Genomic DNA, 57,671 nt, shown 5'->3' with positions numbered 1-57,671 from the left:
ATACAAGCTAATAATACAACTCAAGAAATTTCTGATTTTATTAGATATACTCAAAAACGTTGTCCACTTCATTCAACAATTGAGCAATTAAAGAAAACAAAATTAAATTATGTCATTCATGTGGTAAAATAACTTGTTATTTACTCTTATAGTATTTAATAATTTTAATTCCATATAAATAGGAAGATATTTACTTGCTACAAAATAGTTGGCATGATCGTTATTCATGTACACATAAAAAACCAAATCCAATTGGACTTAATTTTGCAAGGATGTATTTGCTGTTTGTTTCTGTAGTTAGTATAGTACTATTGCAATTTACACCAAATTATAGTGCATCTTTTAAAATTTTTTTAAATTTCATATGATACCCAGGATTAAGTATAGGACTAACTGCTTCAGGGTTTATTCTTGGTTATGATTTTTATACAGATAAACATATTTTTTGAAAGGAATGAATGAAAAAACAAATTCCTTTTTATTTTTCATATTATTTCTATGCAACTCTCACCATCATTATAGGTGTATTAACATTTTTGATTATTCAAAATACTCATTTAAACTTAAGCACATATATTGCACCTAAAAATGATAACAATTTTTTATCTCAAATTAATTATGGTTGAACAGACAACATTAGTAATTGATATGGTTTTTTAATTTTATATACCCTTATTCCAATGCAAAATTTTTATATTTTAGGAACTATATTTGTAGTTACGCTCTTCTTTTTTTTATTTTTTGCTCCATTTATTTTTAATTTCTTGAATAAAATATCTTTTTCAAGTTGTACTACTTTAATTGTTATATTTACATTAATTGCTTGTTTTTTATCTACATGATCTGATGTATTTGTAGCAAATCCAAAATTTAGAGAAGATATACCAGAATATTCTTATATAAATTTATTTACAAATTGATTTCTTATTTTTTATTTATTCTTAGCTGGATTTTATATTCGAAAGTATACAAAAGTAATTCCTTGAAAAATTGCACTTATAATTTTTGTAATTTTTTCTTTAATTTGCTTTTCTTTAGAAACTTGATTGGATTTCTGATATTACAATTTGAGTTCAATAAATGGATTAATTAATGGATTTAATGTTTTTTATATAGGAGCTAATATTTGTTCATTGCCAACACTAATTTTATCTTACTTATTCTTAAATATAGTTTCTTCATATAATTCATTTAAAACAAAATCTAATTTTTTGGTCAAAATAAATCATTTTAATGAAATTAATCAGAAATTTATTTCAGATCAATTTATGTTAGTTGGTTTATTAACAAGATTATTTATTGGTATTTTATTTTTTAAAATTACTTTTAATTTGGATTTAAGTGTAAACTCAAATCAAAATTTATTAGTTGGTAATTCTATTAATAAAGAATGATGGGGTTGATTGTTAATTTTTGTTAGTTTAGTTGTTATATTTTTTGTTTATTTAATATCAAATTTAAAAAAAGAATTTATTAGAAAAATTTTTAAACATACATGACTTTCACAATATTTAATTTAAAAGCACTATATTTAAGTGTTTAATGCTTACTAATTAAAAAAATTTGTAAAAAAATAAATACTAACTAACATAAATCTAAATATGATTTTATAATGTTATATGTATTTATAATATTAGATTTCTTAAATTTCAATTCAAGTATGGCAAATTTAAAGATAAACAATTTTGACATCACAGTAATAGTGCCAACATATAATTGTTGTGATTATTTGCCTTTTGCTTTAAATTCAATTATTAATCAAAATATTGTTTTTAATAAGATTGAAGTAATTGTTGTTGATGATGGTTCTACAGATGAAACTGAGATTGTTATGCAAAACTATTTGCATCATTATTCATCAAATATTTTTTATTATAAAAAAACTAATGGGAATTGAGGGTCTGTTATAAATTTTGTTAAAAAAAATAATTTAGCTCATGGTAAATTAATTACTATTCTTGACAGTGATGATTATTTTTTTGAAGATGCTTTTAGTAAAGTATTGCCATATATTGATTATGATATGATCGTTTCATCATTTGATTGTTTTATTGATGATGACAAAAAATATGTTTTAAATCCTTTTTTTGGCAAATCTAGACAAATAAATAATAAAAAAAAATTACGTACTCCTCATAGTCAACCTATATGTAAATTTTATTCAAATGAACTATTTTATAGTTTGGACGATCTTTTAGAAAATATGTGATATCAGGATTGTATTTTATATCATCAGGCAGTATCAAAATCTAAGAGTGTTTATTACATACGTGAATCGCTAGGCACTTGATTTTCTACTAGACCTGGAAATTCTACTACAACACCTTGAACAAATGATGCTAAATTTAATGCTTGATGTGAAACTTTAAAAAATATGTGTTTGAATGATGCTGGGGTAGTTGTTTATGTTTATAGTTTACTACCAGGTTTTTTAGATCAACTCAAAAAGAAAAGCCAGGTAATAAATTTACCTACTAAACCATCACATACTTGGTTGCCTTTTCTTTTTGCATGAGTATTTAATTGAGTTTTGTACTTAAAAATTCACAAGTGAATCAAATATCCTAAAAAAAATTTTTTAAATAATCGTCAATTAAAATTATTGAGGGAATAGGTTATGGGTAGTATTATTGCAGCAAAAGATTTAAGATCTGGACATACAATTTTTTTTAATAATGGAATTTATTTAGTATTAAGTAATTCATTCAATAAAACAGCAATGCGCGAGGGAATTGTCAAGTGTAAAGTTAAAAATTTACGCACAGGGTCAATTACTGTCGAAGTTTTTACAGGGATGAAATTAGAGCAAGCTCAAGTTGATAAAAAGAAAATGTCTTTTATGTATGGAGATGGCGATAATTTGAATTTCATGGATAATGAAACATATGAACAAATTTCAATTCCTATTAAAAAACTTGAATGAGAAAAAAATTTTATTACTGAGGGCACAGAAGTAAGCATCATTTTGTATGAGGGTGAAATTTTAGGTTTAACATTGCCTGATCAAGTTGTTGTTGAAATTGAAATGGCAGAGGATGCTGTTCAAGGAAATACTGTTACAAATGCCATGAAAAAAGCTAGGTTAGTAACAGGTTATCAATTAGACGTTCCCCAATTTATTTCTACAGGAGAGAAGATTGTAGTTAATGTTGAAGAAGGCACCTATGTTAGCAGATGGCAAAAATAATTTATGAGCTTAATTAATAAAAATGAAATTTTTAAACAAATAGTTAAAACTACACAGGGTTCAATTTTAATAAATTACTCTACTTTACAAGAAATTTTGACAAATGTTGTCAAGTCCTTAATTGGTGCTAGAGATGTTTTTTTTCAAAAATTAGAATTTTGTGATTTTGAGCATGATACTACATTTCAAGTAAATGTTTTTTTGAATACTAGAAATCAAAATAAAATCCAAAATAAAGTTATTAATAATATTCAAAAAGGAATTCAAGATTTTTTAAAAAATGAATTTCAAATAGAAGTTTTAACTGTCAATGTAGTGTTTTGTACTTGCATGAGCAAAAAGTAATTATGAAACAAATATGAGCAAAAAGAGTTGCAGTATTTGAGTACATATTTTCTTGCTTACTTAGAGAAGAAACTGATTCAAGTGTTATTATTTATAATTTTCAGAAATATGATCAATACAATAAGTTAGATGAATGGCAATTAAAAATTGTAAAAATGTTTGCTCAAAATTATTTTAAATATGAAAATCTAATCAAAAATAATTTAAAAACTAAGTGATCATATGATGAATTTGATAATATTGCCAAAGCAGTTATTTTTGAAGCATTAGCTGAGTGAGAAGTTCATAAAACTCAAAAAGCTATTTTAATTGATCAGTCTTTAATAACAATTGATCATTATTCTGACAAGCATTTAAAAAAAATTGTTCATGCTATTTTGGATAAAATTTTAATTTAAATAAATTTTATTTAAAAACAATTTAATATTAGTGTATATGAAACGTAATTGAAGATCTCATTATATTCTTGTTTTAGCTAATATAATTTTAATTGCAACTAGTGGAATTAATTTTGCTGTTAGGGATTTACTTATTAAATCAATAGATTCAAATTTATTTGGTGGCAATTTTTACTTTCTCTTAATATGTCCTTTAATTTCCATTTTAATTACTGGTTTTTTATATTTTTTGGACATCAAATATTTTGTTAAAGATTACCCTTATAAAAAATTTCATTTTAATAAAAAATGAACAGTTTTTTACATTGTGGGAATAGTTATATATTGCTTTAATTTGTTACTTATCTTTAGTTTATCAATTGTAATGGTGCTTTTATCAGTTAACCAAATTAATAATCCATCTTTCTCTGATGAAAAAGTTATTAAGAATTATATTTCTAATGTTACTTATATTATTTTGTGGTTTATTTTAGGATTTTCTTGTTTGATGAGTCTGTTGAGTTTTGGATTTATTAAATACGCTAGATTTAAAATTGATGTTGAACTTTTGCAACGAGAGAAAGGTTCTATAGTTGATGGCGACAAAACTGATAGTAAATCAGTAATTATAAATTTAGAACCTGAAACTTCAAAAGTTCAAAATGACTCTAAAGACAAAATAGATAATAGTAAACTTCCAACTGCAAGTTTATCAAATAATTAATTTATAGATTTATGAAAAAGAAAGAAAAAAATGTTTTGGTAATTGATATTGGTAATTCATATACAAAATTTGCTTTATTTAATATTAATGATGAAATTTTTTTTTCTTTTAGTTATCCTACAAAAATAATTTCAACAAAAAATAATTTTTTATTCCAAATCTTAAAACAAAAACTTAAATCAATTAATATTGATTCAATAATTTTAGGAAGTGTGGTTCCTAAATTAAATTCTTTTTTTATTAAAACTTTTAAAGAAAAATTATTATTGACTCCTCATGTAATAAATAAAAAAACAAAATTTATTTTTAAATTAAGTTCAGATATGAAATTGAATGAAATTGGCAATGATATTTTAGCTTTTGCAACATATTGTGCTTTTAAAAATAAAAATGTAATTGGTTTTTCTTTCGGAACTGCATTGGTTGCTATTTTAATAAACAATAATGTCCTAAAAGGAGTTAGCATAGTAAGTGGTTTAAAAACAAGTTTAGATGCATTAGTTGATAAAACTGCATTAATTAATATTAAAAATCTTGAATTATCAAAAAATTTTGATTACGGACATGACACTTTAACTGCTTTAAATTCTGGCATATATCATTTCAAAAATGGTTTTATGTCTAGTTTTTATAACATGGCTTTAAAGACAATTAAAAGTAATGAATTATTAATAATTTTAACTGGTTTTGAAGCAAGTAATTCAGAATTAAATTTTAAATATGTTATAGATAAAAATGCCATTTTAATTGGTTATTATTTAATACACAAAACAAACAATTGATAAAATTGTATAATAGTAACAACTCATTGCTATGCATTGAGTTTTTTTAATGTATTTTAAAGTTAACTTTGAATATGCGATCCAAGTCTATTTTAATTTGTGAAAATTGCATGTCTCGTAATTATTCTACAACTAAATCAAATCTTAAAACTCAACGTCTTGAATTAAATAAATATTGTTCAAAATGTAATGCTAAAACCCTTCATAAGGAGTCTCGCTAAATGTCACAAAATAATAACAATGAAAATTTTAATATTGAAAGTAATCAGTCTGAAATTCATGAACGATCTATTTCACGTCGTTCTGTACTTTCTGAGTATGAAGATCCAGATGTATTAAAAGCACATAAAGAACTAAAAGAACGTGTAAAGGAAAAACGCAAACAGGAAAAAGAAAACTACAAATTAGCTGATAATGAAAATGTTAAAGGCGAAAAATTAGGTTTTAAATTTCGAATTAAACAATGATGATTTGGAATGAATAAAGAATCTAAAAGAATTTCTTGGCCTACACCAAAATATTTAATTAGTAGTTTTTTAATTGTTCTTTTGATTGTTGCAATTTTAACTGGTTTGTTTTTTGGTATTAGTGAAATTTTTGTTGCATTAGGAATTTTAAAATAAATTTTTCTATAGGGAAGTTATAAAAAATATGGCAGTAAAAAATAAACAATTAATTGCTCAGTGGTTTGTCACAACTTGTACAAATGGCAATGAAGACACAGTTATTAAAAATTTAAAAGCTAAAGTTCAAGCAATGCATTTTGATGAATACATTATTGATGCAAAGACAATTAAACGTCGCGAAATAATTGAGGAAATTTTTGATGATAATAATCCTCAAAAATTACCACCAAAATCTATGCGAAATTCTTCTAATATTAAATGGAAAACATTAGGCAATGGTAAATATTTAAAAGTTAAAATCATTGATCGTAATAAATTTCCAGGTTACATTTATGTTAAGATGATTATGAATGATGATACTTGATTTGCCGTTCGTAATGCCCAAAATATTAGTGGTTTAGTTGGTTCTTTTGGAAAAGGAGCAAAACCTATTCCAATTACGTTTGATGAAGAAATGTTATTATCAGGTGAATCATTAGATGAAGATTATTATGCTGTAGTAACATCAAATTCTATTATTGAAGTTCCTAAAGATAAGTTTGATTCAGATGGCAATTTAATTGGTTTCGATTCAACTCAAGTTAGTAATTTAAATAAGAAGATTGAAACTGTTACAGATGTTAGTGATTTGTTATCTAATGATGAGAATAAAAGTATTACTAATAATTTTGATAATGAATATACAAATATTTCAAAAAATTCTAAATTAATTCCTGAAAATAAAATTTATAAAAGTAATTTAGATCCAAAAGATATAAATTCTAATTTCAAAATTGGACATACTGTTACAATTCTTTTTGGCGATCATGCAGGCATTGATGGTCAAGTAATTGGTTTAAATTTAGTTAACAATGAAATTGAAGTTCAAATAATTGATTTTATGGGAAAAACAATTAATCTTGTATTGCCTTTAAATCAAGTTAAACTAAAAGAATAATGAAAAAACGAATTGCTTTATTTCCTGGTAGTTTTGATCCTATTCATAGCGGACATATTCACATTATTAAGAAAGCAATTGATTTATTTGATGAATTAATATTATGTGTTTCAATAAATGTGGATAAATTATATGATTTATCTTTATTGGAAAGAAAATCAAAAGTAGAAAAGGTAATAAAAAAATTAAAATTAAAAAATGTAAAAGTTATTTCATGACCTAGTTATATTGTAGATGCAGCAAAATTATATAAGGCTAAATATTTAATAACTAGTGTAAGAAACATGGATGATTTTCAACAAAGTCTTCATAATGCTTCTATTAATAAAAAATTAGATAAAAAATTAGAAACAATTGTTTTTTTTAGTGATGTTGCATATCAATCTATATCATCCTCAGACATTAAAAAAACACTTAAGAAACATAATAAATTTTTTAAATCTAATAAAAATTAATTATTTTTTAAAAAATTTTTTGACATAATGATTAGTTCATTCTAGTTGATTAATTGGTGTTCATTCTTCATGTCCAGGAAACAAATAAAGATTCTTATTTTTGAATGTCTTGACAAAAAGTAATAAACTTTCATTCATTAATTTTTTATTTGAGTAATCAAAGTCTGTCCGACCAATATCATTATCAAAAATTAAATCACCAGAAAATACATATTTATCAATTCAATAACAAACACTGCCAGGTGTGTGACCAGGTGTTTCTAACATTTTTACTTGAATTTTTTGTAATGGTAATTTAAAAGTATTCTTTGTAAACCCAACAAATTGATTATACAAATTGTCATGTTCATCTAAAAATTCAAAATATTTAGCTTGTTGAGTTATTTTTAGTTCTAAATCGTTTTTATGGATATAAATTTTCGCATTAAATTTTGTAGCAAGTTTATTGCTATGACCTACATGATCATAATGTCCATGTGTCAATAATATTACTAATTTTTTTATTTTATGTCTTGATAAAAATTTACTAATTTTTTCTGAATTAAAACTTGGATCAATTACAACTGCTTCATCTTCATTCATTATTATGAAACTATTGTTATTTATTGAGCCACCTATCATTACATATAAATTATGAAATATTCATTGGTTTTTATAATTGCATTTATATAAATTGTTTAATTTATCTTTGATATTCATATTAATTTCTCTCATACTAATAAAATTTAAATAACTTTAAACACATAATTTACTTATACATTTGCAATAATTTTCTATGTTTTTATTAATGTTATAATATACAAGTATCATATTCATATAATAATTATATATTTCTCATATTTTTTGATTATTATGTTCTAAGTAAGTTCTGGAAATAATTTATGGAAATTTTTTATACAAAAAAACTTTGAAATGAATATCATTCTTTGAATAATGTTTCTGTGTGCCTTGTAGGCTGGGTGAGGTCAAATAGGGAAAGCGGTTCAATAGGTTTTATATCTTTTAGTGATGGTTCTACATTAGAAAATGTACAAATTGTTTATAAACGTGAAACTATATCCAATTACAATGAATTAAAAAATCTTACTTTAAGTTCTAGCATTCTTGTTGAAGGTATTTTAATTTTAACTCCAAAGGCAAAGCAACCATTTGAAATTCAAGCAACTAGAATTAGTATTTTAAAAGAATCAGATAATGATTATCCAATTCAAAAAAAACATCATGGTAACGAATTTTTACGATCACTTGCACATCTGAGACCACGAACTAATAAGTTTTATAGCATTATGAAAATTAGAAGTGAACTTAGCAATTCCATTTTTGAATTTTTCAAAAATAATGGTTTTACATATATTCATGCACCAATAATAACTTCAAATGATAGTGAGGGAGCAGGAGAGTTTTTTCAAGTTAGCAGTCCAGCTGATCCAAATTTTTTTGGTAAAAGAGCACTTTTAACTGTTAGTGGCCAAATGGCCGCAGAAGCTTATGCTCAAGTTTACAAAAGAGTTTTTACTTTTGGACCAACTTTTAGAGCTGAAAAATCACATACAAACCGTCATTTGTCAGAATTTTGAATGATAGAACCAGAAATTGCATTTATAAATTTAAAAGATTTAACTATAATCATGGAACAAATGATTAAACATTCAATTGTATATCTTACTACATATGCAAAAAGCGAGCTTGAATATTGTAATGAAAAAATTAATAAAAATTTAATTGATAATTTAAAGACAATTGTATCTAATTCTTTTGCAAGAATTGAATATAAGGATGCAATTGAACATTTAAAACAAGCTGTTGCTAAAGGTGTAAATTTTGAAAATAAGAATATTTATTTTGGAATGGATTTAGCAACTGAACATGAAAGATATATTTGTGAAAAAGTATTTAATCGTCCTGTATTTGTTCTAAATTATCCCAAAGAAATTAAAGCTTTTTACATGAAGCAAAATAATGATGGAGCAACTGTAGCTGCTGTTGATTTATTAGTTCCTGGTGTTGGTGAGTTATGTGGCGGTAGCCAACGTGAGGATAGTTATAATAAATTGCTTAAAAGATGTAATGAATTAAATATGGATATTTCATCTATTCAATGATATTTAGATTTACGTAAATATGGTTACTATCGTTCAAGTGGTTTTGGTTTAGGATTTGATCGTTTAGTAATGTATTTAACAGGAATTGATAATATTCGTGATGCAATTCCATTCCCAAGAGCTCATGATCAATTAGATTTTTAAAACTTAAAAAAATGATAAAAAAAAATATTCCTAATATCTTAACTGTATCTAGAATAATTTTAATTATTCCTATAATAGTTTTGCTATCGATTGAAACAAATCTAATTTACTCTTTTAATTTTTTATTTCTTAGTAGTGAAATTAATATTAATGTTTCTATTGGTTTGTTTATTTCAGGTATATTGTTTATAATTTCTGGATTCACAGATTGATTAGATGGATATTTAGCACGAAAATGAGATGTAGTTTCTAATATAGGAAAATTATGAGATCCTTTGGCAGACAAAATTTTAATTAATTCTGTTTTAATTATTTTTGCCGTAAAGGGTTATGTTCATTTCATTATTGTCATTATTTTTGTTGTTAGAGATATTATTATTGACGGATTAAGAATGTTTGCAATGAATCGAAATATTTTACTTTCTGCAAATATTTTTGGAAAATTAAAAACTATCTTTCAAATGTTAGCATGTTCTTTAACTTTTTTTGTATTTGGTTTATCTTTTAATTTAAATTTAACTAGTGGTGAAGAAATATGATATTGAATTATTCAAATGTTAATTTATTGATTTGCTTTAATTTTTAGTATTTTATCTTGTGTAATTTATTTTAATCAAGTGCAAAGATTATTAAAGATTAATCAAGAACAATAATAAATATTAAAATATGAGTTACTATTGTTCAATTTTTAACTATAGAGATATTTAGTATGCGTGATTACAAAGACTTTATAATTGATAAATTAATTAAAAATAAATACACCTTATCAACAGTTGAATCAGTTACTGGCGGGATTATTGCGTCTACAATAACTAGTGTTCCTAATGCTTCTCAAATATTTAAAGGAAGTATTATTGCATATACTCCAGAAATTAAAAAAAATTTAATTGGTGTTAAAGAAAATACTTTGCGTCAATATGGTGAAGTTTCTGCTGAAGTTGCAAAAGAAATGGCAATAGGAGCAATTAAAAAATTAAACTCTGATATTGCTATAAGTGTAACTGGAATTGCCGGTCCAAAAACTGTAGAAAACAAACAAATCGGATTATATTATTTTTGTATTGTAATTATTGATCGCGCTTATGAATATGAAGGAATTATTGATTCTGCTGAAGTACAAAAATGGTTATCTAGTTCATATGATAATCCACATGATGTTAATGAATCAATAATAAGAAGTATTTATCGAAAATTAATGGCTTCAAAAATTATTGAAGAATTATTTAAGTTGTTAATAAAAGATAATAGTAAATAAAATTTGTAGGATATAAAAAATGGAACAAAAATCTCAAACAGCGAAATCTAATTTAGATGAATTTACATTATCATTTGAAGATTATATTATTGATGATGAAATTAAATTTAAAATTTTATGTTTTTTTCAAAAAGAAAATATTTTAACTGCTTATGAATTTGCTGATGATATATCTAATTTTGAATTAATTACTCAAAGTTTTTTACAAAAACAAAAACCAAACAGTTTTGTTGATTTTTATTATGTTTATGTGACTAATAAAAATATTTTGCAAGAAGCAAAAGATATTTTAATTAATCTACCTATTTCTAAAGAAGAAATTAAGAATGTTGCTTTATTTTATTATGATTTAGATAAAGACAATTTAACTGAAATTATTTCAGCTGTTCAAAATGATAATTATTTGTACCAAAATTATATTAAACCTACAGAAATAAAAAAAATAATGAACTTAAGAAATAATCAAAATAATTATTCAAATTTAGAAAATGATATAAAAAAAAATATTATAGAAAAGCAATTAAACAATACCCAAAATAATATAGATGACATTGATAATGTTGTTAGCAATGATTTAAAAGAAAATGTGCAATTAGATGATTTTATTTCTACTACTGACACAAAACAACTTATTAATTATAATAACAAGCCTTTTTTAGATGAAATATCAGAAAGTATTGATAGTGAAATTGATGATGAAGATTTTTTTATAAATGAAGAACCATTAATTGAAAGTATTGAAAATTATACTGATCAATTAAATGTGACTCAAAAATTATTAGATGATTTTGAAGAAAATATAACTTCATCAACAGATGAGTTAAATAATATGAACACATTAGATCTTGATAATTTAGATCTTTTAGATAGTGATTCAAGTGATAAAGCATTGCATAAATCTTTATTAGAAAAATCGGATTATTTTAGAACTTTAGATGAAATTACTACTAATTTATCAGATGATAATTTATTAACTAGTGAGACAGATGATATTTTGGATTATTTATCAAATAGAATTAATACTAAAGAATAAAAGGAATAATTAAGATGAAGTATTTATTAATTGGTGGTGCAGGTTATATTGGGTCAAATGTTGCTCATTTACTATTAAGCAATAAAAAAAATCAAATTTTAGTTTATGATAACTTGTCATCAGGCACTAAAAAATCTTTGTCTAAAAATGTTCAATTTATTAATGGTGATCAATTAGATTATAAAAAATTAACTAGTTGTGTAAAATCATTTAAACCAGATATTATTATGCATTTTGCTGCAAAGCTTATTGTTTCTGAATCTGTATCGCAACCACTAGAGTATTATGAAAATAATGTTTGCGGAATTATGAATATTATTCGAATAATGAATGAAAATAAAATTAAAAAAATTATTTTTTCTTCTACTGCAGCAGTATATGGCAATCCAGATACTTTACCAATAAATGAAAAAAGTTTTACTAATCCAATTAATCCTTATGGATCTAGTAAACTAGCTTGTGAATTTTTATTAAAAGCATCTAGTGAAGCTTATGGGATTAATTCTGTAATTTTAAGATATTTTAATGTGGCTGGAGCTAGTGATGATTTTAAGTTAGGAATTTTTAATAAAAAAACAACCTTATTAATTCCTAGGTTAGTAATGGCAAGTTTAAGTAATTCAGAATTTATAATGTTTGGTGATGATTATAAAGAAACAAAAGATGGTTCATGCTTACGGGATTATATTCATGTTGTTGATTTAGCTAATGCTCATTTATTAGCTGCTGATTATTTATGTAATCCCAAACATGATGTTAGTGTTTTTAACTTAGGATCTAACAAAGGATATACAGTTAAAGAGTGTATTAACATGGTAGAAAAATTAACAAAAAAACAATTAAAAATTAAAATTGCTAACCGTCGTCCAGGAGATCCTGCAAGATTAATTACAACAAATAAATTAGCTAAACAAGAACTAAAATGAGTTCCTAAAAAAACATTAAAAGATATGATTACATCTGATTTATTATTTAGACAAGCAAATAAAATTTACTAAATTTTAATTGTTTAATAATGATTTAATTAAACTGTTTGGATTTATTTTTTTATATAAAATTTTGTATATTGATTCTAACAAAGGTGCTTTAATTTTATTTTTTTGTAATATCTCATATACAATGCTAGATGCTATATAACCTTCCACAGTTGTTGTATTTTTTTCTAATGCTTTTTTAACTCCAAATTCACCAACCATTAGTCCAAAAGTAAAATTACGTGATTTTTCATTTGTACATGTTAATGTTAAATCACCAATTGCACACAATTCATAACCAATATCAGAAACTTTTTTAGTTTTAGAAAGTTTTAGATAAACTGTATAAATTTCTTTAAATAAACTAGTTAACATTGCTGAGCGTGTATTAATAGAATTATGTAGATAATATGTTATTCCAGTGCCAATTGCTGCAACATTCTTTAATGCAGCAAAAATTTCTGCTCCTAATTCATTTTCTAATGGGACTAAATTGAAGTACTTATTATTAAATACTTTTTGTACATGTTTAATGACATTAAAATTTGAACTTACAGCATTAATTACTGTTACTTCTTTATCAAAAACTTCAGTTGCAAATGAAGGACCTAGCAATGACACTATTCCTTTGTTGTTTTCTTTAAAATTTGCTTTAATAATGTCGGATCAAAATTTTTTGGACTCAATATCAATTCCTTTTGCAACATTAATGATAATAACTTTACGTTTTTTTAAAATTGGTTTTAGTTTATGTAAGGTATTAATTAAGAATTTACTTGGTATTGCTAGCAAGATAATGTTTGTATTTTTAATTGCATCTGATAAGTCATTTGTTACTAAATCAGGTATTTTAACTAAATTCTTATTACCAAAGTATTTTTTGTTTATTCCTTGTTTTAAATCATTAATTTCATCTAAATCAATTCCTCACATTTGTACAATGTGATTATTTTCTAACAAAACATTTGCTAATGCTGTTCCTCATGCACCTGTACCCAAAATACTAATTTTTTCTTTCATTATTTTGACCTAAATAAGCAAATTTAAACATAATGTGTAAAAGTAAATTAATTATCTTTTATTTTACAAAGAAATTTATTGTATCTATTACAATTTTTGATGCAATTGTTGGAAATACTTTTGTTGCTTTTTGTTTTACACTATCAATACTTGATTCAAGTGTTGAACTATATTTAGTTACTTCAAACATGCTAATATCATTGCCAGAATCTCCAATAGATAAAGTGTGATTTAAATCAATATCTAGTTTTTTGGATAACATTTTTATTGCATTCCCTTTTGAAATTTCATCCGGATTACATTCAATAGACTGCTTGGATGTTATACATAGTTCACCTTTACTAAAGTTAAACATTTCTTTAAGTTCTTGATAAATGTTTTCAATAGTTATTTGATTTTTGTTTAAAAAATCAATATCAAAGAAAAAAATTGTTTTTAGAATATTAGTTTCGCTTACAAAATCATTAGATATGTCAAATTTAAATTCTGAAAAATTACCTTCATAGTTTAAAAACTCATTTACCAAATTTCGTTTAGTTTTAATTTCAGGATTAAAGACAACATTTCTATTTAGTTTATAACCTGCCAAAAGAACTTCAATGCCCTTATTTAATAAGTAATTTAAAACAGAAAATGATTTAATCAATTGATTTTTGTTCATTATTTTTTTAAAAATTATTTTATTTGCTAATGTATCAAAAATAATCCCGCCATTACAACCAATAATATATTTTGTATGTTCTTTGACAAGATCATTTTCAATACAAATTTTTAAAGCATCTTTATAATGTCTGCCGGTAGCAATACTAAATTCAATGTTTTTGTTACCCAAATTATGAATAACTTCTATAGCTTTTTTATCAATAACATGTGAATAATTTTCATACCTTAATAAGGTTCCATCTAAATCACAAATTATTCATTCAATATTTTTTTGCATATTAATTCTTTCTATTTAAAAGGATAAATCTGAAAATAATTAATTTACTTAAATTATATTAAAATAAATAAATTAAGTTATATATTGTATTAAGATAAAGTAAATGTTTACATGAAAAAAACTAATATTGTTACACCTTGAAACATTGATAAATCTCTTGTTGCTTTAATACCATGCGATGCTTACAAACTTGTTCATCGCTTAATGTATCCTGAAAATGTAGAAAATTTATATTTAACTTTTAGTGCAAGGGGTAATAAAAATAAAGAATTTCAGGATATGGCATGAAATCATACATTTGCTAAAGAAATTATTCATAAAGTATTTAATGATTTTATTAGTTCGGTTATTTTGTTATCAAATGAAAAAAATAATGGAAAAATAACAAACTTATTAAAGTTAAAATTAAATCAGGTTTTTGGATTCCAAGATTTTTCAATTGATTTTATAAGTTGTTTAAAGGAATTAGGCAAGTCAATTAAATTAACCAAAAAATTGCCATTAATAGTTATGGCGCATAAAAGTTTAGATCACATTCCTTTTCAAACTTGTTTAATGACTATTTCAGGGATAAAGCAAATTAATCCAAAATTTATTTGATTAATTAATTTTTTTGAAACGGTTATTCTAGAAAACATTTGACAATTTAATACCTCTTTAACAATTGCAAGGGATTATTATGAACTTGTTTATAAATATGCTAAAGTAAGTGCAACTAATTTTGATTTTGTTAAATATCAATGTCATGATTTTAGTATGCGTGGCATGAGTTCTTTATGAAGTGCAATATATAGTGGCAGTGCTCATTTAATGTATTTTAATGGAAGCGATACAATTATTGCCGGTAATGATGCAACATCTGTATTCGCTTCTGAGCATTCAGTTATGAGTATTGATGGTAAAAAAAATGAGTTTAATACCTATAAAAGATTAATAAATAAATTTTCTAATGGTAATTTATCTTTGGTTAGTGACACTTGAAATATTTGATATGTTTTGGATAAAATTTTACCTAAACTAAAAGAAAATATTTTATCCAGAAATGGTAAATTAATTATTCGACCTGATAGTGGCGATCCAATCAAAATTATTTGTGGAAAACCTAATTTTAGTTGAAAAAATAAAAAAACATGAGGGGTTATTCACTATTTAGATTATTATTTTGGCTCTAAAGTGAACAAAAAAGGATTTAAAGAACTAAATCCTAAAGTTGGTATCATTTATGGTGATGCAATCACATACACAAGAACAAAATTGATATTAGAAAATTTAATAAAACAAAAATATTCTTCCAAAAATATTGTTTTTGGAGTAGGGGCAACAACTTATCAAACTGTAAATAGAGATACTTTAGGATTTGTTTCCAAAATAACTTCAGCATTCTATTCAAATGATAAAAATGAAAAAAAATGATTTGATGTTGAAAAAAACCCCATAACTGATCACAATAAAAAGTCTTTAAAAGGTAGATTTTTAGATAACAAAGATTTGATTAGAATTTATTAAAATTTAAAACTTTATTTTTTCTTTTTTTTATTTTCTTTATTTTCTTGTTTATTAATTTCGTGAGCACATTTTAAAATAATTTTTTTGACATCATCCTTAATATCTTTATGCCTCAAAGCTGAATCAATTGTTGCAGTAATAAATCCTAATTTAGAACCAATATCATAACGATTACCTGTAAAAACTTTAGCATAAATTTTTTGATATTTAGATAGTTTAAAAATTGCATCTGTTAATTCAAGTTCATCTCTAATATCTGGTTTAATGTTTTCTAGCTCACAAAATATTTCAGGATTTAGTATATAGCGTCCTAAAATTGCATAATTAGATGGAGCATGCTCTGGGGAAGGTTTTTCAACAACATCTTTAATGGGTATTAAACCTTTATTTAAATTACTTTTGTTTATGTCCTTAGAGGGATTAATAATTCCATATTTATGTACTAATTCATTTGGAACTTGTTGAACTCCAAGGATATTACCTTTCAATTCATTGAAGGCTTCAATGCATTGAAGAAGAGCAGGTTTATCTTGCTTGTTTGGAACAACTATATCATCGCCTAATAAAATCGCAAATGGTTCATTATTAATAAAACTTTTTGCACAATAAATTGCATGACCCAAACCTAAAGGTTCTTTTTGTCTAATATACTGAATGTTTGCCATATCTGCAATATCTCTTATTTGCTTAAATTCATTTTCTTTTTTTTTCAGTTTTAGTCTATTTTCTAGTTCATACGAATAATCAAAATGATCAATTATTGCATTTTTACTTGAAGAAGTAATAATTAAAATTTCTTCAATACCACTATTTACTGCTTCTTCTACAATATATTGAATTGCTGGTTTGTCTACAATAGGAAGCATTTCTTTAGGCATTGCTTTAGTAGCTGGTAAAAATCTTGTTCCTAAACCAGCAGCAGGAATAACTGCTTTTTTAATCTTGATGTTTGAGTTCATAATTATCTTTGTTCCTAGCAATGAAATTTATACGTTAAGTGTTAGAACTTAAATTATATTATTATTGATCTTATTTTGTTCAATTCACAATGTTTTATTTTTAATTTAACTAATAGAAAGTGCTTAAAATTATTTAAATACTGTCTTTTATAGAATAAAGATTTCATGTTTTTAAGCAAAACTAATGAATTTCTATTAATTTAAATTTAGGTTTTGTGGTTTATTTTTATTAAATAAATATTTCTTTATTTGTCATATGCTAGTAGAAATAGCAGTAAATAATATATAAAGAGGTGGTATTCATAATCAAGTTAAATTATTATATTTTGTCTGAGTAAATGATCCATAAACACTATATGAATTTATTCCTGTATCCATAAAACCAGACCATGGAATTAAAATCAAATAAATACAATATATAGTGGGGTATATCATTGTTAAAATAATTCATTTATAAAAATTTTTTTCAAATAATTTATTTTCTTTAACCATTGTGGAAAAACTAAAAATCAAAAAGAAAACAGGATTAATAAAATGATTTCATGTTGAAGAAGTTATAAACAAATTATTAATACTTAAAATATTATGTGGATTGCCATTGATTACATCATTTTTTTCTGGCATACCACCAAATTGATTAACAATAAAATAAAAATTAAAAAAAGTAAAAGTAATAATTATGTATGTTGTTATAGATATTAAAAAATTGTGATTTTTAAAAATCTTATTTTCTTTATTTCAAAAATTAAATCACACATAAAATGTTATTAAACAATTAGTTTGGTAAGTTCATGTATCAAAGTTACTAAATCACACTAAAGCTACATTATTATTTTGAACTGAAGTAATAATAGCTACAATTAAACATAAAATTGGAGATATTATTGATATTATTAAAGTTAATAAATGCATTCATGATATTCAATTATAGTTATAAAAATTGAAATATTTATTTCAAACATTTTTATTCTTCATAATTCTTCATTTTTTTAAATTTCTAAATTAAAATAACCTTAATTAATTTTAACTAATTTAGTTTTTGAGATTAAATTTTTACTTTTAAATTTTAAAATGTTTAATTTGAATAAAAACAAAGCAACCCAAAAAGAAAAAAATCCTAATTTTTGAAATAAAAAAAATATTTCAATTGGAATAATTTTGGTTGTCATATTGTTATTAGTAATAACATTAACTTCAGTTTTTTTGTTTCAAATTAATTTTGGACTAATTCTTCAATTAGCAAATACCAATGTTTTATCTGGCAAAGAAGGATTTTTAATAGGTCTTATATTCATGTATTTATATCAATGAATTTGACATAGCTTTTCTATTTTCTATAATGCCAAAAAATTTAATGTAAAAGCTAAATGATATGAATGAATTATTTTTGGCGCAACAATTATTTTTATAAATGGAATAACCCCATTTGCATTAGGTTCAGAACCATATAAAGTTTATTGATTATCAAGGCATGGACTTAGTAGTAATGATTCTTTATTAGTTGTAAGTTCAACTTCGATTTATTGAACAATTACTCAAATTATAATTACATGACCTTCCTTTATAATTGTTTCAACTCATTATTCAGATATTGTGTCACAAACCAAAGGAATAATTGCATATTGATTTTCTTTTGGTGGAATGTTATTAGATATTTTAGTTTTTGCATCCATTGTTACAATATCTTACAGTAGTAAATTTCACCTTTTTTGTACAAAAATTTATAACAAATTACTTAGAAAGTTTAACCATTCATATAAAACTGAAGATGAGTTAATATTGCAATTTAGAGAGAAAGCAGTGTTTAAAAAAGCATGGTTACAAGAATTAAAAAGATGAGATTGTTTAATTGTTCAATCTATAGGAACAGCAGGGGTAGCATTATTACAGTATTCAGGTATATATTTTTCAATTCAATTATTAGGTGTTGATGGAATTGAACAATTATCTTATAGTGATATGTTTAACTTATCAAATGTTGCAGTTTCTGGAAATAATTTTATTCCCATACCAGGTGCAGAGGGTTCCATTCAACTTATTTTAAATATTTTTATTCAAGCATTTGCATCCAGTGTGATTACAAATCCTAATCAAACTAACATTGAATTAAATCAGGCAATTTTTGTATGAAGATCCTTTGCATTTTATCTACCTGTTCTAACAGGTTTGTTATTTTTGCCTTATGTTCTTTGGTACCATATTCATAATGAAAAAAATAACAAATACAAAACATCTAATGATAAAAAAATATTATAAATGCTATTGTATATAAACAATTAATACTAATTTTCAAATTAACAAATATTGAAAATAATTTAATACATAAGTTACAATTTTTTTTGTTTAAATTACTTGACTATGTTAGAATATTTGCCAAATATAAATTAATTAAATAAATTTTGAATTTTTTAAATTTTGGTGAATTTTATGAATTTATTAAATAAATCTTTTAATTTATTATTCTGAAATAAATTTTTTAAATCTAAAGTAAGAAGTATATTATTTGTTTTTATAATTTTATCTTCTTTAGGCATTGGTGCAGCCATAAGTTGGTTTGCAAGACCAAGTTCTAATAGTGAACAGAATCAAATTAATTTAAATTCTAAGCACAAAAAAATTTCTAGTGAAATTCCTAACAATGGTTCTCACGGAAACATTGAGTTAAGAAGAAATCCTATTAGTAATTTTGATAGTATTGATGTAAATAGTGCGTCAACAAATTTTACTCTTAAGTTGATGTTATGCACTAAACAAGTAAATACAACAAAAGATTATGGTGTTGCATTAGTTGATAACCACTATAATATTATCAGTTCTTGGTTCATTTCTAGTGTGCCCAATGTTGATGTTAGTTTGAATTATACAACATATATAGTTCAAGGAAATTCTCCTGATACTTTCTTTGTTTTAGCTGGAATTAGCAACTTAGCTAGAGCACTGAATTTAGCATATAAGCATTATGATTCTTCAGCATCTATTTTTAATAAAGTTGTTTCTTGTTCACTTCAAGATGCTCCAACTATCAAAATTTTTAAAATTCATGTTAATAGAAATGAAATTACATCTGATAATGAGAACCCTTGTTATGATTTTAAATATCCAACTTTTAAGGATGAACATTCAACAATTGATGGAGTTAAACATTTTGGGCATGCTGGTTTAAAATTTTTTACTGATAATGGTATATTTGCATCATATAATAATTCGCAACAAATTGGATATGCAGGTGATGTAACTTCTTTTGGAGCTGGTGGTTATTATCAATATTTATTTTATGGAGAAATGTTTCAATATAATTATGTTTCTGATAAAAATAGTGATGAATTTGCATTATTAAGTACATATATGAGTTCTGACCCTCAAATGGGCAATTTGTACGCTTATTATGATGATAGCATTGGTGAAACAGTTCCTGCATTACATAGTAGAAGTTTTTATAAAAATGTTTTATTAAAAGTAGTTAATTTATTTGATTTGCCCAGTGTTAACAGTCCATATGAATTAGATAATTACTATTCAATGGATTCTAAAGTTCCATACAAAATTAAGAATCCAGATGGAACAATTGTAGATGCTCCTGAAAGTGATCAATTAACTGCTGCAACTGCTATTTCAATAGCATTTATGATGGATTATGGAACAACAGATTTATATTCATCAGTGAAACCTTGTACAATTGAATCTGATATTTTTAATTCAAAAATAGTTAGAATTGATTGAAAATTAACTAATACTTATATTCTTCCTGGGTGATTTTTATTTAAGCCAAATATAAGTCCTGATTGAGTTGCATATGGATTTTTTTCTCCTAATTGAAATTATCCTGATGGAAATTCTATTTGATACTCTATTGTCTCAATAGAATATAATTCTGATCCTAAAAATAAAGGTTTTTGAGCAACTTTTTTTGGTCCAGAATGACGTGGAAACGCCACTTTTTCATATTTAGTTGCAAAAGTTGATTTATTTAATTTAGAAAATCAAGGTTGTGATGAATATAGTTAATTTAATAGTCTCATAAATGTGAATTTTTCACCTTATAGATTTTCAGTAGGAAATACTGCCGATATTTATTCCCCTATTGTTTGTAAATATTTTGTGTCTGAAAATCTTATTGCAATTACATTAGGTTGAAATCCAAATGGACTATTGATTGAGTTGCCAAATGAAAATAAAATTTTTTATATTAAGCTACCTAATTTATCCAATAATTTAAATTCAAACTTCAATATCAATTTTGGTAATTTGTATTATGATGAAATTAGTAATATATTAACTTATATTAATAATGATGGAATTATTTCTATACCTATTAACAAAGATAAAGGTAATTTGGACAATTTTGATTTAAGTTTAATTAAAAGTTTTCAATTTCCTAATGCAATAAAAAAATTTAAATTTGTATACAAAGAACCAATGTTAGATTCAACTATGAGTTATTCTTTAGATGGCACTAATAACATAAATGGTAATTTATATTATATTAATGGAATTACTAATAGAAGTGTTGACTATATTTATTCAACTCAAAGTTTGACAAATAAGACAACTGGTAATGTTAAATTATTGAACATAATAAATCCTAGTAGTTTTGGTTATTCTAATTTTAGAAGCAATGATGAATTTTCTGCATCTGAATTTAATATTTCTATAAATGATTTATTAAATAATTATTCAATGGAAGAGTTAAAAAAACTTTTTATTAAAAATGATCGAAGCGGATCTCTTCTACCTGTAAAATGTGTTGGAGCAATTGTTACCCATGCAGATACAGATACTATTAGATTAACTGAAGTTGTTAATTATAATGGAGAAACAATGCTTGGATTTGCACAAAAAAGTAATGAGTTAATTGATTATTGAAACTACCAAAGTGCAACTTACACAAATGTTTTTAAACATTTAATTGATTCAACTGTTTGATATATAGAACCTAAAAATGTTCCTTCAGATTCTAAATTAAAAGATGTTACAATTCATGATTTATTTAGTGAATATCAAAAAAATTACGATAAATTTCAAAAAGATTACTTCAATATCTTTGTAACTAAGATTGATAATAAAGTTGATAATTTAAATTATGAATTACAAATTAGTTATTGTGATGAAGGCAATAATGATATTAAATTTAAAACTGTTGCATTAACAAAATCAGGAGAAATTTCATTAAAAATAGCTAATCCTGGGTATAACAATGAATTAATATTTGATTATAAAGGTGTATTTAAACAATACTATGCCTCAAATAATGATGCTATATGAATTATTGTTGGATCCGTTATTGCTGTTGCTAGTGTTATAATCTTGGGTTTGTCAATAGGAATTCCATTAAATAAACGACATAAAACTTTAATGAGAAGGATGAATTTGACAGATAAAAAGTTTGATAATTTAGTTTCATCATTGGGTAAAGTATTTAAAACCTTAAATGATGGCATTACTTCAATTAATCAACGTAATTCCAAATTGCTAGAATCAAGAACAACAAACAACAACAACAACAACAATAATGCTAACAATAATCAATTAACTAATAACATTCCAACTAAAATAATTTCTGATAATAATTCCTTAGGCACTAAAACCTTCACTCAAATAACTCCACCATCTAAAGCAAATTTTTTAACAAAGAAACCAAGTTTTATTAAAAAAACATATCCTAAATTTAAAGGTTCTTCCGATTTTGGAAAAATTCCACCTATTGATAATAAATAGTAATACATAACTTAACATTTAGTTATTTACATATATTTTGTAATAAAACTCATTTCTCTACAATATAAAAATTTATACTTAATAGGTGTTATGAATTTTGTACGAGGAATGTGGACATGGGAAATGGAACTGTAATAATAACAGATACGAGTTCTACAATTAAGCCAAATGAATTTCAAAATATTAAGGTTATTTCTTTGTTAATTACTATTGATGACAAAGATACATATTTAGATGGTCGCGAAATATCTAGTAAGGAAATTCATGAATACTTTGTACAAAATAAATCAGGAAGTGTAAAAACTAGTTTGCCAAGAGCATCTGATGTAATAAATGTATTAAATGAAGTTGTTGATAAATATGATCAAGTAATCATGTTGCCAATTTCATCAGGGTTATCAGGAACATACAACCAATGGAAAACTATTGTTAACACTGAATTTGAAAACAAAAAAAATATTTATGTTTTTGACACTAAAGATATTGCAATTTCTTTGAAGTGATTAATATTAGATGTGCAAAAATTATGTAATGAAGATAAATCAATAGTTGAAATTGAAAATTACATTACTCAATGACACAAACGGATTTCTTGTACTGTAGTTTTAAATGATTTAACACAAGCTCGTAACGGTGGTCGCATTGGCAAAATTGCTTCATATTTAGGAACTATTTTAAAAATTAAACCAATCTTACATTTTCATGATGGTAAAAATACAATTATAGGTAAGAAACCTACTAATAGGTTGGCAATTGAATTTTCTTTGGAAACTTTTGATAAAATTTTTAATTTTGCTAAAAATAAAATTGCAAAGATTGGATTTTGCTCATCTTTTGTTAGTAAAGAGAAAATTCAAAAAACTTTAATTGAATTAAAAGATTGTTTGAAAAAGTATAAAATACTTAACATTGAGCAATCTGATATAACGCCATTAATTAGTGCTCATACTGGAAATGATGCTTTTAGTATAAACATTTTAATAGAACCTTTTTAAACTAATTGTTTCATAATAAATATATAATAGTTAGTGTTTTTGTTTTTATAAGCAAAAGGTTTTTTATCATTTTGTTTTTAATTCTAAAAGGAAATGAACATCTATGTCACAAGTAAAAGTAGCAATTAATGGTTTTGGTAGAATAGGTCGCTTAACTTATAGAACTTTAATGAATTATCCTAATATTGAAGTTGTAGCTGTAAATGATTTGACAGATGCTAAAACATTGGCACACTTATTGAAATATGATACTGCCCATGGTGTTTTGCCAAATTTTATTACTATTAATGAAGATAATAATATTTTAGTTGATGGAAGAATTATTAAAGTATTTGCTGAAAAAGATCCATCAAAATTGCCATGAAAAGATTTAGGCATTGATTTAGTCGTTGAATCAACAGGATTATTTTTATCTAGAGATAAAGCAAAATTGCATTTAGATGCTGGAGCTAAAAAAGTTTTACTATCTGCCCCTGCAAAAGATAAAGATATTAAAACTATTGTTTTTAATGTCAATCACCAAATTATTAATTCAGATGATAATATTATTTCGGCTGCTTCATGTACAACTAATTGTTTAGCACCCGTTGTAAAAGTGTTAGAAGATAATTTTAAGATTGTTACTGGAGCAATGACAACTGTTCATGCTTATACAGCTGATCAAAGATTACAAGATGCTCCTCATAGTGATTTACGAAGAGCTCGTGCAGCAGGGCATAATATGGTACCTACAACAACAGGGGCTGCTAAAGCAATTGGATTAGTTGTTCCAAGTGCAGAAGGCAAAATGAATGGAGTTGCTATTCGTGTGCCTGTAATTACTGGTTCAATAACTGATATAACTGTTGAATTAGAAAAACAACCAACAGTTGAAGAAATTAATTTGGCTATGAAAAAAGCAGCTTCAGAAAGTTTTATGTATTCTGAAGATCCAATTGTTTCTTCTGATGTTGTTGGTTCAACTTATGGATCTATTTTTGATTCTTTATTAACATCAATTATTAAAGCAAATGGCAAATCTTTGTATAAGTTATATAGTTGATATGATAATGAATCTTCATATGTAAATCAATTATGTCGTGTTATTCAATACTATGGTAGCAAGTAATTCTTATGATTTATAACAAAAGAACATTAAACCAAGTAGATTTAGATAATAAAACTGTTATTGTAAGACTTGATTTGAATGTACCTATGGATGGCCAAGAAATTACTGATGTTTCAAGGATTACTACATCATTACCAACATTAAAATATTTAATTGAAAAAAATTGCAAAATTATTTGTTTAAGTCATTTGGGCAGAATCAAGTCTTTAGATGATAAATTATCAAACAAAAAATCATTATTACCTGTTGCTAAAAAATTGCAAGAATATTTGGATAATGTTGCAACTGTTAAATTTTTAAACCAAAATATTGGCGACATTGTTGTTTCTGCTGTTCAAAATTTAAAACATAAAGAAATTTTATTACTTGAGAATACACGTTACAATGATGTTAATGATAATGGAGAACTTGTTAAATTAGAATCTAAAAATAACCCAGAATTAGGAAAATTTTGAGCTTCATTGGCAGATGTTTTTGTAAATGATGCATTTGGAACTGCACACCGTGCACATGCATCTAATGTTGGTATTGCTTCAAATATTGCAACTAATTGTATTGGTTTTTTAGTTCAATCAGAATTGGAAGCTTCTCAAAAAATTATTAATGTTCCTAATAGACCTTTTGTTGTAATTTTAGGTGGTGCTAAAGTATCTGATAAACTTGCAGTTATTAAAGCATTACTTGATAAAGCAGACAAAATATTAATTGGTGGAGGCATGGCTAATACCTTTTTTAAAGCTAAAGGATTAGATGTAGGCAGTTCCAGTTACGAAGAAGATTTATTACCAATTGCAAATGAAATTTTATCTTCACAATATGCAAACAAAATTGTTTTGCCATTGGATCAATTAGGAGCTCAAGTTTTTGAAAATGTAGATCCAATTTGGAGAGAATCAATGGAAAAACCATGGGTCAATTCATCTTGCATGTCTTTAGATGTTGGACCTAAAACAATTGAGTTGTTTAGTAATTATTTAAAAGATGCAAAAACCATTTTTTGAAATGGGCCATTAGGTGTATTTGAATTTGATAAATTTGCTAATGGAACAAATGCAATTGCCAAAATTGTTGCGGATTTAACATCTAAAGGTACATATAGTGTAATTGGAGGCGGCGATAGCGCCGCTGCTATTAATAAGCTTGGTTTATCTAATAATGTTAGTTTTATTTCAACAGGAGGAGGAGCAAGTTTAACTTTACTAGAAGGTTCCCCTTTACCAGGAATTGATTGTATTCAAGACCAATAATTTTATAAATTATTTAACTTTTTGATTTATTCTTATTTAGAAAATCTCTTTGTATATTGTTTTTCAATATTAGTAAATTGTTTATAAATTTGTAATATGTTCTAAAGTTTTGCCTAAAAATTATTTAAAATAATTGCCTTATTAATTTCAAACTAATTTTTGAAATTACATTGTTTTTGTATTGATATTTCATTATTAATTAAATTAGAATTAAACTAATAAGTTTTTTTCATTTTTAATTAAAAAATTGTTCATTTTGTTATTTTTTTGAACTTATATTATTAGATGGAGAAATAATTTTATGAGTAGTAATGATGACAAAATTTATTTAGAAGCTTTAAAAGAATTACAGAAAAAATATGGCAAGGAAAACCTATCATTGTTGAATGACAAAGATAAGTTAGATGTGAAATCAATTTCTACAGGAAGTTTTAAACTAAATAAAGCATTAGGAGTTGGTGGGTTTCCTTGTGGAAGAATTATTGAAATTTATGGTAATGAATCTTCTGGGAAAACTACATTAGCGTTACAAGCAGTTAGAGAATGTCAAAAAAATAATGGTCGAGCCGCATATATTGATCTAGAATGTGCATTAGATATGAATTATATGAAAAATTTGGGTATTGATTTAAATAAATTATTAATTGCTCATCCTGAATATGGCGAGCAAGCATTCTCAATAATTGAAGCTTTAGTTAAAACTAATATGATTGATTTAATTGTTTTGGATTCAGTAGCAGCATTGGTGCCAAAAGCTGAGTTAGAAACAAATATTGAAGATCAATCTATTGGTTTATTACCTCGATTAATGTCTAAGTGCTTGCGTAGACTACAGACAATAATGTTTAATTCTAGTGTTTGTATTATTTTTATTAATCAAATTCGTGAAAAAATAGGGATTATCTATGGAAACCCTGAAATTACACCTGGTGGCAAAGCTTTAAAATTTTATAGTTCAATAAGAGTGGAAATTAAGCGTACAGAAATATTAAAAGAAAATAATGAAAATATTGGAATTAAATCCAAAATTACAATTGTTAAAAACAAATTATCATCTCCATTAAAAATATTTTATTTAGATTTTTATTTTAATAAGGGAGTTGATTATTTTGCTGAAATTATTGATTTGGCTATTCAAACTGATTTAATTCAAAAAAACGGTTCTTGATATTCTTATAACAATAATAAACTATGTCAAGGTCGCTCTGGTTTACTTCAATTAATGCATAATGACTTAAAATTATTCAAGGATATTGAATCTAAGTATATTAAAAAAAATACTTTATCATAAATCTATATAAATAGAAATGTAATAATTTTATTTTCAATTCATATATAATTAGATATATTAATTCTTTTTTATTTATTTTTAAACCTTTTTATATTTATAAAGTTAAATATTTTTATTTTAAGTTGTTTTAAATAAAAATGTTAATGATAGTTTGTTAATTATTTTCTAATTAACAAAATTGGGTTTGGTTTTTATGAATAATATCTATGATTGGATTAAAAATAATCCTTTACTTTTCATTTTAATAATAACAATATTTATGTTTATTGTTCTTTTAATAACAATATCATTTATTATATTTCTATTTATAAATTTTAAAAGGAAAAAAGAATGTAAAACACACAACCATGATGGTGTTCATTCTGAAACAAGTGATAATAAAGAATTTTATGAATTAACTGACACAAATAAAATAAATAATGATCTAAAAAATTCAAATTTTAAATCTGATTTATTAAAAAATAATTCAATTAATAATTGCTATTTAGAATCATTTTATGAAGAAAACAAAAAAACACAGGATGTAAATCATTTGTATGAAGAATTATTAGAATTGAAAAACAAATATTCAATTTCTTTAAATAAGATAAATGAAATATTAGATGAACAAAATAAAGTTTTATCAAAAATATCTAATTTATCTATAGAAGAAGCCAAAAAATTATTAATGGTCAATATATATAAACAATCAAAATCTGAATTAGCAGAAATTTATAATTTTGAAAAAAATAAAATTAATAGTGAATTAGAGTCTTATGCACAAAATCATTTGATTAGTGCAATGGAATTGATTGCTGAAAAAATGATTGCCCAACGTTCATTGTCTACAATACCTATTCAAGATGAAAATTTAAAGGGTAAAATTATTGGAAAACATGGTAGAAATAAACATTTATTTGAAAAGTTAACAGGAACAGATATTATTGTTGAAAAAACTTCAGAAATAACAATTTCCTCTGCAAATCCTATTAGAAGAGAAATTGCTGTTAATTTATTTAATTTAATGCTTCAATCAAAGGTTATTGAACCAAGTAAATTAGAAAATCTTTATCAAGTAGTTAAAGAAGATTTTCAGAATAAATTAATTGCTGACGGCAAAAAAGCTTTAGAAGAAGATTTACAAATTTTTGATATTAACCCAGATATTTATCCTTATGTAGGTAGATTAAAATATCGAACAAGTTATGGTCAAAATGTTTTGGATCATTGTATTGAATCTGCAAAATATGCAGAAATTATTGCTAAACAAATTGGAATTAATTTTGAAAAAGCAAAACGTGCAGCTTTTTTTCATGATATAGGTAAATCTATAGATTTTAATGAAAATTATGATCATGTTGAATCTGGTTTAGCTATTGCCAAAAAATATTATTTACCTGATTATATATGTAATGCCATTGAATCCCATCACAATAAAGTTGAACCTGATAATATGTACTCAGCTTTGGTTAAAGTTGTTGACACATTATCTGCTGCTCGCCCTGGAGCTCGTAGTGATTCATTAAATGAGTTTATTAAAAGAGTAACAAAATTAGAAGAGTTATGTAAATCTATAGATGGTGTCCAAGAAGCATTTGCCGTTCAATCTGGAAGAATTTTAAGAATTATTGTTAAACCAGATGTTATTTTAGATGAACAATTAAATTTATTACATCATGAAATAAAAAAAATAATTGAAACTGATGAAATTACTAATAAGCATCAAATTAAAATAATTTTAATTCGTGAAAAAAGATTTGAGTTTTTAGTTAATAGAAAAGTAGATAATTTATTAAATTCAAATAGTTTTTTATCTTAATTTATATGCTTTTTAATTTAATTTTACCTTGAATTTTTTTATTTTTTGTTTTCATAATTTGGTTTATACCCAATTATAAGATACCTAGAAAAATTATTTTAATTTTGCTTTTAATTCAAATTATTTTTTGTGTAATTTGTATTGCAATTTCATCTAGTAATTTATCTAGCATTTTAGATAAAACTCAAGTTGATTATTGTGCAAATATAATTGCTATAATATTTGGAATTGTTTTTATTTTTATTTCCATATGACGAAGGTGAAAAATTGTAAACGAAATAATGCATTAAAATTATTAATTTATTTATTTCTAAGTGTAAATTTAGATTGAAATTTTTTTAAATATTATAGTTCATTATTATAATTTATAAATGTTTAACTTTTTATTAAGAGATTTTTATGAATACTGATTTTTATGATGATTTGAATAGTACTGATTCTAAATTTAATTCAGATACTAAGAATATAAATAAGTCAATTAAATTAACTTCTTTAAATAAATTTGAAGATAATAATTTATTGAATGATGATGCTAAACTATTGTTTAGTGCACATGAAAATACTAATAATGTTATTACTGAAAAAAATAAAAATGCAAGCACAAATTTAAATACATTATTTTCAAAAAAAAATAATTTTCAATTAACAAATAGTAGTCAAGAACCCACTGAACATATTTTTGTTGATAGAAAAAATAGCCAACAAGAATATTTATTTACTAAAGAAAATATTTCAAGCAATCTAACTAGTGGACAAATACCTCAGAAAGAAATTAGTTTAAAAACTAAGGATAACTTGATTTCTAATAATTTAAATGCTTTGAGCAATTTTTCTTCTTCTGAGAATGAGAAAAAAATAATTAATGATAAAGTTAATATTCCAATTAATGTTAATGAAATATTAAACAACATAGATCAAATAACTGAAAAAGATTTATCTAATAAACTTCATAATAATACTTCTAATTTTTTTTATACAAATATATTAAATTCATCTAAATTGAATAAAAATTCAAATAATGTAGGTGATTTTTTATCTAAGAAAAATAATACAAATAATCAAATGAATTTAGATGTAAATGAAAATTTACCTAACAATATTCCATCTACAAAGAATAAAAAAAGCAAAAATAAATTATCTTCTATAAACTTAAAATATTTACTTATCTTTTTAGGTTGATTAATAATTGTTATTTTGTTAATAGCAAACTTAGCAATTAAGTAGTATAAAGTTTTATTATTTATAATTACTTGTTACATAGTCTGTAATAATTTTTTCTGGCAAAACCATAGCAATAAATTTTTGTAGTCTATGAGTTGATTCAACATAAACATTGTGAATTTGAAAAATTATGTTTTGATTAAATTCTTCTACTTTATTTCAATCTCTATCACCTACATATTTATTTCCTGAAGTATTTTTGGTTTGAAATAATTCAATATTTCCATTTTCATTAATATTTCTTTTTCTAATTTTAGATATAGTTAAATTATTATCCATAATTGCAATAGTTATTTTGTTATCAAATTTTGGTAATATTTCATTGTAAAAAATATTTCAATTATCTAGGGTCATATTTAATGCTAACGATATACTTTCTACATGACTTGGTAAACTAAAAATTTCATTAAATTTTTTAATATCAATATTATGGATCATTCTAAAGATATTTCCTGTTCCAACTTGAATATCTTTAATATGTGAATCATTAATTACATTATTAAAAATGTTTTCAATATATTTACGCTCATTTGAAGTTCTGTTTAAATTATTTTTAGAATAATATCTATCAAATACAATTCTATTATGTTTAACTTTGTGGGTTGCAATTAAATCATCACTAGATATTAGTAATCGTTTTTCAATTTTGCTAAATGGTAATTTATTTTTTTCTGCATCAACTAGAATATTTCATAAATAATTGTCATGATTTAAAATTTGTTCTTTAAAATTTTGAAATAAATGTTTAAGCATAAATATTCTCATTAGATGAGAATATTTTTTTCGATATCCAAATCAACGACCACGTTGCAATGCAGTATCAATAGCTATCGCATCTTCTGCTCTATTAGTAATATAAGTTGTTAATAAATTATTAAAGGTAACGCCTCGTTCAATCATTGCAGAACCAACCACTATATTATTGGGCGTATCTTTATATAATGGATCATCAATTTCAGAATTAACAACATTAATTGATGTATTTTGTAAGTGTTTAACAAATAGTTTAACAAACGAATCTGACCATTCAATATTTGTATCATAAGATTTGAATACAGCTTTAATTTTGCTAATTATTTTATCACTCTCACTAGAACCTGAAATTTTTAAAAAATTTTCTAATGATTTTTTATAGGAATTAATTTTATCAGCAATCATATTATGACGTAAAATTTCTTTTGCCGTGTGCACTAACATGGCAGTTTTTTGTATTTTTTTATTTTGAATATGAAATAAAGATGCAGCAACTAAATAATGAATAATAGCAAGTTTAAATGATTCTGGAGTAGATTCGCGTTCATTTTCAATTGCTTGTTTTTCGTTATCTGAAACTTCAATAATATATTTTTCATAATTAATCCCAAAAAATTCATTAATTCCCATGTAAGCATCTCCAGGATCAATTGTGAATATATGGTCAGGTTTTATTGCATCATGCTGAGATAATAAAATATGAGCTTGAGGCGTTGCTGTTACTGATATAAAAGTAGCATTAATACCAAAAGTTTCAATCATTTTTTTAATTAATTTGTAAGTAAAAGATTCATTAGTTTTATCTTCTGATGTATTAAAAGATGCTAAATCTCCTTCATCATCAATAATTAAAAATTTGGTTTTTTGAAATAATGGAACAGATAAAAGTTCAATTAATTTTTCAATTTGTTGGTTTTTTAAACTTACAAAAATTGTTTTTTTGTTATTTAAAATTGATTTATTTAATTCATCAATGAAGGTTTTGTTATCTTTGCTAGCAATGATTTCTTTAATTTGATAAACATTTACTCCTGTTGAAAAATCATCAGTTGTAAATGTTTTTTTTAAACGATCAAATGTTTGTTTATTCAAAACATTATCTCTACCAGATAAAACAATTGCAATATCATAATTGGAACTAAATGCTTTGGAAATACAAGCAGAAAAAGTGCTTGTTTTTCCTGATTGTACTTTTCCCACTAGCAAAGCTTTTAATCCCTTAGGTGTTTTTCCTAAAGTTTCAATTATATTATTAGCTTTATTTTGAATTTTATTAATTGATTCATCATCCATTCCGGTTGATTTGCAATATTTAACAAATTGTTCTTGATGATTAGAACTACCAAATTGTGAAATTAAAGATTTAATTTCAAATTCAATATCCATTTGTTAATTTCCTTTGCGCAAATAATTATCAATTAAAAATTTTAATTCATCAACGCCTGCACCTTCGATAAGTGCTCTTTCTTCTGCCATTATGTAATATATTACAAATTCACAAAATGTATTGTAGGTTCGCTTACTATTGGCAACTATTGGTTTTAAGAAAGGATGTTCTTGATTTAGATACACAATAATCAACCCATCATTTCCATATTTCTTTTTAATTCAACAACCACTAGTTTCTTTATTATTGGCTGGTATTAGTTGAATTTTATAATCTTTACCATATTCATCTTTTATTGAATAAATATTAGTTTCTTTTTTATTTCGTTTCACAGTTTCCACTTGCAAATCAATAATTGTTTTAGTGTTTTGCATAGATTCAGCAATGGTTTCTACATTTTCTTCAGAATTATCAAAGTTTTGTTCAATTGTTTTGGAATTAAGAATATTAGTAGTTGCATACTCAGTATTAATTTGTGTTGTGATTTTATTAACTTCTTTTGTATCGCCTTGTTTACCAATTATTGAAATTAATAGATTTACAATTGTTTCATATTCTTCCTCAGTTAAAATGAAATTGTCACCAGTAATGCTCAATGGAATATTGTTAAACTCTAACTCACCATATATAGAACTATATTCAATATTACCTAGTGAACCAAAAATTTCTTTTGGCTTTAAACTTGTATTTGTCAATGCTCCACGGACTAACTTATTTGCATTGAAACAATAAATTCCAGAAATATCAGAGTTTGGTTTATCTAGTATACCAACAAACCCTTTTATTCCAATTTTATAATTTGAAAAATTAATGGATTCATCAATAGTAATATATCCTTTAGTGTTACTTTCACTGACAAATAATTTTGGTTTTTGAATCGGATTAAGAGCCAAAGCTTTTCTATAAGTTTCTATTTCTGGTTGTACATCTAATCTAGAACAATCATAGAATTTGTTATTTATTCTATAAACAGCTTTAAATTCAATTTTATCTAAATTAACATATTTTTGGAATATTCTATTTACATGAGCAACAATTTGTGAATATTCTAAAATATTTCATTTTTTGCTTATTTTTAATTGAAGTAATGAACCACTACCAAATTTGGTCCTCGAAATAAATTCTTTAGCACCATATGCTTTTAGTGGATCAACAATTAAATCATTATTTATAGTTGATAAAACTAATTGATAAGTTTCTGAATCTTCAATTTTTTTTGAATAAATTTTTGCACCATTACTAATTCATTGTATTGCGCGTACCCACTGTTTCCATCCTTTTGCCTTTAAATGTTGAAAATCAACTATTTGTTCTAAATCCTCTTTTCCATAACCTACACCATTATCAAAAATTAGTAATTTTTCATTGTCTAAAGTTGAATCATAGATTAAATAGATTGTTAATTTACTTGTATCTGTACTATTTTCATTAAAAAAATAAAAAATGGTTGGATCTAAAAGATGAGAAATAGCATAAGCTGGTGAATATGGAATATCTTTACATAATTCAGTCCATAAATTAGTACTTGACATATTTTCTCCTAAGTAAAAATGATTGTTAAATTGAACTTAAATGTAGAATAAATAATTTGAATATTTATTCATCTATAGACAATATTATATACCAACAAATTTTGCCACATATTGATTTTTCATATATTTCTTTTAAAATATCTAAAATATTGTATTTTAGAAATGAGAGATTATGTCTAAAAAAGTTAAAATTAAAACTAATGATAAAATAACTTTTTGAGGCTTCATGGGAGCTTTAGTTTTAGGAGTTGTTGTTGGATTAATTCCTTATTTATTGATTAAAATTTTTAATTTAAAAAGTTGGTTTTGATTTATTCCTTTCTTTTTTATTCCACCAGTTATTGGTGCTATAATTTATGGTTTATCAAAGACTAAGGTTGTTAAAGTGAAAACTGACAAACCTAATAATGACAATGATTAAATAAAAAAAGTTTAGCTTTTTTCTAATATATTAAAATAGAAACCAATTAAATATTTGCATAAAAAATAATTATTTTATGTTGAAGTTAGTTGGTTTTATTTTTTATGGAGTTTTCTATCTCATGTTTTCAATTTCAGGTACTCAAAATTTATTTGACCTTGTAATTATAGGTTCAGGTCCATCTGGAATGGCAGCTGGTATATATGCTTCTAGAGCAAACCTTAAATGTTGTATTATTGAAGCAAAAGCTCCTGGCGGAAAAATGATTAAGACGGGAATTATTGAAAATTACCCAGGCATTTTATCTAAAACTGGACCTGAATTAAGCATTGAAATGTTTAATCAAATAAATAATTTAAAAATACCCATAAAATATAATTTAGTTATTTCCATTGAAAAGTCTGACAATTATTTTTTATCGTATTTAAATAATGGTGAAACTGTTTTTTCCAAAGCAGTAATAATTGCAACAGGTTGTAATGAAAAAGCTATGCAAACTCCTGGTGAAGAAAAATTTTATAACAAGGGCATAAGTTATTGTGCAATATGTGATGGTTCTCTATACAAAAATAAAGTTGTTGCAGTTGTAGGTGGAGGCAATGCTGCTGTAGATGAAACTATTTATTTGTCAAATATTGTTCAAAAAGTTTATTTAGTTCATCGTCGCGATGAATTTCGGGCTGATGCTTTTAATGTTGAAAGACTTAAAAAAATTAAAAATGTGGAATTTTATTTATCTTATGTTCCAGAAAAAGTTAATGGAGATTCTAAAGTTAGTTCTTTTACAATTAGATCAGTTAAAAATGACTCCTTGGTGACTTTAGATGTGGATTGTGTCTTTCCATACATAGGGGCCATTCCAGCAACTAGTTTTTTAAATAATTTGAAAATAACTAATGAATTAGGTTATGTTTTAACCAACGAAGAAATGGAAACAAAAATACCTGGATTATATGCAGTTGGTGATTGCATTTCTAAAAAATATCGCCAAATTTCTACTGCAGTTAATGATGGTACGATTGCAGCTTTAAATGTAAAAGAATATTTATCTAACCAATTTAATTAACAATGAAAGAAACTTATAGTAAACTAGTTAAAAGTGAACTTTGTCATTTAAATTTTTCTATTAATGAGGCTAAATTTTTTCTTAAATCTTTTTTACTAAACAATATGTCCAAAAAAAACATATCTGGACAAGAAATATGATCAATTAAAACACATTTTTCTTTTATTGCACGTTTTGTTATTTCAAATTTAAAAAAACTTTATGATGTTAAAGACTTAAAAATTTCTTTTAAAAAAAATAATAATTCTGTTTCGAGACGTAAATATGAGATTTCATTTATTGGTAATTTTCAACAAATTATTTCAGATTTAGATTTATACAAATTTACTACTGATTTTAGCGCTAATAATTTGGCTAGTGCTTTCTTAATTGGTGCATTTTTAAGTGGCGGAAGTATTAATTCTCCCTATAATGGAAATTATCATTTGGAATTTCAATCATTTAGTTATGAATATTTAGTTCTTGTTAATGAAATATTAAAAATATTTACAAATAATAAAAAAAATCATATTTTGAATAGAAGAGCTAAATATATTTTGTACATAAAAAAGTCTGAAGTAATTGCTGATATTCTAAAGTTTATGAATTTAACTGAAACGCTATTTAAATTTGAGGATTTAAGAATTGAACGTGATTTTGTAAATAATATGCGTAGATTAAATAATTTAGATATTTCTAATTTACAAAAAGCATCTAAATCATCTAATGAAATTATTCAAATGATTAAATATATTAAAACTACAAACAAATATAATAATTTTTCTGCAAATTTGAAACTTTATTGCAACATAAGACTAAAACATAGTGAGCTTTCTCTTCATGATATCTCCTTAGAAATGTCTAAAAAATTAAAAAAAACTTTTTCTAAAAGTAATGTTTGATATTTAACAAACAAAATAAAACAAATATATGCAGATCTTAAAAAGAAAAATTCTATTTAAGTAAAAAAACCTTAAAACCATGAAATTTTAGAAAATGATAATAATATTTTAATTCCATTCATTTACCATCAATTATTATTTTTTTACTTTTATCTAATTTATTTTTAAATTCAAATTGAAAAGTTATTTTATTAAATGTTATTGAATTGTATTTTTTAAATATTTTTTGATCTTTTTTTCAATAAAAATCAATTATTTGATATTTTGGATTTATTTCATATTTTTTTATATTCTTAATGAATTTAAATTTTAAATGATTTCTTGGTATTAACAAAAGTTCAGAAAATCTTTTCATATTTTAATTTTAATTTAGTTACTTTTAAATGCTTTAGTTAAATGTAAAATTATTTGTTTATTATAATAGAATTACATAAACTTTAAATATTTGAAGATTGTTTATGATAAAGTAGTTAAATTATGAATGCAATTGAAGTAATAATGTTTATTATGTCAGTAATCGCGTTGATTATTGGATTGTTGTTGTCAAATTCAGGTAGTACTGGTGGTTTGGCATCACTTTCTGGTCAGGATTTAGAAATTTTTAAGAAAACTAAAGATCGCGGCTTAATTAAAATATTACAAATACTAATGTTTATTATTATGATTGCTTTTTTAGTTCTTGGTTTGGTATTTCACTTTACTTAATGAAAAAACATAAATACATATAAATAGGAAACAATAATGATTAAGCTAGAACCAATTGAAGAACAAATATTAGAACTTGTAAAAAAAGAAAATGGACGTCCAGTCCCGCCCGGAATTATGGTTCGTTTATTAGATAATAATTTTGGTGTAAAGAGCAAACAAAAAATTTATCAGGCAATTGATAGATTAATTGCTAAAGGGTTGTTGCGCCAACTTAATAAAAATAATAAATTGGTCCTTGGATATGAAAATAAACCTCCTTTATTAGATAAAATTCAAGAAGGAATTGTTTCAATTGGGTCTAAAAATTGCGGTTTTATTCGTTTAGAAAATGATGAAAGAGCAACTTATTTTGTTCATTCATTAAATTTAAATGGAGCTTTAAATGGTGATATTGTCAAATTTGCTCCTCTAGACAAAGAAGATAATCGCGATTTAAAAGATGCAATGATTTTAGAAGTTATCAAACGTACTAAAACACAATATGTTGGTAAGTACACATATAATGGTAGCAAGTATTTTGTTTATCCTGATGATCCAAAAATGTATTTGTCTGTTAGTTTAGACAATGAGTATAAAGAATTAAAAGAAAATGACAAAATTTTATTTGAATTGAAAGAAGTTTTTCCAGAAAAAAATGAAGCTATTGCTTCATTAATTAAGATAATTGGCAATGAAATTGATATTGGTGTTGATATAAATTCAATTGTTTATGATTTAGGTATTGATTTTGATTTTGACAATAAAGCTTTAGAGGAAGCAAATAAGTTAAATTTTGAAACAAATCATGCTAGAAACAAAATTCGCAAAGACTTAACTCATTTAGATATTGTGACAATTGATCCTGCAACATCCAAAGATTTAGATGATGCCATCTATGTTAAAAAATTAGATAATGGTAATTATCAGTTGATTGTAGCAATTGCTGATGTTTCACATTTTGTTGATTTTAATTCAGAACTTGATAAAAATGCATTTAAAAGATCTACTTCAGTTTATTTTTTAAATCAAGTAATTCCGATGCTTCCAGAAAAATTATCCAATGATTTATGTTCTTTAAATCCTGATGAAGATAAGATGGTTTTAATTAGTGAAGTTGAAATTAAATCAAACGGAGAGGTTGTTGAAAATTTATCATATCCTGCTCAAATTAGAAGCAAGCGCCGTTTTAGTTATGAAGAAGTTAATAATTTTTTTAAGGATGAAACAAGTTTGCCTAATGATTCTGTTTCAATTAAGCAAATGCTAAAAGATGCTAAAGATTTAGCTAAAATTTTGAGAACTTACAAACATAATCGGGGTTATGTGGAGTTGGAACTGCCAGAACCAATTATTGTTTTGGATGAGGAAAAAAATCCAGTTGATATTTTAGTTAAGAAACATGGCGAAGCAGAAAGAATGATTGAAGATTTTATGGTTTGTGCCAATGAATCTGTTACTCAAATAGCAATTAAAAATAAAATTCCCTTTATATATCGAGTGCATCCTAAACCAACACAAAGAAAACTTAAATTATTTGCAGAAGAAACTAAAAATTTAAATTTCAAAATTACTGGTAACTTTTTAGATATTAAAAGTAATACAATAAAAAATTGATTGGATTACAATAAGGATAATCCAAATTTAAAAACTGTTAATATTCTTTTGCTTAGAATGATGGCTAAAGCTTTTTATAGTTTAGATAATACTTTTCATTTTGGTTTAGGTAGTCAAACTTATACTCATTTCACATCTCCAATTCGCAGATATGCTGATTTAATTGTTCATCGTTTATTGTGAATGTTTTTATATGATCGTGAAGGTTACACCGAACCACAACGTCAAGCTTTAAAAGCTAAGCTTCGTGAAATTTGTGAATTAATTAATTTAAATGAAGTGAGAGCAATGACTTGCGAAAGGACTATCAATAGTCATATGTTTTGTGTTTATATGTCTAAAAACATTGGAGAAACATATGATGGTTTTATATCAACTATAACTAATTATGGTATGTTTGTTGAATTAGAAAACACAATTAATGGTTTAGTTAGAGTTATCAACATGAATGATGATTTTTATCTATACAATGAAAGCGAACTCGCATTAGTTGGTCGCGAAAAAGGGAAAAAATATTTTGTGGGTGATAAAGTTAAAGTTAAAGTTATTCAAACTGATTTACATTCAAGACAAATTGATTTTTCTCTAGTTTAAGCGTTATAATAAATGCTTGACATTAGTTTTTTTATTGATTCTATCGTAAGTTTATTAATTGGATTAGGTTTTTTCTTATTTTTTTTATACTTTTTTTTAAAATTGGAAAAAAATTCTTTTGTTAATAAAATAATAAAAAACAAATTTGGTTATTTTTTTACTTATTTCCTTTTTGGATTATTAATAGGAATAGTAAGTTTATTTTTCGATCTAATTCAAGCAAGTATTAACATTAATAATCAAAATATTAATACTTATGTTTTTATTACTGATATTGTAGTTATTGTATTATGTGGCTTTTATTTAAATCCAATAATCTTTGTTGGTTCTACAATAACTTATACATTGTCAACTATTTTGTTTCATATTAATAATTGAAATGAATTGTCACTATCTTTATATTTGTTAATTTTTTATTCAATTTTATGTTTGATAGTTACATTTTTATATTTACTAAAAGAAAAACGTTTTGTATTTCTTTTTGTTTTAAGTATTTTTTCTTCTATTTTGACTTTAATTAGTGCAATTTTATTTGTTCCAAAATCTGTTATAGCATTTGCTTATGTTTTGCCATGAATTGGTAATTTAACAATAATTATTTATTTTTTATTTTCAATTCCAATTGTCAATTTTATAGGAAAAACCAAACAACTTTCACATTTAACTAAATTTGATAAAAATAATTTTATTCTATTTGGTCATGCCCATGAATCTATATTAGATTACATTAGAACAAATAAAGTTAAACATGGCATTGTTTTATTATTTGATTTTTGTAAGCAAAATTCAAAAACATCACCCATTAATAATGTACTTATTAAAATGATTAAATCCAAAATAAATTTATCTTCAAAAGAATATAAACCAATTTGATTTTTAACTCCAAGTAATTATTATGGTTTGTATATTGGTGTCTCTGAAAAAAAATTTAATTTATCAAGCTTAAAATCGGTTTACGCAGGAAATTATTTATTAACGAGAAATTTGGATGATCCTTTTTTAAAATATGACAATATTTTTAAAACTTTACCAGAAAATGTTAGATATAAAAATGAATTATATTCTTTAAATTATCGATTTGTTGCAATGATTTATGGTATTCATTCATCAAATTTGGACAAAATTATTTTTACTCTAGAAACATTAATGCGCCAATATGAATTTATTAATCAAATGAATAGAATTCATGTTTTTAATCCTAAAGAATTTAGTTTAATTGAAAATGATGCAAATTTATATAAAAAACTTTTAACAAAAATTAAAGTTAATGAATTAACTCCATATTGAACACAACATACAAACTTGCTAAATTTAAATCAAAAATTTTATTATCTAAATTTATCTTGACCCAATAAACTCCTATTTAATAAATACGCATTATTAAAAAACATAAATAATTTAGAAATTTGTAATACTTTAATAAGAATGATGGCAATTCAAGGGATAAAAATGTTTGTGAATAACATTTATTTTCAAAATAAAAAATCTTTTTTAATAATTGACTATCCTATAAAATTGTTTACTGAAGAAAAATTTAATATAAAAAATTTTATAGCAAAAATTAAACAGCAAAACCTTTCATTTAATAATCTAATTATTAATCTTTTTAGTTTTGAAAATATAAAAAATAATGATCCAATATTTTTAAATTCTATTTTGAAAGATAATATTCGACATTTATATTCTTTAGGAATTAGATTCGTTATTAGTAGTGAATTAATTAATTTAAAAAACATCAAAAATCTTTGCTTAAATTTTTGTTTATTTGAATCAAAAAATATTAGCCAGTCTAAATTACTCAAATTAAATAATTTGTTAATGGCAAATAATGTTGGTATTCTTGTTGAATCAAATTCTTAATGTTTAACAAGCAAAAAAAAGAAAACTAAAGGAGTCGAACCTTTATGTTAATCTTAACCGAAGAAAGTTTTCATATGGCGGAGGTTGAGGGATTCGAACCCTCGCATGCTATTAAGCATCTACAAGCTTTCCAAGCCTGCCCCTTCAGCCGCTTGGGTAAACCTCCATTAAATAGATTAATTATAAATAATGGGTTAATTTTTAAACAAAATAATGAATGTATTAATGTTTCAATATTTATATCTATTTTATAAGCTATGTTAAAATTTTTTTAGTTTTAACTATTTTAAATATTACAGTAAATTAAGGGTTTTAAAGTGAATAAAATTGATAAATTAGTTAAACCAAGACAATCTAAAAAATTTTTTAATTTCCATATAAAACAAAATTGAGCTTTATTTAAGTTAATAAATTCTTCTTTTTGACGCAGTGTAGAAAAATGATTTATGGCATTTATTTTTACATTCTTTTTTATTGTCATTTTTGGATATATAAATCAAGCAATTTTAATTACATCTAGTTCTACTCATACTAAATTTGTACCAGCACTAGCATTTAAAAGTTCTTTAACAGGGTTAGTAGCTTTAATGGTTATATCAACAGGTTTGAATAGTATTCCAATATCAATTATGGAAATTAAAGAATCAGTTTTAATGAAACGAATTGGATCTACTCCAATTAAACCTTGAATGTTTATTGCAACTGTTACTTTTTTTTATTTTTTAATTATGATTGGACAAATATTATTAACATTATTTACAATTTTTTTATTTTTTGGTTTTCAAAATTTTATTTTATCTGGAACTGCTGAAAACCCTGTTTTAGTCACTGGAAACCAATTATTTTTTAGTGGTTTTAATATTGATAATGGATTTGTTCAAACAAACTGAGGAGGGTACATTTTTGGAATGACATATACTATGTTATTATCAGTTTTTTTAGCTATTCTTATAGTTTCAATAACAAAAAAAAGTGCTTCAGCTAGTATGATTGGATCAATGGTTTATTTCCTTAGTATGTTTTTATCAGGCATGTTATTCCCTCTTACAGTAATTTCAAATAACAATTTGTTATATGATTTAAGTTTTATTAGTCCATTTAGATATGTTAATGTTTTAATTACAATTGCTTGAAGTGGAATTAGTATTTTTGACTTTAATGCAATTAATCAAAACATTTCCAATGATGTTTTAATGATTGGGATTAAAAATATTGCTGAAGTTTGAACAGGTTACTTTGTTCCATTATTATTTATTGTAATTGCACTTATTTTATCTATATATAGGTTTAGATGATCAACTAGATAAGTAGGATACTAGGTTATTAAATATGAATTGATTTAATAAAAAAACTAAAAAAGAAAATTATGAAATTAGAGATCAAAATAAATTTGATATTAATCTTGAATTACAATTAGAAAAAATTAATGCTCCTATAATTATTGACAAGAATATGCAACATTCCGGAAAATCAATTATTGAGTTAAAAAATTTAACAAAATCATTTGGTAAATTCAAGCATAGCAAAGTTGTTGTTAAAGATCTTAATTTAACTTTTTATGAAAATGAAAATGTTGCTTTATTAGGATCCAATGGTGCTGGCAAAACAACAACAGTTGAAATGATTGCTGGTATTATTCAACCAACAAGTGGTTCTATTATTTATAAATTTGATTATGTAAATACTTTTCAAGAGGGTGTTGGGATTCAATTTCAAGACAGTTTATATCCACCAGGAATTATTGTAGCTGATGTAATTAAATTCATGATAAATGTATATAATGTTGATTTGAATCCATTAGAAATTAATCAAATTGTTGAGGCATTTGGATTAAAAAAAATATACAAAGAAAAAGTACATTCACTTTCTGGTGGTCAGCAACAAAGATTAAATATTTTATTGGCATTAATTCATAAACCTAAAATTGTTTTTTTAGATGAATTATCAACTGGGCTTGATATTAGTGTAAGAACTGAAATTATTAGTTTTGTTAAACGCTATTGTGAAAAATTTAATATTCAAATCGTGTTGGTATCTCATAATATGGATGAAGTTAATGAAATTTGTGACAGAATCATAATTATGCAAAAAGGACAAATTAAAGTTGATTTATGAACCAAAGATGTTATTGCTAAATACAACTCTGTAAGTGATTTAGCTAAAAGGTATATTTAATTAAAATGTATTAGCACTTTCATGTATAGAGTGCTAATTTATGATAAAATAAAATAATTACTGAGGTAACTATTATGTTTACAAACTTTACAAAAACTGATGATAAAGATATTTTGAAACAATATGGCAGAAATTTAAATGATGAAGTTGTTAAGAATAAAATTGACCCAGTAATTGGTCGTGATGATGAAATTAGACGTTTGATTGAAATAATTAGTAGAAAAAATAAAAATAATCCTGTTTTAATTGGTGAACCAGGAGTTGGTAAAACAGCTATTGTTGAGGGGTTTGCAAAACGTGTTGTTGCTGGAGATGTGCCTGATAATTTAAAAGAAGTTGAGATTATAGAGTTATCTTTATCTGCTATTATTGCAGGAACTCAATTTCAAGGTCAATTTGAACAACGTTTAAATTCAATTTTAAAACAAGCTAAGAATTCAAATGGCCAAATAATCTTGTTTATTGATGAAATTCATCAATTAGTTGGTATGGGAAGAAATGCATCAAATAGTGCAATGGATGCAGCTAATATTTTAAAACCTATGATGGCAAGAGGTGATATTAGAATTATTGGTGCAACAACATTAAAAGAATATCGACAATACATAGAAAAGGATGGAGCTTTAGAAAGAAGAATGCAAAAGATTCTTGTAACTGAACCCACAAAGCAAGAAGCTTTAACAATCATGAGAGGTTTAAAAGAACGTTGAGAAATTTTTCATAAAGTAAAAATTTTAGATAGCGCTTTAGTTGCTGTAGTTGAACTTTCTGATCGTTATATTTCTGATCGATTTTTACCAGACAAAGCCATTGATTTAATTGATGAAGCTGCAGCTAAAATCAAAACTCAAATGCATTCACAACCAGCTGAATTAGATGATTTAAATCGAAAAATAATTCATTTAGAAACTGAATTAGCTGCAATTAAAAAAGATAAAGAATATCTTGATGTAAATACAAATAGATTAACACAAATTCAAACAGAATTATCAGATTTAAAAAAACGCCAAAAAATTCTTTATACAGAATGAATGAATCAAAAACAGGCTTATGAAAAAATTACTAATTTAAAAGAATCCATTAACAGTACAAGTATTAAAATTGAAAAACTTCAAGTGGATGGAATGTATACTGAAGCTTCTAAATTGCTATATGTGGAATTACCAAAATTAAAAAAAGAATTAGAAGTTGCTAATGAAAAAGCTAAAAATATTAAAAATGACTTATTTAAAACAACAATTACTGAAAATGAAATTGCTGAAGTAATTTCAGCACAAACAGGAATTCCATTAAAAAAACTTTTAGAATCAGATAAAAGTAAATTACTTAATTTAAAAACAGAAATGCAAAAAAGAGTTAAGGGTCAAAATGAAGCAATTGAAAAAGTTGTCGGAGCAGTTTTAAGAGGTAGAGCAAACATAGGGGACCCTAAACGACCAATTGGTTCATTTTTATTTTTAGGTCCTACAGGTGTAGGCAAAACTGAAGTGGCTAAAACTTTATCAATGGCTTTATTTGATAGTGAAAAAAATATGCTTCGTTTTGACATGTCTGAATATATGGAAAAACATTCAGTTTCTAAACTTGTTGGAGCGCCTCCAGGTTATGTTGGTTATGAACAACCAGGTTTGTTAAGTGAAGCTGTTAGACGTCATCCTTATAGTGTTATATTATTAGATGAAATTGAAAAAGCTCATGTTGATGTTTTGAATTTATTTTTACAAATTTTAGATGATGGCATCTTAACTGATTCTCAAGGTCATAGTGTCAATTTTAAAAATACAATTATTATTATGACTTCTAATGTTGGATCTCAAGCAATTTTAAGTGGTAAAAAAATAGAAGCATTACAAGAAATTCAAAAAGTAATGCGTCCAGAATTTATTAATAGAATTGATGAAATTATTCTTTTCAATGAATTAACTGATCAAGATTATGATGCAATCATTGATCGTATGTTATTGGAATTGATACAGCGTTTAAAAGATCAAAATCTTTTAATTTCATTTACTAAGAAAGTTAAAGATGTTATTAGGTTTAAAGGATCTGATCGACAATTTGGCGCAAGACCTTTAAAAAGATACATTCAAAGAAATGTTGAAAATTTTTTAGCAGAAGAAATTATTTCTGGAAATATGAAAAAAAATATTATGTATCAAATTGATGTAAACGCAGATAATAAATTTATTTTAAATCTTGCATCTAAAATGAAGTCTTAATTTTTATGTAACATTTCTAAAACAAATTATGTATACTTTCATTGTTCATAATCAATTATAATTTATGTTAGGTAATTTGAAATTTACCTAATACTGTCAAGGAGTACTAAAATACATGAAAGTAATAGTTGTAGGTATAAATCATGCAGGGACATCTGCAATTCGAACTTTATTATCTCAAAATCCTAATTTACAAGTAACTGCTTATGATCGAAATGATAATATTTCATTCTTAGGTTGTGGAATTGCATTAACAGTAAGTGGTGTTGTTCAGAATATTAATGATTTGTTTTATTCAAACCCTGAACAATTAGCAAACATGGGCGCAAAAATTTTTATGTCTCATGATGTTCTTAAGATTAATTCAGAAACCAAAACAGTTACAGTTAAAAATTTAAGTAATAATCAAATATTTGAAGATAAGTATGATAAGTTAATTTTAGCTGCAGGTTCTTGACCTATATGCACACCAGGAATGGAACTAGATTTCCAAGATAAATATTGTGGTGGCATCAAAAATTTAGTAGCGTGCAAAACATTTCAACATGCACAAGAGATTATTGAAAGAATGAAAGATTCTAGTATCAGAAGTGTTGCAGTAATTGGATCTGGTTATATTGGTATTGAATTAGCTGAAGCTGCAGTTATTAGAAATAAACAAGTAACTATTATTGATATGTTACCAAGACCAGTTGGTGCATATTATGATGCTGAATTTACAGATGATTTAAATGTTTCAATGCTTAAACATGGTGTAAAAGTATTGATGAATACAAAGGTAACTGAGTACATTGTAGATAAAAAAGAACGAGCAATTAAAGGAATTAATACATCTAATGGAAAAGTAGATGCTGACTTAGTTATTTTAGCAATTGGTTTTAAACCTAATACTCATTTATTACCAAATGCTGAAAAAGTAAAAAATGGCGCATATATTGTTAATAAATATACACAAACAACAGTTAATGATATTTATGCTATTGGTGGTAATTGTGCTTTGTATAATGCAGCAACTGGTCAATATCAAAATATTGATTTAGCAACAAATGCAGTTAAAACTGGAATTGTAGCTGCTAGTCATATTAATGGAAACAATAATGTGGCAATTGATAGTATTGTCGGAACAAATGCGATTTCTGTTTTTGGACTAAATTTAGCAAGTTCAGGAGTTTCAGAAGAAACTGCTAAACGTTGAAATATGGATGTTACTTCTTCATACTATGAAGATAATGATCGCCCTGAATTTATGAATACTTTTAATAAGGTTAAAATTAAATTAGTTTATGATAAAAAGACATTAAGATTAGTTGGAGCTCAAGTAGGATCATCTAAAGAAGTTAATCATACAGAAATTATTTACTACTTAGCTTTAGCAATTCAAAAAAACATGACAATTCCTGAATTAGCTTTTGCAGATGTTTATTTTTTACCTCACTTCAATAAACCATTTAATTTTGTTTTAAGTGCAATTTTAAAAGCATTAAATTTAAACTATATTGATCAAAAATAAAGTTTTTACAAAAGTTAAATAAACAAAAAGCGCACCTTTTGATTAAAAAAAGCAAGGGGTGCACTTTTTGTTAATAAAAGTTAAATTTAAATTAATTTATTATTTTTATATTCAAATTTTTATATAGTTTAGATCAAAAACTAACCTATACAATTGATTTAATTAGTAACATAAATAAAAAATGAATCAAAAATTATAAAGATGCCAATAATGAAGTAAATAAAGAAATTGATTATTATCATAAATAACAAATGAATTTTATATAAAATACATGATTAAATTTATGAACTATTAATATGAAGTTTGTATTTTATAACTTATTAAAAAAAATAAATAATTTGAAATTAAAAAGTAAGATTATTAAAAAATTTAATAGATTTATTAGAATTAATGGTTGTTTTGTTGATGCTTTTGTATTTTGCATTGTTAAAGCATAAAGCGTTATAGTAAATAAATTAAATAACAATTATGAAAAAAATATTAATTTTAACTCATCATAATAGTAATGACATTGGTGGAATCGAGAGATATGTAAAAAATTTAATAGAAATTTTTACATCTAATAGTTATTTAGTTTATGAAATAAATATTTTCTCAGAAAAAAAATATCTTAATTTTGCAAAGCATAATTACAACTATATATACACACCATTTTTTGAAAAATTAAACTTAAAAAATAAAGAAAAAGAAATTTCAAATAAAAACATTTGAAAAAAAATTTTTTATTATTTTAAGTTTTATTTGTGTGAACTTAAAAATTGTTTTTTCATAAAAAAGTTTGTAAAACAAAACAAAATAGATATTGTTATAAACAATAATTTCTCGACCCCATTATTTTTTAATAAAAATACAAAATATATATGAGTTCAGCATTTTGATGAAAAAATTTATTCATCAATTTCAATGTTTCAAAAAATTATAAGAAAATTATTGTTTATAAAAAATGTTCTTCATTATCCTAATTTAGTTTTATTTAGTCAAAAAGATACAAAGATTTTTATTGAAAAGAAAATGGTAAAAAAAAATACTAATATAAAAGATATTGTTCCTGCAATTAATTTTCCTATAGCGACATCAATACCAAATTGAAATATTGATTTTAATAAAAAACTTAATATTTCATACATTGGCCGAATGGAAAATGGCCAAAAAAACATTTCCTTTTTAAATGAAATAGTAGAGTTATCAATAAAATTGAACAAACCCATAAATATTCATGCATATGGAACTGGTTTGGATGAAAATCTTTTAAAGAATAAAAAAAACATTATTTTTCATGGTTTTATTAATAGTGAAGAAATTCAAGATATATACAAAGAAACAAAAATTTTACTATTGCCCTCTAAATTTGAAGGATTTCCATTAGTTATAGTTGAAGCATTATCGCATGGAATTCCATGCATTATATCTGACACATATTTGAATGCAAGTTATTTAATTGATAATTCTAGAGGCAGTTTAATACCTAACTTTAATGCAAATGTTTGACTAAATGAAATTGAAAAAATTTTAAATTTAAGTGAAATTGAATATAATCAGTTATCGAAAAAATGTTATGAATTTGCTAAAACGAATTTAAACTTTCAAGAATTTAAAAACAAATGATTAAGCTTAATAAAAAATTTTTAAATATTAAGCAAAATTAAAGCACAAACAATATTTTTTGTTTCAATTATGATTTTTTGAATTACCTTTTTTACGATAAATACAATGATGTTTAAAGAAACTAATTTTATTTATCAAAATGAATTTCTTAAATATCTCATAATAAAAATAAATTGTAAAAATATTATTTCATTTAGACCAAATTGTATTAAAAGATTTTATTGAACAATTGATATCAAATGTCATGATCCATTTAAACAAGTTGAAAGCATGAAAACTAGACAAATAATGCTTATACTTAATTATGCATATAACTTTAAACGTATAACTTTGAAATAAATATTGCTATTATTTACAATTAGAACATTTATTTATTTAAAAAATTTTTTTATTCCTAAAATGCAATAAATTTTAATGATGCGTGTTATATGGAAATGGATCGGTTTAAAAAGTTAATGTAATGAATAATAAGAATAATTTTCTTTATTTTTTTATTTTTTCATTGTAAAATACTAAGTTACTTTAATCTTCACACTAAATTTTGCTAAATTTTGTATAGATTGAGGAGAGAGAGAAAAATATGAAAAAAAAGCATGCAAAACTATGTAGTTTGCTTACTATTGTTGGCACTTCATTAATAGGTTTTTCATTAATGGGTGCATTAATTACTTCAATAGGTTCAAATAAAGTTACTACTACTAGTCAATTAACTCAAAGTGCAACTACTAGGGCATCTGTTGTACCTAAACCTTTATCAGAAGCTGGTGTTAAAATTGTTTCACCATCTCTTTCAAGTGGTGCTGTTAGTATTGAAGATGTTAAGGATGTTGATGGTAATTACTTTTTACCAGCAACAGGTTTATCTGACAATTCTAATGCAAAAGTTGTTAAAGTAAATTTTCAAATGCAATACTTGTATGATTGAACTTGTAAGGATGCTAATTATCAAACACGCCAAATTGTTGCTGATACTGATAATTTAGGTTACTACTATGCTTTGTTAGTTAATGAAACTAATTGTGCTATTGCAGATGCGGGCGATGGTAATGATGATCAAAATCACCATAAATTTGCAAATGTCACAAGTCCTGCAATTGTTGTTCAATTGTATGATGATGGTTCTTCACTTACTGAAAAGCAAAGATATAATTTGCAATTACCAGATTTTTCTATTAATGATTATAATAGTTTAGGAAATCATTTAGCAACTGGCAGTCAGCCTAAACCTAGTGATAGTAATAGTGGATATGCTACAGATAATATTTGGAATCATGTATATGTTCAAGATGCTATCAAACCAGAAGATACAAATGATAAACTTTCATTTATCCGTAGTGCTACAGGTGGTGGTACCCAAATAGTAGGTGGTGATGCTATTGATGGAACACCATCTTCAAGTTCTGGAACTAGCAAGGGATCGCCAACATATGTTAATGATGCAAAAAAATCAATAATTTATAAATTACTAGATAAAAACTCTCCTCAAACTAATGGCACTAATAGTAATAGTTCAACAAATGGAGACTATTACATTCTAAAGAAACTTTATTTAAACAATGCTAATAACATGGTTTATATTAAAGATCCAGTTTCAAATAAAAAAATGATCTTAATATTTGGTGGTAATGCTTATCAAAATTTTTGGTTCTATGACTTTGTAATCAACATGGAAAGTCCAAAAAATCAACATGATGTAAAACCTTTGCTTTATGCTAACTATAATTTTGATCCGACTCATGCAACAACAATTAATGAAACAATGTATGATAAAGTTCAAAAGCAATATTACTATTTACCATTCATGAAAAAGAATAAGGTTTCTAATCTAGCTTGATATGTTGGTGGTGCAAAAACAATCAAATTATCTAGTAGAACTGGCAATCAATCTAATTCATATATCTTTTTAGGAATGATGCAACCAAATGTCTCTGATTTTAATGCTCAACTATATGCTCTAAATAAGAGTAATATTGCTGCAACATCAAATAGTATTGATGACATTAAAAAAGGAACTTATGGAACAACTGAACAAGTTAATTATTTTAATAGTTCAGATTGTGGTCAAACTAATTTTGCACAAAATAATTATGATCAAAATAAGGCTATGAATAGTGATCTTCAATTTGTGAAATCATCATCTGGTTCTTGAAATACTGAAAAGTATCAAAATACAGAAGTTCTTGTTGGTTCTTCATCAATTAATGCTTCTTATCAACTTTTATCACCAGCAGGTTATACAAATTCTATACCTCGAGATATTAGTAATTTTTGATATCCATTTTCAGCCATTCAATCATTAACTATTTTGCCATTTATGAGTAGTAGCATTGCTAGTTTAATTGCAACTGATTTGGATTCTGGAAAAGAACAATCAATTTATTTAAATGATTTCTTTGATGTTAATAGTTCATCACGTAATAAAACTTTTTCGTTATTTAATTGTGTTTATAATGAAAATCAATTTTATAACTTTGACTTTGGTAAAAAGTTTGTTCCAATTAACTCTACTTGAATTCAAGATATCCAAGGTCCAGTTTCACCAAATACAATTAGTGATCCAGCACATTCAACAGGTTTTTTAAATCAAGGGTTTATTAGAGTTGGACAAGATGATTATGGTTTTTCAAGAATTTTAACTAACATAAATCCAAAACCAACATCAAAATATACTAATGTATTAAATGATGGTTGGAACAATGTTGCCAGTCAAAAAATTGTTGCTTTTTCACCTCAATTAACATCTGAAGTTGTTAACACTACATTTGGTGAATATAATCGTGTTGCTGCTACTTTAGTTGTTCGTGGTTTTATTTATACAGTAACATATAATTTTGAAATTTTACCAAAGTTTGGTATTGTGCCAATAGCTAATTTAAACAACTCTGTTGTAAGCAATATTCCTAGTAACCATATTAATGATTTAAGCAATTTATTGTCACTAAGCTATAACAATAATGATTGATTGCTTAGTTATCAAAACAAAGACAATAAACACATATTGTATACTTTGAAATATACTTTAGATAATACTTGAGATTTTTATTCTAATGAGGTTTCAAATAGTAGCACTAGTGAACATTTAAATAAAGTTATTTTAAGTGGTTATGATAATTGTTTAACTATTAGTGATAAACAAATTAACTTCTTAAATATGTCTAATCCAAATAATGTTATTAGTTCTATATTTAATGGTGGAAGCATTGCTGATAACACAAACATTTGGGGAACAATTAGTCAAGTTGATTCTCAATATTTGGTTGATACTGGTTTAATTAAAGAAACTGCAAATAAAATTGTTCATACATCAAGTTTATTGAATCAATTAGTTCAATATTCTGGAGGTTGAAGTGTTGATCCATTAACAAACAAACCAACAGAATTACCAAAAATTATTAATCCAAGAACTGAAGGTTCAACTGTTGTTTTTGATATTGCTTTAAAATATTCTGATGGTGTTTACTATACATCAGCACCATTTGATTCAACAGAATATCCTGATGTAGTTCAATGTGTAGAATTAGCAACTCCAACATTTAGATATGAAGGTTTTAACCCATTAGAACCTTGAGTCTTACCTGTAATTATTTCTTCTTCAATTGTTGTATTTGTTATGATTTTATCTCTTGGTATTGTGATCCCAGTTAGAATGAGAAAGAACCGAATTTTAACTCAAAAAGGATTCTCATCTACAACTGAAAAAATTGATAAATTAACGGATGCAGTTAGCAACACATACAAGAAAATAAGTGAAGCCCAAATGAATAGTAGCAAACGTCCACAATTACTAAAATCTAGCGAAATGAATCGACAAGAAAACTATAATAGAAAAAATTTAGAGCCTGGTAAACCAACAACTCCTCCTAGTGGACCTAGTATGCCTCCTAAGAAACCTAATTAAGTAAGTGAGAGATAATTTATGAAAAAAAAGATTAACAATAAATACTTATTAATGTCTTTAGCTGGCATTACTTTAGCTAGTGCAATTGGTGTTGGTATTTACTCAGCTACTTTTAAACCAACAAATTATTTAGGTCAAGTACTTAATGCTAATTCAACCCCAATTACATCAAAAAATTTTGGGCAACAAGTTGGTAAAATTCGTCATTGACAAAATAATAATTTCAATGGTTTTGAAGTTAGAAATGGTGGTTTCATTGTTTTAACTGGAACTAATGCAGCTACAAGAATAGATGCTTTTGGTAACATTTTATGAGAATTTGATCCAAGTACAATTACAACTGATAGTTATGTAGGTGCAAGTGATTTTACTGATAAAAAAGTTGTTGAAGTTGTTGAAGATCAAGCAAACCCAAGTATTTATTATCTTCTTTTAGTTCCAAATCAAACACCAGATGTAAAACAAGAGTTTGATCCAAAAGACCCATTTTTTTATGATCAAATGAAGGGTGAAGGTGCAAAACAAGGACAAGCAACTTTAGTTCAAATTTCTGAAAATATTGCTTCTTATTCTGGTAGTTCATGAACACCATCTTACACAATTCTTAATCATTTAAATATTAATCCTGAAAAAATGGTTAACAATTATCCAGCTGACTGAAAATCTCCTTCAACAAAACAAGGCACGGGATCTAATACATTTTTTGCTAAAGATGATCACCCTTCTTGATATGTAACTAATTCTAGTGATCATGTTACTAGTGACACTTGAGCTCCTGGTACAGTAACAAACCCAAGCGATTCTAGTATTGATCTTGGAGTTAGTGGCACGACCATGGTACTTCCATGAAAACAATATATTACTAATTTAGGTAATATGTATGCTAATAATGGAGTTGTTTTAATTTTTGGTGGTAATGGATCCATTTTTAATGATCCTGAAGCTTTAAGTATTGGAGTTTGAAAATTAAATTTTAATACTAATGAAGTTGCAGGAATTCCATATGCTTATGTTTTAAGTGGTATTAGTTATTCACCATCATATAGTGGAACTAGTAAACCAACAAAAAATTGAAATTTTTGTTATGCACCTATTGGACAAACTAGTAATTTTCACTATGTTCCTCGCTTAGCAGTTGGTGGAATAGAAACTAATGTATCTTCATCTAAAAAATCATTTATCTATTTAGCTGCTGGAATTACTGTTGGTCAAGTTAATAACTCTCAAACTCGTCAATGAGCACCAAATGGATTTAGTTCAACAAGTTCATCTCATGTTGCTACTTTAAGAGAAAAACGTTCATTACAATTGTCTGGTCAAAACATTGTTTCTAATCCTCAAGACCCTGATCGTAATTCAATTGATCCATGTTTGTTATTTGGAACTGCTTTAAATATTAATTCATTACTAAACATGCCAACATCAGGATTATCTATTCAAAATTGTAATAATATTTTTGTTAACAATGATTATTTTGACATTGGAACAAATATGTCTTATAACTCATTTGTAGGAACATATTATTTCTTTGATAATAAGAGAAGAGTTACAGTTGGTGGTGGTTTGGTCCAACAAACTCAAGAAGAGAGAACCGTTGATAGAAATAATGCTATACGTAGAACTTTTCCATATGATTTTAATCCTACTATAAATTTAGCTCCATCAGGTCAACAAAGTAGTGGCAATTTTCCATTTGGTAGTGTTCAAGATTTGGGTGAACAATATTCATCATCAACTGGTTATTGAACTTTACTTGGAACATCAAAGGCAAGTTTTTCACTTAATTTATCAGTTTTAGTTGATAATGCACGCAATTATTACTATCCAACTTTAGCTTTCGGTTATTCACTCAAAGACATTGGGTCATTAGTTAAAGTGCAGATGCCTAGTGAATTGCCAGAATCTTTAGGCAAAAGTATATATGGTTATGCGATGCAAGTTGGTAAGTCAATTTTGTTCATTAATGAACCTAAGTTTGATTCAACATCTATTGTTTATCATGCTCCATCAAGTGTTTCCATTGGTAAAAGTGATTTAATTGGAACTGCATTGTATGGTAATTCGACAAGTAATGGTTCAAATGGTAATTATTGATATAATGCTGCAAATGTTAGTAGTAATGCAGACTACACATATGTACCATTTAGTTCATGTGGATATTTTGAAGTTGATAATGAAATTTTAAAATTAGGTGTTGGTGAATTTGTTGCTGGAATAAAAGATTTTAATGACTATGTCCCTTATATTACAGATCAATATGATATTAGTAAAGACCCATATGCTTTAACCGAGACAACTGATGAGGCAACTAATAATGTTGTAAAAGTTACAACAAAAAAATCTGCTCAATTACCATGAAATGCTTTCCAAGGATTAACTTCTGCTAATGATGGTCAATCAATTGCTAGTGTTTGATCTGATACTAATAATCCAAGCAATGATAAATTGCTATTAACATCTAAACCACAATTATCTGAATTTAGCAAAGATTTATTGTGAAAAGAATTTTGATACATTCCTAAAGATGGGAAATCAGATAACGGAGAATATAATCCAACTAAGGGATCACTAGTTAACACAGGTGAAAAACAAATTTGATTTGAGTGTGTTAAAGATGATGGTTCTCAAATGACTCCAAATGCAACTAATACAAGAAGCAATGATTTGGGTGCTAGTGGAAGAACCATTAGTGTTGAACAACCACTTATTTCAATTACTGCCCCAGATTTAAAATTCCCTGCTAATTATTTTTCAAGTTATGATGAAAATAAAGAACATTCAACAACTTCAGATCCAATTGCTGTTGCTTTAAAACCAGCTAATGATGGAATCAATATTCCTTTGATGTTTGGTCAAACAAAAAATCCAGGCAATTCACAATCACGAGAAATTGAAAAAGGAATCACTTATATTCAACCAGAATCTTCTTTACAATATGCAGAAATATCTTCACTTAACCGAGTTGATATTTTAGGGCAAGGTAATTTTGTTCAAAATTTACCTGATGACTTCTTATCTAATTCTTTAGGTTCAATTATCAAAAAGGTGCCATTATCAACATTTTCAAATGACCCATCTGATCTTCAAGAAATTAGCATTTTGGACCCACAATATTTAAGTCAAGTATTTAAAGTTACTCAAAATCCAAATTATAAACAAGTGCCATCAAGTTTACCTCAACCACCATATGGTCAAGTTGTGGTTGGCGTTTCAAACATTGATATGCTTAGTCAAAAAGCAGACTTTACAGCTTATTCATGAAATATTTTATTGGGTCGTTATGACGTAATGCCAAATTCATCAGATCTTAATATGAGAATTGCTAATAATTCTCAATTCCAAGGATTTAATGCAATTCAACCATGAGTGATGCCAGTAGCAATAACTGTCCCAATCATAGTTCTTTGCTTGGTGTTTGGTTTAGGACTTGCAATTGGAATACCGATGCATAAACATCTTAAGATTCTTAGAACTGGATTTGAAATGCAACATCAAAGAGTTAATAAATTAACAAGTGCTGTTGGTGGTGTATTCAAAAAAATTATTGATAATACCAATGCTAATAACATGAAGTCTAAGCCACAAATGTTAAAAGGTGGACCTACTCAAAATGCTACTAAACCACAAACAAAACAAATTGGTACTTCACATATTTCATCTCCTACAAGCCCTATAAATCCACCTAAATCACCTACAACACCTATAAAATCTTCTCCAACAACTCCTATAGGACCTAAGACTCCTGAAGAAAAATAGATTTTATATTTAAGTAAAATCAAGTTTAAAAAGTATTCCTTCAAATTAAATTTTGGAGGAATATTTTTGTTTTGAACTTCAAAAAATTTATTAAAATTTAACTTTATTGTTTGTTTGTAACAAAGGTAATAAAATGGATCATAGCAATGAGTTCAAGAAGTTAACTTTTGTTAAGGTTATACTTTTATTTATAAGTTCTATTTTGTTTATTATTGGTGGAATAGTAATTTCTAATATTTCTTATTTAGATAGGTTTGCACAAAATAAAATTTCTATTCAAAATAATTCATCAAGTTCAATAAATAAAAAAATGTTAAACATCAATTCTTACATTGGTGATGTAACTATGATTGCTAATAATCCAAGCATTCAAGTTTACTTTGATTTAGTGTTTCCATGAAAAAGTGAAAAGGTTCATATTAATTTAGATAAGTCAATGATTGATAAGTTTAGAAATAATTCTAATTCTAAAGTTTATCAACGATCATTGGGTGGTTTTGAATATTTTAATATTGGTATAAGTAATTCTCAAACAAATTGAGATGTAATAAACTCAACTGCAGGGAAATGATTCCAATTTGTTAACTTAATTGCTCACAATAAATATATTTGGGAAGAAGGTTTTAGTTCCAAATTCAATTTGATGCAAAAGATTATAGTTGAAGCAATTTCAGATCCTAATTTTGATATTGAAAAACCTTTTACTTTACATTTTAGACAAAATGGAAATGGTGAGTTTTATAAAAACTTAGTTTGCAATAAAAAAGGAAGTAATGTTTTTTATCCAATTAAAGAAACCATAATTTTGCCAAAAGATAATTCAGTTAATTATGAATACATGTCATTGAATGATAATCCTTCAAATGATGATAAAAATATATCCATTATTGAAGAAATTGTAACAACTAGTCAAGACAATAAAAGTAAAAAACAATCTTTCAAATCTAACAATGGAATTATTTTTTCACTACG

General features: G+C 25.0%; 49 protein-coding genes and 1 tRNA gene (1 of these 50 running past the window's edge). 41 read left to right on the top strand and 9 right to left on the bottom strand.

The window, feature by feature from the left end; genetic code table 4:
- From T383_RS0101335 to coaD, 12 genes are all read left to right on the top strand, one after another.
- On the top strand, positions 1-132 hold the final stretch of the coding sequence (locus tag T383_RS0101335) for an OsmC family protein (protein ID WP_033159890.1). It extends 309 nt beyond the left edge of the window; 132 of the gene's 441 nt are visible here — the last part of the coding sequence; the start codon falls outside the window, past its left edge; the stop codon is at positions 130-132.
- A 62-nt stretch (positions 133-194) separates the two neighbouring features.
- On the top strand, positions 195-1,520 hold the full coding sequence (locus T383_RS0101330) for a hypothetical protein (protein WP_033159889.1): 1,326 nt from the start codon (positions 195-197) through the stop codon (positions 1,518-1,520).
- A gap of 140 nt (positions 1,521-1,660) precedes the next feature.
- Positions 1,661-2,614, top strand: coding sequence for a glycosyltransferase family 2 protein (locus T383_RS0101325; RefSeq protein WP_052663960.1), 954 nt, complete (start codon positions 1,661-1,663; stop codon positions 2,612-2,614).
- A 3-nt stretch (positions 2,615-2,617) separates the two neighbouring features.
- Complete coding sequence (efp, locus tag T383_RS0101320; protein WP_033159888.1) at positions 2,618-3,187, top strand: elongation factor P; 570 nt, start codon at positions 2,618-2,620, stop codon at positions 3,185-3,187.
- A gap of 3 nt (positions 3,188-3,190) precedes the next feature.
- A complete protein-coding gene (locus T383_RS0101315) occupies positions 3,191-3,532 on the top strand; it encodes a hypothetical protein (protein ID WP_033159887.1) in 342 nt (113 codons plus the stop codon).
- A gap of 2 nt (positions 3,533-3,534) precedes the next feature.
- Entirely contained in the window at positions 3,535-3,930 is a 396-nt protein-coding gene (locus T383_RS0101310; protein ID WP_033159886.1) for a DUF1948 domain-containing protein, read from the top strand.
- A 37-nt stretch (positions 3,931-3,967) separates the two neighbouring features.
- On the top strand, positions 3,968-4,633 hold the full coding sequence (locus tag T383_RS0101305; protein WP_033159885.1) for a DUF5453 family protein: 666 nt from the start codon (positions 3,968-3,970) through the stop codon (positions 4,631-4,633).
- 11 nt (positions 4,634-4,644) lie between these two features.
- Complete coding sequence (locus T383_RS0101300; RefSeq protein ID WP_033159884.1) at positions 4,645-5,418, top strand: type III pantothenate kinase; 774 nt, start codon at positions 4,645-4,647, stop codon at positions 5,416-5,418.
- 71 nt (positions 5,419-5,489) lie between these two features.
- A complete protein-coding gene (gene rpmG / locus T383_RS03830; RefSeq protein ID WP_084269025.1) occupies positions 5,490-5,636 on the top strand; it encodes a 50S ribosomal protein L33 in 147 nt (48 codons plus the stop codon).
- Positions 5,637-6,038: a preprotein translocase subunit SecE gene (gene secE, locus T383_RS0101295; protein ID WP_033159883.1), complete on the top strand. Its 402-nt coding sequence runs from the start codon at positions 5,637-5,639 to the stop codon at positions 6,036-6,038.
- A 28-nt stretch (positions 6,039-6,066) separates the two neighbouring features.
- Positions 6,067-6,978 (top strand): transcription termination/antitermination protein NusG, encoded by a 912-nt coding sequence (gene nusG / locus T383_RS0101290; protein ID WP_033159882.1) that lies wholly within the window; start codon positions 6,067-6,069, stop codon positions 6,976-6,978.
- A complete protein-coding gene (gene coaD / locus T383_RS0101285; protein WP_033159881.1) occupies positions 6,978-7,433 on the top strand; it encodes a pantetheine-phosphate adenylyltransferase in 456 nt (151 codons plus the stop codon). The genes nusG and coaD overlap by 1 nt, the downstream gene beginning before the upstream one ends.
- On the opposite strand, the gene T383_RS0101280 is transcribed toward coaD, so the two are convergent.
- The gene (locus T383_RS0101280) at positions 7,434-8,132 is read right to left on the bottom strand and encodes an MBL fold metallo-hydrolase (protein ID WP_033159880.1); all 699 of its coding nucleotides are present in this window, start codon (positions 8,130-8,132) and stop codon (positions 7,434-7,436) included.
- A 182-nt stretch (positions 8,133-8,314) separates the two neighbouring features.
- Between T383_RS0101280 and asnS the strand changes: the two genes are divergently transcribed.
- The 5 genes from asnS to galE are packed head-to-tail and all read left to right on the top strand — an operon-like array spanning position 8,315 to position 12,965.
- Entirely contained in the window at positions 8,315-9,679 is a 1,365-nt protein-coding gene (gene asnS, locus T383_RS0101275; RefSeq protein ID WP_033159879.1) for an asparagine--tRNA ligase, read from the top strand.
- 11 nt (positions 9,680-9,690) lie between these two features.
- Complete coding sequence (gene pgsA / locus T383_RS0101270) at positions 9,691-10,332, top strand: CDP-diacylglycerol--glycerol-3-phosphate 3-phosphatidyltransferase (protein ID WP_084269023.1); 642 nt, start codon at positions 9,691-9,693, stop codon at positions 10,330-10,332.
- 56 nt (positions 10,333-10,388) lie between these two features.
- The gene (locus T383_RS0101265) at positions 10,389-10,934 is read left to right on the top strand and encodes a CinA family protein (protein ID WP_033159877.1); all 546 of its coding nucleotides are present in this window, start codon (positions 10,389-10,391) and stop codon (positions 10,932-10,934) included.
- Positions 10,935-10,953: 19 nt separating this feature from the next.
- Entirely contained in the window at positions 10,954-11,967 is a 1,014-nt protein-coding gene (locus T383_RS0101260; RefSeq protein ID WP_033159876.1) for a hypothetical protein, read from the top strand.
- A 14-nt stretch (positions 11,968-11,981) separates the two neighbouring features.
- Complete coding sequence (galE, locus tag T383_RS0101255) at positions 11,982-12,965, top strand: UDP-glucose 4-epimerase GalE (RefSeq protein ID WP_033159875.1); 984 nt, start codon at positions 11,982-11,984, stop codon at positions 12,963-12,965.
- Positions 12,966-12,968: 3 nt separating this feature from the next.
- On the opposite strand, the gene T383_RS0101250 is transcribed toward galE, so the two are convergent.
- Together T383_RS0101250 and T383_RS0101245 are read right to left on the bottom strand one after the other, a co-directional pair.
- Positions 12,969-13,961 carry an NAD(P)H-dependent glycerol-3-phosphate dehydrogenase gene (locus tag T383_RS0101250; protein ID WP_033159874.1) on the bottom strand — a complete coding sequence of 331 codons (993 nt, stop codon included), beginning with the start codon at positions 13,959-13,961 and terminating at the stop codon, positions 12,969-12,971.
- A 58-nt stretch (positions 13,962-14,019) separates the two neighbouring features.
- Positions 14,020-14,901, bottom strand: coding sequence for a Cof-type HAD-IIB family hydrolase (locus T383_RS0101245; RefSeq protein ID WP_033159873.1), 882 nt, complete (start codon positions 14,899-14,901; stop codon positions 14,020-14,022).
- 111 nt (positions 14,902-15,012) lie between these two features.
- Here T383_RS0101245 and T383_RS0101240 point away from each other — a divergent pair, with 111 nt between their 5' ends.
- Entirely contained in the window at positions 15,013-16,407 is a 1,395-nt protein-coding gene (locus T383_RS0101240) for a nicotinate phosphoribosyltransferase (RefSeq protein WP_033159872.1), read from the top strand.
- A gap of 11 nt (positions 16,408-16,418) precedes the next feature.
- On the opposite strand, the gene galU is transcribed toward T383_RS0101240, so the two are convergent.
- The gene (gene galU / locus T383_RS0101235) at positions 16,419-17,366 is read right to left on the bottom strand and encodes a UTP--glucose-1-phosphate uridylyltransferase GalU (RefSeq protein WP_033159871.1); all 948 of its coding nucleotides are present in this window, start codon (positions 17,364-17,366) and stop codon (positions 16,419-16,421) included.
- Between the two features lie 195 nt (positions 17,367-17,561).
- Positions 17,562-18,341, bottom strand: coding sequence for a DUF1600 domain-containing protein (locus T383_RS0101230; RefSeq protein WP_033159870.1), 780 nt, complete (start codon positions 18,339-18,341; stop codon positions 17,562-17,564).
- A 105-nt stretch (positions 18,342-18,446) separates the two neighbouring features.
- Between T383_RS0101230 and T383_RS0101220 the strand changes: the two genes are divergently transcribed.
- From T383_RS0101220 to T383_RS0101175, 9 genes are all read left to right on the top strand, one after another.
- On the top strand, positions 18,447-19,622 hold the full coding sequence (locus tag T383_RS0101220; RefSeq protein ID WP_156940233.1) for a lysylphosphatidylglycerol synthase transmembrane domain-containing protein: 1,176 nt from the start codon (positions 18,447-18,449) through the stop codon (positions 19,620-19,622).
- A 171-nt stretch (positions 19,623-19,793) separates the two neighbouring features.
- Complete coding sequence (locus T383_RS0101215; RefSeq protein WP_033159867.1) at positions 19,794-21,371, top strand: hypothetical protein; 1,578 nt, start codon at positions 19,794-19,796, stop codon at positions 21,369-21,371.
- An 18-nt stretch (positions 21,372-21,389) separates the two neighbouring features.
- Complete coding sequence (locus tag T383_RS0101210) at positions 21,390-23,081, top strand: hypothetical protein (protein ID WP_033159866.1); 1,692 nt, start codon at positions 21,390-21,392, stop codon at positions 23,079-23,081.
- A 116-nt stretch (positions 23,082-23,197) separates the two neighbouring features.
- A complete protein-coding gene (locus T383_RS0101205) occupies positions 23,198-24,076 on the top strand; it encodes a DegV family protein (RefSeq protein ID WP_052663956.1) in 879 nt (292 codons plus the stop codon).
- A 103-nt stretch (positions 24,077-24,179) separates the two neighbouring features.
- Entirely contained in the window at positions 24,180-25,184 is a 1,005-nt protein-coding gene (gap, locus tag T383_RS0101200; RefSeq protein WP_033159864.1) for a type I glyceraldehyde-3-phosphate dehydrogenase, read from the top strand.
- Positions 25,185-25,192: 8 nt separating this feature from the next.
- Positions 25,193-26,431, top strand: a complete 1,239-nt coding sequence (locus T383_RS0101195) for a phosphoglycerate kinase (RefSeq protein ID WP_408631964.1) — start codon at positions 25,193-25,195, stop codon at positions 26,429-26,431.
- 301 nt (positions 26,432-26,732) lie between these two features.
- Entirely contained in the window at positions 26,733-27,722 is a 990-nt protein-coding gene (gene recA, locus T383_RS0101190) for a recombinase RecA (protein WP_052663954.1), read from the top strand.
- Positions 27,723-27,915: 193 nt separating this feature from the next.
- Positions 27,916-29,520, top strand: a complete 1,605-nt coding sequence (locus tag T383_RS0101185) for an HDIG domain-containing metalloprotein (RefSeq protein WP_052663952.1) — start codon at positions 27,916-27,918, stop codon at positions 29,518-29,520.
- Positions 29,521-29,919: 399 nt separating this feature from the next.
- Positions 29,920-30,744 (top strand): hypothetical protein, encoded by an 825-nt coding sequence (locus tag T383_RS0101175; protein ID WP_033159861.1) that lies wholly within the window; start codon positions 29,920-29,922, stop codon positions 30,742-30,744.
- Between the two features lie 12 nt (positions 30,745-30,756).
- Here the strand turns inward: T383_RS0101175 and T383_RS0101170 are convergent, their stop codons facing one another.
- Positions 30,757-32,880, bottom strand: a complete 2,124-nt coding sequence (locus T383_RS0101170; protein WP_033159860.1) for a Z1 domain-containing protein — start codon at positions 32,878-32,880, stop codon at positions 30,757-30,759.
- Positions 32,881-32,883: 3 nt separating this feature from the next.
- On the bottom strand, positions 32,884-34,413 hold the full coding sequence (locus T383_RS0101165) for a hypothetical protein (protein ID WP_033159859.1): 1,530 nt from the start codon (positions 34,411-34,413) through the stop codon (positions 32,884-32,886).
- A gap of 172 nt (positions 34,414-34,585) precedes the next feature.
- On the opposite strand from T383_RS0101165, the gene T383_RS0101160 reads away from it, so the two are divergent.
- From T383_RS0101160 to whiA, 3 genes are all read left to right on the top strand, one after another.
- Entirely contained in the window at positions 34,586-34,834 is a 249-nt protein-coding gene (locus T383_RS0101160; protein ID WP_033159858.1) for a hypothetical protein, read from the top strand.
- 121 nt (positions 34,835-34,955) lie between these two features.
- A complete protein-coding gene (gene trxB, locus T383_RS0101155; RefSeq protein ID WP_033159857.1) occupies positions 34,956-35,900 on the top strand; it encodes a thioredoxin-disulfide reductase in 945 nt (314 codons plus the stop codon).
- 2 nt (positions 35,901-35,902) lie between these two features.
- On the top strand, positions 35,903-36,841 hold the full coding sequence (gene whiA / locus T383_RS0101150) for a DNA-binding protein WhiA (protein WP_033159856.1): 939 nt from the start codon (positions 35,903-35,905) through the stop codon (positions 36,839-36,841).
- Here the strand turns inward: whiA and T383_RS0101145 are convergent.
- On the bottom strand, positions 36,834-37,136 hold the full coding sequence (locus tag T383_RS0101145) for a hypothetical protein (RefSeq protein WP_033159855.1): 303 nt from the start codon (positions 37,134-37,136) through the stop codon (positions 36,834-36,836). The two genes, whiA and T383_RS0101145, sit on opposite strands and share 8 nt — an antisense overlap.
- Positions 37,137-37,258: 122 nt before the next feature.
- Between T383_RS0101145 and secG the strand changes: the two genes are divergently transcribed.
- Genes secG through T383_RS0101130 form a run of 3 tightly spaced genes read left to right on the top strand, consistent with a single transcriptional unit; the run spans position 37,259 to position 41,536 of the window.
- Positions 37,259-37,486: a preprotein translocase subunit SecG gene (gene secG / locus T383_RS0101140; protein WP_033159854.1), complete on the top strand. Its 228-nt coding sequence runs from the start codon at positions 37,259-37,261 to the stop codon at positions 37,484-37,486.
- Positions 37,487-37,522: 36 nt separating this feature from the next.
- The gene (gene rnr, locus T383_RS0101135; RefSeq protein WP_033159853.1) at positions 37,523-39,676 is read left to right on the top strand and encodes a ribonuclease R; all 2,154 of its coding nucleotides are present in this window, start codon (positions 37,523-37,525) and stop codon (positions 39,674-39,676) included.
- A 12-nt stretch (positions 39,677-39,688) separates the two neighbouring features.
- A complete protein-coding gene (locus T383_RS0101130; protein WP_156940232.1) occupies positions 39,689-41,536 on the top strand; it encodes a hypothetical protein in 1,848 nt (615 codons plus the stop codon).
- A 75-nt stretch (positions 41,537-41,611) separates the two neighbouring features.
- On the opposite strand, the gene T383_RS0101125 is transcribed toward T383_RS0101130, so the two are convergent.
- Positions 41,612-41,702: transfer RNA gene (locus T383_RS0101125), tRNA-Ser, on the bottom strand.
- Positions 41,703-41,853: 151 nt separating this feature from the next.
- Here T383_RS0101125 and T383_RS0101120 point away from each other — a divergent pair.
- The 8 genes from T383_RS0101120 to T383_RS0101080 form a co-directional block, all read left to right on the top strand.
- Positions 41,854-42,843 (top strand): ABC transporter permease, encoded by a 990-nt coding sequence (locus tag T383_RS0101120; RefSeq protein ID WP_033159851.1) that lies wholly within the window; start codon positions 41,854-41,856, stop codon positions 42,841-42,843.
- Positions 42,844-42,865: 22 nt separating this feature from the next.
- Entirely contained in the window at positions 42,866-43,711 is an 846-nt protein-coding gene (locus tag T383_RS0101115) for an ABC transporter ATP-binding protein (RefSeq protein WP_052663949.1), read from the top strand.
- 74 nt (positions 43,712-43,785) lie between these two features.
- Positions 43,786-45,930: an ATP-dependent Clp protease ATP-binding subunit gene (locus T383_RS0101110; RefSeq protein ID WP_033159850.1), complete on the top strand. Its 2,145-nt coding sequence runs from the start codon at positions 43,786-43,788 to the stop codon at positions 45,928-45,930.
- Between the two features lie 115 nt (positions 45,931-46,045).
- Positions 46,046-47,440, top strand: coding sequence for an FAD-dependent oxidoreductase (locus tag T383_RS0101105; RefSeq protein ID WP_033159849.1), 1,395 nt, complete (start codon positions 46,046-46,048; stop codon positions 47,438-47,440).
- A 468-nt stretch (positions 47,441-47,908) separates the two neighbouring features.
- Positions 47,909-49,069 (top strand): glycosyltransferase family 4 protein, encoded by a 1,161-nt coding sequence (locus tag T383_RS0101100; RefSeq protein ID WP_033159848.1) that lies wholly within the window; start codon positions 47,909-47,911, stop codon positions 49,067-49,069.
- 556 nt (positions 49,070-49,625) lie between these two features.
- The gene (locus T383_RS0101090; RefSeq protein WP_033159846.1) at positions 49,626-52,943 is read left to right on the top strand and encodes a hypothetical protein; all 3,318 of its coding nucleotides are present in this window, start codon (positions 49,626-49,628) and stop codon (positions 52,941-52,943) included.
- A gap of 18 nt (positions 52,944-52,961) precedes the next feature.
- Positions 52,962-56,699 carry a hypothetical protein gene (locus tag T383_RS0101085; protein ID WP_033159845.1) on the top strand — a complete coding sequence of 1,246 codons (3,738 nt, stop codon included), beginning with the start codon at positions 52,962-52,964 and terminating at the stop codon, positions 56,697-56,699.
- A 133-nt stretch (positions 56,700-56,832) separates the two neighbouring features.
- Positions 56,833-57,671: hypothetical protein (locus tag T383_RS0101080; RefSeq protein WP_033159844.1), on the top strand; the 839-nt coding region annotated here is incomplete at its 3' end.

It is taken from the genome of Mycoplasmoides alvi ATCC 29626, from assembly GCF_000701785.1.
GTDB lineage: Bacteria > Bacillota_I > Bacilli_A > Mycoplasmatales > Mycoplasmoidaceae > Mycoplasmoides > Mycoplasmoides alvi.
This window is presented reverse-complemented; position numbering and strand designations above follow the sequence as displayed.